Source organism: Mycobacterium sp. TKK-01-0059 (assembly GCF_000709305.1).
In the GTDB taxonomy this organism is placed as follows: Bacteria; Actinomycetota; Actinomycetes; order Mycobacteriales; family Mycobacteriaceae; genus Mycobacterium; species Mycobacterium intracellulare.
The window spans coordinates 781,047-838,100 of sequence record NZ_KL446993.1; the positions used below are offsets into that span (position 1 = coordinate 781,047).

The following is a 57,054-nucleotide window of genomic DNA, read 5'->3' on the forward strand; positions in this document are numbered from 1 at the left end:
CTCCGCCGCGCTCGCGATCACCACTGGGTCGATGGTGGCGACCCGCTTCACCCGGCTCCGCCGCGCTCGCGATCACCACTGCCCGGCGGCGCCTTGGCCGGTCGTCGCTATTCTGTGCCGCATGGCTGCTGACCTCGTGCCCATTCGCCTGAGCCTGTCCGCCGGCGACCGCTACACCGTGTGGGCGCCCCGCTGGCGTGACTCCGGCGACGAGTGGGAGGCCTTCCTGGGCAAGGACGAGGACCTGTTCGTCTTCTCCTCCATCGCCGACCTGGTGGCGTTCGTGCGGTCCGACACCGACAACGACCTGACCGACCACCCGGCGTGGAAGGCCCTGACGTCGGCGCACGCGCATGACTTCGAGCCCGCCGAGGACAAGCAGTTCGATCTGGTCGCGGTCGAGGAGCTGGTCTCCGAGAAGCCCACCGCGGAATCGGTGTCCGCGCTGGCGGGCACGCTGGCCATCGTGTCGTCCATCGGATCGGTGTGCGAGCTGGCGGCGGTGTCGAAGTTCTTCAACGGCAACCCCAGCCTGGGCACGGTGTCGGGCGGGGTCGAGCACTTCACCGGCAAGGCCGGCGCCAAACGCTGGCATGCGATCGCCGAGATCATCGGGCGCAGCTGGGACGACGTGCTGGGCGCGATCGATGACATCGCCACCACCCCCGACGTCGACGCCAAGTTGTCGGCCAAGGCCGAAGACGAACTGGCCGAGGAGCGCGAAGAGGCCGAGACCGAGGACGCCGTCGAGGAATCCGCGGCCGACGACATGGACGACGACGTTGACGACGACGTTGACGAAGACGACGAGGACGACGACACCGAAGCCCGGGCGGCCGGCGACACCGCGGTGCTCGGCGGCGACAAGGACTTCTGGCTGCAGGTCGGCATCGATCCGATCCGGATCATGACGAGCTCGGGCACCTTCTTCACCCTGCGCTGCTACCTCGACGACGACCCGATCTTCCTGGGCCGCAACGGACGGATCAGCGTGTTCCCGTCCGAGCGCGCGCTGGCCCGCTACCTGGCCGACGAGCACGACCACGACCTGTCCGATCTGAGCACCTACGACGACATCCGCACCGCCGCCACCGACGGGTCGCTCACGGTCGAGGTCACCGACGACAACATCTACGTGCTCACCGGCCTGGCCGACGACCTGGCCGACGGGCCCGAGGCCGTCGACCGGGAGCAACTGGAACTGGCCGTCGAGGTGCTCCGCGACATCGGCGACTACTCCGAGGATCCCGCGGTGGACAAGGCGCTCGAAACCAACCGGCCGCTGGGCAAATTGGTGGCCGCCGTGCTCGAACCCGGCTCGGTCACCAAGCCGTCGCCGCCGTACGCCGCGGCGGTGCGCGAGTGGGAAAAGCTGGAGCAATTCGTCGAGGGCCGGCTCCGCCGCGAGTAGGGCGTTTCACGGGCTAGGTTGGTGACGTGTCGCTTCCCGGAATCGGCCCGCTGCCGCTGTACGGGTTCCAGCGCCCGGCCATGTTGCTGTTCGGTTTGGTGCCCCTGGCCCTGCTGGCCGTCTACGTCGTGGTGCAGGCCCGTCGCAACCGACGGCTGCACCGCTACACCGACGCCCCCGTGGCGCAGTCGCCGTGGCGGCACCTGCCGATCGCCGCGTCGCTGCTCAGCCTGGCGTTGCTGACGATCGCGCTGGCCACCCCCACCCACGACATGCGCATCCCGCGCAACCGCGCGGTCATCATGCTCGTCATCGACATGTCGCAGTCCATGCGGGCGACCGACGTCGAACCCAATCGGCTCAAGGCCGCCGAACAAGCGGCGAGCCAGTTCGCCAGCCAGCTGACGCCCGGCATCAACCTCGGGCTGGTCGGCTTCGCCGGCACGCCCTACTTGCTGGTCCCGCCCACTCCGCAGCACCAGGCGACCATCGACGCGCTCAAGAAGCTGGACTTCGCCGACAGCACGGCCACCGGCCAGGCCATCTTCACCGCCCTGCACGCGATCGGCGCCACGGCGGTCACGGGGGGCGACAATCCGCCGCCGGCCCGCATCGTGCTGCTGTCCGACGGCCGCGAGAACAAGCCGTCGAACCCCAGCGATCCGCACGACGGTGTCTACACCGCGGCGCGCCTGGCCAAGGACGAGGGCGTGCCCATCTCGACGATCTCGTTCGGAACGAAGGGCGGCGAGATCGAGATGGACGGGCAGCGCGTCGCGGTCCCGGTGTCGACCGACCAGATGAAGACGATCGCCCGGCTCTCCGGCGGGCAGCCCTACACCGCCACCAACATCGGCGAGCTCAACAAGAGCTACAACGCGATCGAGAACGAGATCGGCTACCGCACCGTGCCGGGACCCGGCAGTTCCGGCTGGCTACGCCTGGGGGTGCTCGCGGCGCTGATCGCGACGGCGTTGGCGCTGTTGATCAACCGACGCCTGCCGACCTAGCGCCCGTCCACCGACCGAGCCCCGCCCGGCGGGTCAGGCGGGCAGCCTGCGGTTCAGCAGCAGGCCGGCCAGCACGGCGCCGGCCATCACGACGGCACCGAGCAGCATCCACGCCAGGCTCGCGTCGCCCTTGACGGTTTCGTAGCCGATCTGGCGCTGCAGCGTCGTGTACACGTTCTTCAGCGAGTCCAGGCTGTCGGCGTGGAACGCCTCGCCGTCGGTGATCTCGCAGATCTTCTGCAGGGTCTGATCGTCCACCGGGACCGGAATGGTGGCGCCCTCGTAGTCGACGGTCCCGTACGGGGTGCCGAACGAGATCGTCGAGATCTGCACGCCTTGGCCCTTGGCGGCCCGGGCGGCGGTGAACGCCCCCTGCGGAGCGTTGGGGTCCAGCGGCACGTTCTCGGCGCCGTCGGACTCCAGCACGATCCGCGCCGGCGGCGGGCCTTCGCCGCCGCCCATCACCGAGCCGACCGTCGCGATCGCCTGCAGCGCGGTGAAAATGCCTTCTCCCGTAGCGGTTTTCGGGGCGGGCTGCAGACTGTCGATGCCCGACTTCACCGCGCCGCGGTTCGTCGTCGGGGGCACCAGCAGCGTGGCGTTGGCCGCGAACTCCACCAGCCCCAGGTTGATGGCCGGCGTCAGCTGATCGGCGAACTGCTTGCCGGCCTCCTTCGCCGCGGCCAGGCGGTTGGGCGGAACATCGTTGGAGGCCATCGATTCCGAGACGTCGATGACGAGCATCACGACCGCCCGGTTGAGCGGGATCCGCACATCCGACGTCGGCCCGGCCATCGCCGTGGTCAGCAGCACCAGCGACGTGGCCAACAGGATGGTCGGCACGTGCCGCCACCGGCTCGGGTGCGGCGGGGCCACGCGCTCCAGCACCTCCATGTTGGCGAACCGCAGCACCCGGCGACGGCGGGCGAATTGCTGCACGACATAAAGGCCGATCACCAGCAGCACGGCCAGCAGCGCGAGGAAGAACCAGGGGTTCTGGAATCCAGTCAGCGACACCGGGCCCAGCAGCGGCACCTTCATGTCGAGCCACACTAGGCGTCGAATCCGGGCCCCGCATCGGGCCCCGGCTCAGCCCGCGGCGAGATCGCGGCGCTGGGTGAACTTGATGTCGAGGCTGCGCAGGTGGGTCTGCAGCCCGGCGTCCTGGACCGGGATCAGGTGGGCCGGCTCGTCGGTCTCGTTGTAGTGGGCGTGCCACATGCCCGGCGGGGTGGTGAAGGCGCCACCGGCCTGCCAGTCCACCCGGATCGGATCGACGATGTCGCCGCGCGCGTCGAGACGCGTGCCCAGCAGCGTGTAGCAGCCGGCCGCGGGCGCGTCCAGGATGAGGTCCAGCGCGACCGACTGGTGCCGGTGCGGGCGCTGGACCTGATGGGGCGGAAGCACGCCGAACATGGCCCACAACACGTGCGTGATGGTCAGGGTCTGCTCCTGCTCGGCGTTGGCCAGCAGGACACTGACGCGGCTCTTCTCGTTGGCGCCGGGCCGCGACGCGATCTCGGTCAGCTTGGCGACGGCGTCGGCGCGGCGGAACTTGGTCGCGCGGAAGCGGGGCCGGGTCGCGTCGGCGCCGAGGTAACGCATCAGGGGCTCGTCGTGCACCCAGTACATGGCCGTGTCCGCGCCGGCATAGAACACCGAGTGCGCGCCGGCGGGCAGCGTCACGAAGTCGCCCTTCTCCCACTCGATCAGGCGGCCGTTGACCGCCGCGAACCCCCGCCCGTAGAGCACGTAATACAGCTGCGAGGTGGCGTTGGGGTGGGTGTCGACGTGCTCGTTCGCGCGAATGGACACGAAGTTGGCCAGCAGCGCGGGGCTGGTCGCCGCGCCGGCCGGGCCACCCAGCTCGGCCGACAGGTCCAGCGGGATCACGCCGGTCGGCGCGTCAAGGTAGAGCTCGGGACCGAACCGCCGGATCGGCACCCGCGGGGTCAGCCCCGAGCCGATCGGGTTGGCGGCCCTGGAGTACTCGAAGTATTCGGCCTGCTCGGCCCACTCTTCGAACCGGCCCTCGAACGCGTACTCGGCGACGTTGACCATCGGCGCGGGGACCGTCGGGTCCAGGTTCGGGGTCGCTAGCTGCTGCATGTCGGTCTCCCTTGCCGCTCAGGTGTATCTGGTATCTAAATAGTATTTATCTTGTATCTAAGCGTCAAACGTCCCAGCTAGACGCGGTCGGTGTACGGTCAATTGGTCGGTTGAGATACGACTTAGCTACCAGAAGGGCCGGGTGTGGCGGCGAAGGACAGGCGGACGGGGACGGCCAAGGACCGCGCGCTGGACTACGTCAAGACGCGGGTGCTCACCGGCGAGTTCCCCGGCGGCGAGCTGATCAGCGAGGGCGACGTGGCCAGCGCGCTGGGGATGTCGCGCACGCCGGTGCGCGAGGCGTTTTTGCGGCTGGAGGCCGAGGGGCTGCTGCGCCTGTATCCCCAACGGGGGGCCCTGGTGGTTCCGGTGTCGCCCGACGAGGTGCGCGCGGTGATGGAGGCGCGGCTGGTGCTCGAGCAGTTCGCGGCGGGCAAGGTGATCGGGCGCGGCGGCGCCGCGTGCGCCGCCGTGTTCGGGCGCCTATCCGGCGAGCTTGCCCGGCAACGCGACGCGGCCGCCGCGGCGGACTGGCGAGAATTCGTGGAGGCCGACCGCGCCTTCCACGCCATCACGCTGCAGGAGTCGGGCAACGCCATCCTGTCCGGCTTCTACGCGTCCCTGCGCGACCGCCAGATGCGGATGATCGGCGAATCGACGCTGCGCGACCCCGACCGGGTGGCCACGATTCTCGAGGAGCATCGGGGTATCGCCGAAGCCCTGCGCGACGGCGATCGCGCGCGAGCGGCGACCGCGGTGCAGACCCACCTGGCCGGCACGGTGCGCGCCATCGGCCTGTCGGTCGACCCGGATCCGTTATGGGCTACCGGATCTGGCCGCGATGGAGCAGACTGATCGAATAACGCGGGGGCGCAGCGCTCCCGGTCCGCATATATCGGGGGGAACGATGACCTGGGTGACGGCCTCGCGGTTGCGCGGCACGATGACGAAAACGGTTGTGGCCCTGTCGATTCTGGGGGCGGCCACGACGATCCCGGCGAACGCGGCACCCGGCTTCGCGCGCACACCCGCCGCGCCGCTCGACGATCCCGATCCCGGCCTTCCCACCAACCCGTCGGATCCCCGATGCGCGGGGATGCCGGGGCTGGCGCAGTGCCAGGGCGGCCCGTACGCCATGGGCGGGGCACCCACCGGCCCCGCGGATTTGAGTTGCATCAGCATGCCCAGCGACCCGGTGTGCGCGGGTGGCCCGTACGCCCCGCCGCCACCGCCGCCCATCGCGCCGCCACCGGAACCGCCGGCGCCCATGGCCGCGGCACCGATGGCCCCGCCGCCGATGGTGGAGCCACCTCCCATGCCGGCGGCCGACCCGTCGATGGGGATGCCCGGGCACATCTGAGAACGCCGCACCGGCGGCTCAGCCGATCAGCACCGCGTACCGCGGCTTGATCACCTCGTCGATGATGGCCAGCCGCTCGTCGAACGGGATGAACGCGGACTTCATCGCGTTGATGGTGAACCGTTCGAGGTCGCTCCAGCCGTAGCCGAACGCCTCCACCAGGCGGAGCATCTCGCGGCTCATGAAGGTATCGCTCATCAACCGGTTGTCGGTGTTGACGGTCACCCGGAACCGGGCGCGGGCCAGCAGGTCGAACGGATGCTCGGCGATGCTCTTGACGGCGCCGGTCTGCACGTTCGAGCTCGGACACAGTTCCAGCGGAATTCGCTTGTCCCGCAGGATCGCCGCCTGCTGACCCAACCGGACCTGTCCGTCGGGCAGCACGTCGATGTCGTCGACGATCCGCACCCCGTGCCCCAGCCGGTCGGCACCGCAGAACGCGATCGCCTCGTGGATGGACGGCAGGCCGAACGCCTCGCCGGCGTGAATGGTGAAGCGCGCGTTGTGGTCTCGCATGTACTCGAAGGCATCCAGGTGGCGCGTCGGCGGGTTGCCGGCCTCGGCGCCGGCGATGTCGAAGCCGACAACGCCCTTGTCCCGGAACCGGATTGCCAGCTCGGCGATCTCGCGGGACACCGCCGCGTGCCGCATCGCGGTGACCAGTAGGCGCACCACGATCGGACGGCCCGCGCCGGCACAGGCCTTCTCACCGTCGGCGAATCCGGCCAGCACGGCATCGACGATCGCGTCGAAGGACATCCCGCGGTCGATGTGCAGCTCGGGTGCGAACCGCACCTCGGCGTAGACCACCGAGTCGGCGGCCAGGTCTTCGACGCACTCGTAGGCGACGCGGTGCAGCGCCTCGGGGGTCTGCATCACCGCGACGGTGTGGGAGAACGGCTCCAGGTAGCGCTCCAGCGAGCCGCTGTGCGAACGCGTGCGAAACCACGTCGCCAGCTCGTCGACGTCGGTGGCGGGCAGCTCGTCGTAGCCGGTCTGCCCGGCGATCTCCAGCACGGTCGACGGGCGCAGCCCGCCGTCGAGGTGGTCGTGCAGCAGGGCCTTGGGGGCCTTGCGGATCTGCTCGAGGCCCAGCGGCGCGGTCATTGCGAGATCCGATCGATGATCAGCGGACGCGAAGCCGGGGCGGCGTCGCCGACGCCGAAGGCGCCGTCCAGCTCGGCGAGCGCCGCGCCGAAGCGCTCCGGGGTGTCGGTGTACAGGGTGAACAGCGGCTCACCGGCCGTGACCGGCTCGCCGGGGCGGCGATGCAGCCGGATGCCGGCGCCGAACTGCACGCGATCGCCCGGACGGGATCTGCCCGCTCCGAGCCGCCAAGCCGCCAGCCCCACTGCCATCGCGTCGATATCGCCCATTGTGCCGCCCCGGGTGGCAGTCACGGTCTCGGCATGCCGAGCGATCGGCAGCGGCACCGACAAATCGCCGCCCTGGGCGGCGACGAGCTGGCGAAACCGGTCCATCGCGGTGCCATCCCGCAGTGTCTCGGCGGGATCGCGGCCGTCGACGCCGGCCAGCTCGAGCATCTCGGAGGCCAGCCGCAGCGTCAGCTCGACGACGTCGGGCGGCCCGCCCCCGGCCAGCACCTCGAGCGACTCGGCGACCTCGAGGGCGTTGCCGACGGTCGCGCCCAGCGGGGTGTTCATGTCCGTCAGCAGCGCGCGGGTGGGCACCCCGTGCGCGGCGCCCAGCGCGACCATGGCGCTCGCCAGGTCGCGGGACTGCGCTTCCGAGTCGGTGAACGCCCCGGAACCGACCTTCACGTCGAGCACCAGCGCGCCGGCCCCCTCGGCCAGCTTCTTGCTCATCACCGAGCTCGCGATCAGCGGCAGCGACTCGACGGTGGCGGTGATGTCGCGCAGCGCGTACAGCTTGGCGTCGGCCGGGGACAAGTCACCGGCGGCGAAGATGGCCGCGCCGAGGTCGCGCAGTTGGTCGCGCACCCGCCGGTTGGACAGCGCGGCGGTGAATCCGGCGATGGATTCCAGCTTGTCCAGCGTGCCGCCGGTGTGGCCGAGCCCGCGGCCCGACGCCTGCGGCACCGCGGCGCCGCACGCGGCGACGACGGGCACCAGGGGCAGGGTGATCTTGTCCCCCACCCCGCCGGTGGAGTGCTTGTCGACCGTGGGCACGCCGAGGTCGCTGAAGTCGAGCCGCTCGCCCGAGGCCAGCATCGCCGACGTCCACCGGGCCGTCTCGCCGCGATCCATGCCCCGCAACAGGATCGCCATCAGCAGGGCCGCCATCTGCTCCTCGGCCACCCGGCCGGCGGTGTAGGCGTCGACGACCCAGTCGATGGCGGCGTCGGACAACCGGCCGCCGTCGCGCTTGGTCCTGATCACCGTGGGCGCATCAAAGGCGGGCGGCATCAGCGACGCCCGGCGGCCACGTCGTCGGGACCGAAGGCATCCGGCAGCAGGTCGCCGAGCCGGCGCGGCCCGCGCGGATGGTCGATCAGCAACTCGGGACCGCCGTGTTCGAGCAGCACCTGCCGGCATCGCCCGCACGGCATCAGCACCGATCCGCGCTGGTCCACGCACGCCAGCGCGACCAGCCGGCCGCCGCCGGTGGAATGCAGGGCGCACACCACGGCGCACTCGGCACAGAGACCAAGGCCATATGAGATGTTCTCCACATTGCACCCGGTGACCACGCGGTGATCGTCGACCAGCGCGGCCGCACCCACTGCGAACCGCGAGTACGGCGCATAGGCCCCTTCGGATGCCTGGATTGCCTTGTCCCGCAACGTTTTCCAGTCGATCTCCGGCATCGCGCAACCCCGCTCGTCGGTGGCCGTTTCCGACAGTCACCCTAGCCGCAAAACGGCATTTCGCTTGACGGACATTGACGCAAGCCACACCGTGCGCGAGCTAAGCTCAAGTGCCCGGCGTGACTGTCGCGCAACGTCGCAAGAAGGTCGCAAGAAGGCTGGTGAGGACTGGGGTGACTACACAACCGACAACCGCGGATCCGGCGGCACCCGCACCGGCGACCTCGCGCAAACGCAGGCCGCCGCGGACCCTCTACCGGGGCGATCCCGGCATGTGGTCGTGGGTGCTGCATCGCATCAGCGGCGCGACCATCTTCTTTTTCCTGTTCGTGCACGTCCTGGACGCGGCGATGCTGCGGGTCAGCCCGCAGACCTACAACGCGGTGATCCACGACTATCAGATGCCCATCGTCGGCCTGATGGAATACGGCCTGATCGCCGCGGTGCTCTTCCACGGCCTGAACGGGATCCGGGTGATCCTGATCGACTTCTGGTCCGAGGGCCCGCGCTACCAGCGCCTGATGTTCTGGATCGTCGGCGTCGTGTTCCTGCTGCTGATGGTCCCGGCCGGCGTCGTGACCGTCATCCACATGATGGAGCACTTCCGATGAGCAGCCCCGACCTCCAGCTGACCCGCGGCCAGACGGCGCCGGTCAAACAACGCAGCTACGACCGGCCCGCCAGCCTGGACAATCCCCGCTCGCCGCGGCGCCGGTCCGGCATCCCCAACTTCGAGAAGTTCGCCTGGCTGTTCATGCGGTTCTCGGGCATCGCGCTGTTCGTGCTGGCGATCGGCCACCTGTTCATCATGCTGATGTGGGACAACGGCGTGTACCGCATCGACTTCAACTATGTGGCGCAGCGCTGGGCGTCGCCGTTCTGGCAATTCTGGGACCTGGCGCTGCTGTGGCTGGCGCAGCTGCACGGCGGCAACGGCCTGCGCACGATCATCGACGACTACAGCCGCAAGGACAGCACCCGGTTCTGGCTCAACAGCCTGCTGTTGCTGTCGATGGGGTTCACGTTGGTGCTGGGCACCTACGTGCTGCTGACGTTCGACCCCAACATTCACGCCTGACGGAGGGAGGCTGACCCGTGATCCAGCAACACCGGTACGACGTGGTGATCGTCGGCGCGGGCGGCGCAGGGATGCGCGCCGCGGTGGAAGCTGGTCCCCGGGTGCGCACCGCGGTGCTGACCAAGCTCTACCCCACCCGCAGCCACACCGGCGCCGCCCAGGGCGGCATGTGCGCGGCGCTGGCCAACGTCGAAGAGGACAACTGGGAATGGCACACCTTCGACACCGTCAAGGGCGGCGACTACCTCGCCGACCAGGACGCGGTGGAGATCATGTGCAAGGAAGCCATCGACGCGGTGCTCGACCTGGAAAAGATGGGGATGCCGTTCAACCGCACCCCCGAGGGCCGCATCGACCAGCGCCGGTTCGGCGGACACACCCGCGACCACGGCAAGGCCCCTGTGCGCCGGTCCTGTTACGCCGCCGATCGCACCGGCCACATGATTCTGCAGACGCTGTACCAGAACTGCGTAAAGCACGACGTGCAGTTCTTCAACGAGTTCTACGCGCTGGACCTGGTTTTGACGCAGACGCCGAGCGGGCCGGTGGCCACCGGCGTGGTCGCCTACGAGCTGGCCACCGGCGAGATCCACGTCTTCCACGGGAAGGCGATCGTGCTCGCCACCGGCGGTTCGGGCCGCATGTACAAGACCACCTCCAACGCACACACGCTGACCGGCGACGGCATCGGCATCGTCTTCCGCAAGGGACTTCCCTTGGAGGACATGGAGTTTCACCAATTTCACCCGACCGGCCTGGCCGGTTTGGGCATCCTGATCTCCGAGGCCGTGCGCGGCGAGGGTGGCCGGCTGCTCAACGGCGAGGGTGAGCGGTTCATGGAACGCTACGCACCGACGATCGTCGACCTGGCACCGCGCGACATCGTCGCTCGCTCAATGGTTTTGGAAGTCCTGGAGGGCCGCGGCGCCGGCCCGCACAAGGACTACGTCTACATCGACGTCCGCCACCTCGGCGAGGACGTGCTCGAGGCCAAGCTGCCCGACATCACCGAGTTCGCCCGCACCTATCTGGGCGTGGACCCGGTCAAGGAGCTGGTCCCGGTGTACCCGACGTGTCACTACGTGATGGGCGGCATCCCGACCACCGTCACCGGACAGGTGTTGCGGGACAACACCTCCACGGTCCCGGGCCTGTACGCGGCGGGCGAATGCGCGTGCGTGTCGGTGCATGGCGCCAACCGGCTGGGCACCAACTCGCTGCTGGACATCAACGTGTTCGGCCGCCGGGCCGGCATCGCCGCCGCCAATTACGCACGGGGACACGACTTCGTGGACATGCCGCCGGATCCGGCGGCGATGGTCGTCGGCTGGGTGGGCGACATCCTCTCCGAGCACGGCAACGAGCGCGTCGCCGACATCCGCAACGCGTTGCAGCAGTCGATGGACAACAACGCCGCGGTGTTCCGCACCGAGGAGACGCTCAAGCAGGCGCTGACCGACATCCACGCCCTGAAGGAGCGCTATTCGCGAATCACCGTGCACGACAAGGGGAAGCGATTCAACAGCGACTTGCTGGAAGCCATCGAGCTGGGCTTCTTGCTCGAGCTGGCCGAGGTCACCGTGGTCGGCGCGCTGAACCGCAAGGAGTCCCGCGGCGGGCACGCCCGCGAGGACTACCCCAACCGCGACGACGTCAACTACATGCGCCACACCATGGCCTACAAGCAGGGCACCGACCTTTTGAGCGACATCGCGCTGGACTTCAAGCCCGTGGTGCAGACGCGCTACGAACCCAAGGAACGGAAGTACTGATGACGGACGTTGCAGAGCCGCAGGCCGAAAGTCTGGAACCGCCCCTTCCGCCGGTTCCCGACGAGGCGGTGATGGTGACCGTCAAGATCGCCCGGTTCAACCCCGACCAGCCCGATGCCTACGCGGAAACCGGTGGCTGGCAAAGCTTTCGGGTGCCCTGCCTGCCCAGCGACCGGATGCTCAATCTGCTGATCTACATCAAGAGCTACCTGGACGGGACGCTGACCTTCCGGCGCTCCTGCGCGCACGGCGTGTGCGGGTCGGATGCCATGCGGATCAACGGTGTCAACCGGCTGGCCTGCAAGGTGCTGATGCGCGACCTGCTCCCCAAGAAGGCGGGCAAATCGCTGACCATCACGGTCGAGCCGATCCGCGGGCTGCCGGTCGAGAAGGACCTCGTGGTCGACATGGAGCCGTTCTTCGACGCCTACCGCGCCGTCAAGCCGTACCTGATCACCACCGGCAACCCGCCGACGCGCGAACGCATTCAGAGCCCGACCGACCGCGCCCGCTACGACGACACCACCAAGTGCATCCTGTGCGCGGCGTGCACCACCAGCTGCCCGATCTTCTGGCACGAGGGCAGCTACTACGGCCCGGCCGCGATCGTCAACGCCCACCGGTTCATCTTCGACAGCCGCGACGAGGCGGCCGCCGAGCGCCTGGACATCCTCAACGAGGTCGACGGCGTATGGCGGTGCCGCACCACGTTCAACTGCACCGAGGCCTGCCCGCGCGGCATCCAGATCACCAAGGCGATCCAGGAGGTCAAGCGCGCGATCATGTTCTCGCGCTGACCGGCCGCGTCTGCTCGTCACACATCGCCGGGCTGTCTCGTCTGAGGGGTATGACACAGAAAACCCGCATCGAGCCCCTGCCCCCCAAGCGCGCCGGATTGCTGATCCGGGCCATGTATCGGATAGCCAAGCGTCGCTACGGCCAAGTTCCCGAGCCGTTCGCCGTGGCCGCGCATCATCGCAAGCTGATGACCGCGAGCGCCATGCACGAGGCGATGGTCGAGCGGGCGTCGAAAACCCTGCCGGCCAGCGTGCGTGAGCTGGCGGTGTTGTGGACCGCGCGCCAGATCGGCTGCTCGTGGTGCGTCGACTTCGGATCGATGCTGCAGCGTCTGGACGGCCTGGACGTGGAGCGGCTCAAGGAGATCGACAACTACGCCACCTCGCCGGCCTATACCGACGACGAGCGCGCCGCCATCGCCTATGCCGACGCGATGACCACCGATCCGCACACCGTCACCGACGAGCAGGTCGACGACCTGCGGGCCCGCTTCGGCGATGCCGGGGTGTTCGAGCTGACCTATCAAATTGGGTTGGAGAACATGCGCGCGCGGGTGAACACCGCGCTAGGCATCACCGAGCAGGGCTTCAATTCGGGTGACGCGTGCCGGATTCCCTGGGCTAGCGACGATCGCAAGCGCGGCGTAGCCGGGCGCAGCGGGTCGTCGCCAATTGGCTAGCGAACCAGGGCGTGGGCTGATCAGCCCTCCTGGGCGGGCTCGATCTCGATATAGGTGGTCGGAATACTGAGCGCCGCGCTGCCCTTGTCCAGAGTGCGCTCGAACAACTTCATCGGCAGGCTCCAGTTCGCCGCAATCACCTTGTACGCGTGGGCGTGTTCGGACTCGGGCAAGATCCTGGCCTTTCCGGCGACCGCTTGCCCTTTTGGCTTGCCCCGAAGACTGCTGGGCACCACAACGACACGCGGATTGTTGTTGATCCGCTTCACCTTTCCGGTGGACGCATCCGTTCGCACGTAGATCTTTCCGTCTGCGACACCGTGGTTTATCGGGCTCGGCATCGCCTCGCCGGAACGCTTGAACGTCACCAACAAGATTTGCCGCGTTTTGTCGAAACCGGTGAAGTCCTTACCTTGCGGGGACACAGCGCCGACGTCGAAGGCGCTGCGGTGGCGCATCATGTCCATACCGCGGAACATCAATTTGCCCATCGTTTCGGTGACGCTGCCGCCCATGTGCTCTCTCTCCAATCTGCGCCTGACTCGACTGACTTACGGCTGCTCGCGCCGCAGCGGAGAGCCGGTGAACTTCTCGGGATTGGCGACATCCCATAAGGCGCAAACCTTTCCGTCACGCACCGTCATCGCCATGATCCGCGGGCACATCTCGCGGTAGCCGTCGGCAGCGGGGAAGCCGGCGGTGTAGATGCCCAGCTCGCCGTTGACCAGTCCTGCTTGATAGGACGTGTAGAAGGCGGGCCCGTAGCGGTTGGCAAGGCCGAGCATGAACCGGACCACCTTGTCCGGGCCGTGGATGACGTGAACGGCCGTGGGCGCCTTGCCATTTGAATCGCCGGTGAAGATGACGTCCGGGTGCAGCAAGGAGACCACCGCCTCCAGATCGCCGGCGGCCATGGCGGCCAACAACTTTCCCACCACCTCGTTGTGCGATGGGTCGGGTTCGGGCGGCGGCTCGGCCGCGACGGCCTTGCGGGCCCGCGAGGCCAGCTGCCGGGCGGCGGCCTCGCTGGTACCCAGCGCCTCGGCAACCTCCGCGAACGGCACGTCGAACCCGTCATGCAAGACGAACGCGACCCGCTGGTCGGGCGAGAGGCGCTCCAGCACCACCATCGCCGCGAACCGGGCGTCCTCGCCGGCCACCACCGCGGACAGCGGGTCGGCTTCGGAAGCGGGCGGGCCGAATCCGGTGACGACGGGCTCGGGCAGCCAGTTTCCGGTGTAGGTCTCGCGCCGGTGCGCCGCCGAGCGCAGCCTGTCCAGACCAAGCCGGCTCACCACCGTGGTCAACCACGCCCGCAGGTCGGTGATCTGCGTTCCCTTGTCGGGGTCCTGGCGGTGCCAGCGCAGCCAGGCGTCTTGGACGATGTCCTCGGCGTCGGCGACCGTGCCGGTCAGCCGGTAGGCGACCGACATGAGATGCGGTCGCAACGACTCGAATTCGCTGACCTGTTGCGCTGAGGTCATATCGCCGAGCCTAGCCCGGCGACGGCGAGCGCCGAAACGGCGCGAGCGAGGAGTCGGGCAAACCAACCAAGCCCGGCGACGGCGAGCGCCGAAACGGCGCGAGTGAGGAGTCGGGCAATCCAACCAAGCCCGAAGCGGGCGCTACGCTCACCACCAATGACCGACAACCTGTGGCTGCACTTCTCCCGGCACGGCCCGGGAATCACGCCGCCGATCATCACCCGCGGCGAGGGCGTCACCATCTTCGACAACCACGGCAAGAGTTACCTCGACGGCCTGTCCGGGCTGTTCACCGTGCAGGTCGGTCACGGGCGGGCCGAGCTCGCCGAGGCCGCCGCCCGGCAGGCGGGCACGCTGGCGTTCTTTCCCCTGTGGGGATACGCCACCCCGACGGCGATCGAGCTCGCCGAGCGCCTCGCCGGCTACACCCCGGGCGACCTCAACCGCGTCTTCTTCACCACCGGCGGCACCGAGGCCGTCGAGACCGCGTGGAAACTGGCCAAGCAGTACTTCAAGCTCACCGGCAAACCCAGTAAGCACAAGGTGATTTCGCGGTCGGTCGCCTACCACGGCACCACCCAGGGCGCCCTGGCGATCACCGGGCTGCCCCGCTACAAGGCGCCCTTCGAACCGGTGACGCCCGGGGGCTTCCGGGTGCCCAACACCAACTTCTACCGGGCGCCGGAACCGCTGCGCACCGACCCGAAAGCCTTCGGGCAGTGGGCCGCGGACCGCATCGCCGAGGCTATCGAGTTCGAGGGCCCCGACACCGTGGCGGCGGTGTTCCTGGAGCCGGTGCAGAACGCCGGTGGCAGCATCCCGCCTCCCCCAGGCTATTTCGAGCGCGTGCGGGAAATCTGCGACGAATACGACGTGCTGCTGGTCTCCGACGAGGTGATCTGCGCGTTCGGCCGCATCGGGTCGATGTTCGCCTGTGACGACTTCGGCTACGTGCCCGACATGATCACCTGCGCCAAGGGAATGACGTCGGGCTACTCACCGATCGGCGCCATGATCGCCAGCGAGCGCCTGTTCGAGCCGTTCAACGACGGCGCGACGATGTTCCCGCACGGCTATACCTTTGGCGGCCACCCGGTTTCGGCGGCCGTCGGGCTGGCCAACCTCGACATCTTCGAGCGCGAGGCGCTCAACGATCACGTCCGGGCCAGCGCGCCGGCCTTGCGCGCCACCCTGGAAAAGCTCTACGACCTGCCGATCGTCGGCGACGTGCGCGGCGAGGGGTTTTTCTTTGGCGTGGAACTGGTCAAGGACAAGGCGACCAAGCAGACGTTCAGCGACGACGAGCGCCGGCCGCTGCTGGCGCGGGTGGGCTCGGCACTGTTCGATGCCGGGTTGTATTGCCGCACCGACGACCGTGGCGATTCCGTCATTCAACTGGCGCCGCCGCTGATCAGCGGCCAGGCCGAGTTCGACACCATCGAGGCCATCCTGCGTGAGGTGCTGCACGAGGAGTCGGCGCGGCTCTAGCCGGATGGTGGCGACCCGCTGCGCCCGGCTTCGCCGCGCTTGCGATCGCCACTAGCCGCTAGCCCGCTTGACCGCGTCGGCGGCCAGCATCACCTCGCGGGCGTGCGGGGCGCTCGGGTTGCGCCCGAACCGCGAGACGGCGTTGCACAACCATGCCAGCGCCGACCGCAGCTCCGGCTCGGTGGCGGCGTCACGGTGCAGCGTGAGTTCCGCCAGCACCTGATCGAGCCCGGAACGCCGCACCTGGGTCGCCTTCTCGACCTGTTTGAGCAGATCCTTCAGCGCGCGCGGGGTGACACCGGCCGCGCCGTCGCGCCGGCGCCGCAGCCTGGCCCACAATCGGTCGTCGGGAATGGCGAATCCTCTGAAGTCGGTGCGGGCGGGCGCTTTCCCGCGGACCGCGCGCCCAGCGTATCCCGGGGCCGCCGCCCCGGCTGAGTAACTTCCGTCTCATCCGTCACAGCGCGGCTCCTCGGATTCGGGCCCCCGATCGCTTAAGGTGCACAGACGATGAGCTTCCTACGTTCGATGTCGTGCCTGGTCGCAGCGGGTTTCGTGGCCTGGGCTCCCGCCACGATTGCCTTGCCGCTCGCGCTGCCACCCGCCAAGGCCGAACCCGGCGCCGAACCCAACGCCGCGCCCGCGAGCTGCCCGTACAAGGTGAACACCCCGCCGGCGGTGGACTCGTCGGAGGTCCCCACGGCCGGCGATCCCCCGATCCCGCTGGCGGTGCCCGCCAAGCCGGTCGGGGGTGACGCCCTGGCCAGTTGCGGCATTGTCGCCGCACCCAATACGCCGCCGCTCCCGGGCGACGTGTCCGCCGAGGCCTGGCTGGTGGCCGACCTGGACAGCGGCGCGGTCATCGCCGCCAAAGACCCGCACGGCCGGCACCGCCCGGCCAGCATCATCAAGGTGCTGGTGGCGATGGCCGCCATCAACACGCTCAACCTGAACAAGTCGGTCGCCGGAACCACCGATGACGCGGCCGCCGAGGGCACCAAAGTCGGCGTCCAGGAAGGCGGCGTGTTCACCGTCAACCAGCTGCTGCACGGGCTGCTGATGCACTCCGGCAACGACGCCGCCCACGCGCTGGCCATGCAGCTCGGCGGCATGCAGCAAGCGCTGGAGAAGATCAACGTGCTGGCCGCCAAGCTCGGCGGCCAGGACACCCGGGTGGCGACGCCGTCGGGGCTGGACGCGCCCGGCATGAGCACCTCGGCCTACGACATCGGGCTGTTCTATCGCTACGCGTGGCAGAACCCCACGTTCGCCAACATCGTCGCGACCCGGACCTTCGACTTCCCCGGCCACGGCGACCACCCCGGCTACGAGCTGGAGAACGACAACCAGCTGCTCTACAAGTATCCCGGGGCCCTGGGCGGCAAGACCGGCTACACCGACGACGCGGGCCAGACGTTCGTGGGCGCGGCCAACCACGACGGGCGGCGGTTGGTGGCGGTGCTGCTGCACGGGACGCGGCAACCGATCGCGCCGTGGGAACAGGCCGCCCACCTGCTGGACTACGGGTTCGCCACCCCGCAGGGCACGCAGGTCGGCTCGCTGGTCGCTCCCGACCCGTCGCTGGCGCCCGCCAAGAGCGACACCGCCGCCGACCGGCTCGCCAATAACGCTGCGGCCGGCGCGATCATCGGCTCGGCGGACGCCCTGCCGGTCCGGGTGGGCGTCGCTGTCATCGGCGCCATCATCGTGTTTAGCTTGATCATGGCCGCACGCTCGATGAACCGCCGACCCCAACACCGCTGAGCGCGGGTGGGCACCGGATCGCGGCGCGGCCTGCTGGTCGGGCTGACCGCCGCCAGCGTGGGCGTCATCTATGGCTATGACCTGTCCATCATCGCCGGTGCGCAGTTGTTCGTCACCGAGGATTTCGGGCTGTCCACCCGGCAACAGGAACTGCTGACGACGATGGTGGTGATCGGCCAGATCATCGGGGCGCTCGGCGCCGGTGTGCTGGCCAACGTGATCGGCCGCAAACGCTCGGTCGTGCTGATCCTGTTCGCCTACGCGGCTTTCGCGCTGCTGGCCGCGTTCTCGGTGTCGCTGCCGATGCTGCTGGGGGCGCGCCTGCTCGTCGGGCTGACCATTGGCGTGACGGTGGTGGTCGTCCCGGTGTACGTGGCCGAATCGGCGCCGACGGCGGTGCGCGGCTCGCTGCTGACGGCTTACCAGCTGGCGATCGTCAGCGGGCTCATCGTCGGATACGTGACCGGCTACCTGCTGGCCGGCACGCACAGCTGGCGGTGGATGCTGGGGTTGGCGTGCGTGCCCGCATTGCTGTTGGCGCCGTTGGTGATTCGGATGCCCGATACGGCCCGGTGGTACGTGCTCAAAGGCCGGGTCGACGACGCCCGGCGGGCGCTGCTGCGGGTGGAGCCCGACGCGCGGGTGGACGACGAGCTCGCCGATATCGGCCGGGCGGTCAGCGAAGGTGGCGGCCGGCTCTCCGAGATACTGCCGGAAATGGTTCGCAGGCCCTATCTTCGGGCGACTGTCTTCGTCGTCGTTCTCGGCTTCCTGATCCAGATCACCGGCATCAACGCGATCATCTACTACAGCCCCCGAATCTTCGAGGCCATGGGCTTCACCGGCAATTTCGCGTTGCTGGGTCTGCCGGCGCTGGTCCAGGTGGCCGGATTGGCCGCCGTCGGCACGGCGCTGCTGCTGGTCGACCGGGTGGGCCGGCGGCCAATCCTGTTGTGCGGCACCGCGATGATGATCGGCGCCGACGTCGTGCTGACGGCCGTGTTCGGCCGTGGGATCGGCGGCGCGGTCGCCGGGTTCGCCGGCGTGTTGCTGTTCATCTTCGGCTACACCATGGGTTTCGGCTCCCTGGGCTGGGTGTACGCCAGCGAAAGCTTCCCGTCCCGGCTGCGCTCGATCGGGTCGAGCACCATGCTCACCTCCAACCTGGTGGCCAACGCCATCATCGCCGCCGTCTTCCTGACCATGCTGCATTCCTTGGGCGGCGCAGGGACTTTCGCGGCGTTCGCCGCGCTCGCGTTGATCGCGTTCGTCTTCGTCTATCGGTATGCGCCGGAGACCAAGGGGCGCCAGCTCGAGGACATCCGCCACTTCTGGGAGAATGGCGGCCGGTGGGACTGATCGCCGCGGGAACCATGGTCGTGGACGGGCGGCTCTGCCGACCGGGCTGGCTCGAGACCGCTGGCGGGCGGATCGCGGCCGCCGCGCCCGGGCCGCCGCCGCGCCCGCCCGACCGCGACTACCCCGATTGCACTGTGGTGCCGGGATTTATCGACATGCACGTGCACGGCGGCGGGGGCGCTTCCTACACCGACGCCGACGCCATCGGCGACGCCGCCGCCTTCCACCTGCGTCACGGCACCACCACGACGCTGGCCAGCCTGGTGACCGCCGCTCCCCAGGAACTACTCGGCGGGGTGCGCGCGCTCACCGACGCCACCCGGCGGGGCACGATCGCGGGCATTCATCTCGAAGGCCCCTGGCTGAACCGGGCACAGTGCGGGGCCCATGACCGCACCCAGATGCGCGACCCGGACCCCGACGAGATCGAAGGGCTGCTGACCGCCGGCGGCGACGCGATCAAGATGGTCACCCTGGCGCCGGAGCTGCCCGGCACCGACGCCGCCATCAGCCGCTTCGTCGACGCGGGAGTCGTTGTGGCGTTGGGACATACCGACGCGAGCTACGAGCAGACCCGCCGCGCCATCGAGTTGGGCGCCACGGTGGGTACGCATCTGTTCAACGCGATGCCGCCGCTGCACCACCGCGAGCCCGGCCCGGCGCTCGCGCTGCTGCGGGACCCACGGGTGACGGTCGAGCTCATCGTCGACGGCGTGCACCTGCACCCAGACGTGGCGCGCGCGGTGATCGAGGCGGCCGGCGCGGACCGCGTCGCCGTGATCACCGACGCGATCGCCGCGGCGGGCCGCGCCGACGGCGCGTATCGGCTCGGCGCGGTGCGCATCGACGTGGTCTCCGGCGTGGCGCGGGTGCAGGGGACGTCAACGATCGCGGGCAGCACGGCCACCATGGATCGGCTCTTTCGCGCCGTGGCCGGGTTCGGCGCGGACCGCGACGCCGGGCTGGCCGCGGCGGTTCAGGTGACATCGGCGACCCCGGCGCGCGCGCTGGGGCTCGAACGGGTCGGCAGCCTGCGGCCCGGGTACGACGCCAATCTTGTGGTGCTCGACCGTGATTTGCGGGTGAGCGACGTCATGGCGCGCGGCGACTGGCTCTGAGCGTTAACATCGGAGACGTCAGCACCTGACACCGGACGAGGGGCCCCGTACCCGGCCAGCGACAAGACGGGCGCCGTGGAGGTGCGCAATGGCATGGCTCGTCTTGATCGCGTCGGGCGTCCTGGAGGCGGTGTGGGCGACCGCCCTGAACAAGTCCGACGGCTTCTCCCGGCTCGGCCCTTCGCTGGTCTTCGTTGTCGCGCTGGCGCTTTCGATGGCCGGGCTGGCAACCGCGATGCGCACGTTGCCGGTCGGAACCAGTTACGCGGTCTGGGTCGGCGTCGGGGCCGTGCTGACGGTGGGCTACGCGGCGCTGATCGGCGAGGAACCGGCGTCGTTGACCAAGCTGTTGCTGATCGGCGGGATCGTGGCCTGCATCGCGGGCTTGAAGCTGGTCAGCTAGCGGCCACGGCGGGCCAACCCGGCGATCCGCGAAAGCGCCAGCGCCCCAACGGCTCCCAGCCCCATCGCGGTGAGCGTCTGGCGGGTGCTCAGACCTTCATCCATGTGCACCCGCGGCGCGATGATCGCCGGGGCCGGGGGCTCCACAGGGCGGTCGCGCGGGTCGGTGGATGCCGTCGCCCCCCACGCGGTGCAGAACAACACGAGATAGGCGGTGATGTAGGCGAACACCATCAATCCCAGCACCGGGCCGAACGCCGCGCCCGCGGGGCTGCGCAACACCGTCTTCAAATAGATCGACCCCACCTGCTTGAACACTTCGAAGCCGACGGCCGCGATCAGCCCGGCCCGCATCGAATCGACGAAGCTGACCTTCTCCCGGGGCAGGCGCGCGATCATCCACGTGAACAGCAGCCACGACACCAGGGTCGCGATCAGGATCGAGAAAAGCCAGAACAGCCAGTCGAACACCGCGAATTGCGGTACGCCAAGCCATTTCAGCAACGCGGCCATGGGCGCGGCGTGGCCGACGGTGGTCAGCGCGACGGTGGCCACGATCACCGCGAACGTCCCCACCATCGCCAGCAGATCGGAGAACTTGCTCCGCACGAAGCCCGGCGACTCGAGGTGGGAGTCCCACCACATCTCGGTCAGCGCCTGCCGCAGGTGCGATATCCAGCCCAGGCCCGCCCATACCGCGGTGACCAGACCGATGACACCCACCGAAGTCCGGGCGTCGATGGCCGAGTTCATCAACTCCTGCAGCTGATTACCCAGCGTGCCCGACACCTGCGAGCGAATGTGGTCGTCGATCGTGCTCAGCAGGTGCGGCCGCCGGGCCAGCACGAAGCCGAATACCGCGAAACCGACCATGAGCAACGGGAACAACGCGAAAATCGTGTAATAGGTGAGGCCGGCGGCAAAGAAGCCGCCGTTGCGCTCGTCGAAACGCTGGTAGGCCCGGATGACATGGTCGAGCCACCCGTGCCGGGACCGCAGCCGATCAAGAAATCCCTCCTCGGCCGGCTCGCTCATGGTGAAACGTCTTACCTCCGTTGCGGAAGGAACCCAAGCCGATCGTAAACCCGCTGGACCGTTTTCCCGGCGACATCCTGGGCCCGTTCGGCGCCGGCCGCCAAAATGGCCTCCAATTCGGCCAAGTCGGCCGTCAGTTCGTCGACGCGGGCCTTGATCGGGGCGACGAACTCGACCACCGCCTCGGCGGTGTCCTTCTTCAGATCGCCGTAACCCTTTCCGGCATAGCCCTCGACAAGCTTGTCGACGCCGACGCCGCTGACCGCCGACTGGATGGTCAGCAGGTTGGACACGCCGGGCTTGGCGTCGGTGTCGAAGCGGATCTCGCGCTCGCTGTCGGTCACCGCCGACCGAATCTTCTTGGCCGACAACGCCGGATCGTCGAGCAGGTTGATCAGCCCGGCGTCGGTGGCCGCGGATTTGCTCATCTTCGACGTGGGGTCCTGTAGGTCGTAGATCTTCGCGGTCGCCTTGGGGATGAGCACGTCGGGCACCACGAACGTGTCCGGGAATCGGGCGTTGAACCGCTGCGCCACGTCGCGGGCCAGCTCGAGGTGCTGGCGCTGGTCTTCGCCCACCGGCACCAGGTCGGTGTCGTAGGCCAGCACGTCGGCGGCCTGCAGCACCGGGTAGGTGAACAAACCCACGGTGGTGGAGTCGGCGCCCTGGCGCAGCGACTTGTCCTTGAACTGCGTCATCCGCGACGCCTGCCCGAAGCCGGTGAAGCAGCCCAGCACCCATGCCAACTGGGGGTGGGCGGGCACGTGGCTCTGCACGAAGACGGTGCTGCGCGCCGGATCGATGCCCAGGGCCAGGTATTGGGCGGCGGTGACCAGGGTCCGCCGCCGCAGCGCCTCGGGATCCTGGGCGACTGTGATGGCATGCAGGTCGACCACGCAGAAGAACGCGTCATGGTCGTCCTGCAGTTCGACCCAGTGGGTGACGGCGCCCAGCGCGTTACCCAGGTGAAGCGAATCGGACGTGGGCTGCACGCCGGAGAAGATGCGGCTGGATCCGGTAGCGGTGCTCATGATGCACCGATCTTTTCACGCGCGGCCGCCCCGCCCGGTGTGCGGCCAGCCTCACCCTCGATGCCGAATGTGCTGCGCGCCGGACACCCGCGATGGGCCCGCCTTGCGATACCGGCGGTACCGCCTTTAATGTCGGGTTATGCACAACCTCGTCTGCTCGGCTCCTCGCTCGTGAGCCCCGCTCACTCGGCATCGCCCTCGGCCCGTCCCCCGATCCATCTCGGTTCCGGCGAGCCGGTCGTGCTGCTCCACGGGTTTTTGATGTCGCAGACGGTGTGGGAGCCGGTGGCGCCGCGGCTGGCCGACAGCGACCGTTTCAAGGGCCGCTACGAGGTCTTCGCCCCAACCATGGCCGGGCACAACGGCGGCCCCTACGCGGGCACCTGGCTGCTGAGCTCGTCGGTGCTGGCCGACCACGTCGAACGTCAGCTCGACCAACTCGGCTGGGAGAGCGCGCACCTGGTGGGCAACTCGCTGGGCGGCTGGGTGGCCTTCGAGCTCGAGCGGCGCGGGCGGGCGCGCAGCGTCACCGGCGTCGGCGCCGCGGGCGGGTGGACGCGCTGGAGCCCGGTCAAATTCGAGGTGATCAGCAAGTTCATCGCCGGGATGCCGATCCTGGGACTGGCCCGGCTGCTGGGCCCGCGCGCGCTGCGGCTGCCGCTGAGCCGCCGGCTGGCGACCCTGCCACTGAGCGCCACCCCGGAAGGGGTCAGCGACGAGCAACTGCGCGGTGTGGTCGACGACGCCGCGCACTGCCCGGCCTACTTCCAGCTGCTGATCAAGTCGCTGCTGCAGCCGGGCTTGCTGGAGCTGGCGCAGACCGCCGTGCCCGTGCAGCTGGTGCTGTGCGAGAAGGACCGGGTGGTGCCGCCCAGCAGGTTCAGCCGGCATTTCACCGACTTTTTGCCCGAGGGAACGAAGATCACCAAGCTCGACGGCGTCGGGCACGTGCCGATGTTCGAGGCGCCCGAACGCGTCACCGCGGCCATCGCCGACTTCATCGACGAATGCACCGCGGGGCCGGACCGGCTTTCCGACCGGCACCGGCCGCCGGCTAGCTAGCCAGTTCCTTTTCCAGGTTCTCCGCGATCGAGTCGAGGAATTCCTCGCTCTGCTGCCACTCCTGCTCAGGCCCGATCAGGATGGCGAGGTCCTTGGTCATCTTCCCGCTCTCGACGGTGGAGACGACGACGTTTTCCAGCGTCTGCGCGAACTCGACCACCTCGGGGGTGTCGTCCAGCTTGCCGCGGTGCGCCAGTCCCCGCGTCCAGGCGAAGATCGAGGCGATCGGGTTGGTCGAGGTGGGCTTGCCGGCCTGGTACTGGCGGAAGTGCCGGGTGACGGTGCCGTGCGCGGCCTCGGCTTCGACCGTCTTGCCGTCGGCCGTCATCAGCACCGAGGTCATCAGCCCCAGCGAGCCGTAGCCCTGGGCGATGGCGTCCGATTGCACGTCGCCGTCGTAGTTCTTGCACGCCCACACGTAGCCGCCCTCCCACTTGAGGCAGGCGGCGACCATGTCGTCGATCAGCCGGTGCTCGTAGGTCAGGCCCTCGGACTCGAACTGCTCCTTGAATTCCTCGTCGTAGATGCGCTGGAACTCGTCTTTGAACATGCCGTCGTAGGCCTTGAGGATGGTGTTCTTGGTGGACAGGTACACCGGCCACTTGGCGTTCAGGCCGTACTTGAACGACGCGCGCGCGAAGTCGCGCACGGAGTCCTTGAAGTTGTACATCCCCATCACCACGCCGCCGTCGTCGGGCAGGGACACCATCTCGTGGACCATCGGCTCGCTGCCGTCGGCCGGGGTGAACGTGATGGCGACGGTGCCGGGCTTGTCGACCTTGAAGTTGGTCGCCCGGTACTGGTCGCCGAACGCGTGGCGGCCGATGACGATCGGTTTGGTCCAGCCCGGAACCAGGCGTGGCACGTTGGAGATGACGATCGGTTCGCGGAAGATGGTGCCGCCCAAGATGTTCCGGATCGTCCCGTTCGGCGACAGCCACATCTTCTTGAGGTTGAACTCGGAGACGCGGGCCTCGTCGGGGGTGATCGTCGCGCACTTGACCCCCACGCCGTGCTTCTTGATGGCGTAGGCCGCGTCGATCGTCACCTGGTCGTCGGTGCGATCGCGGTGCTCGATGCCCAGGTCGTAGTAGTCCAGATCGATGTCGAGGTGCGGAAGGATCAGCTGGTCCTTGATCAGCTTCCAGATGACGCGGGTCATCTCGTCGCCGTCGAGCTCGACCACGCGGCCCTTGACCTTGATCTTGGCTTCTTTGGAACCCGGGCTCGACATCGGTGCCTCCCTGCGGCGTCAGCCGTGCGCGGCGGCCAGCACTTCGTTGAACGTCTTGCTCGGCCGCATCACCGCCGTCGTCTTCTCGCTGTCCGGGTAGTAGTACCCGCCGATGTCGACCGACTCACCCTGCACCTCGGCGAGTTCGGCCACGATGGTCTCCTCGTTCTCGCCCAACGACTCGGCCAGCGCGGCGAAGCGCTCGCGCAACTCCTCGTCGTCGTGCTGCGCGGCGAGTTCCTGAGCCCAGTACAGCGCCAGATAGAACTGGCTGCCGCGGTTGTCGAGCTCACCCGTCTTGCGCGACGGACTCTTGTTGTTGTCCAACAACTTTCCGATCGCGGCATCCAGCGTCTTGCCCAGCAGCTTGGCGCGCTCGTTGTCGGTCTTGATGCCGATATCCTCGAAACAGGCTCCCAGAGCCAGGAATTCACCGAGGGAGTCCCAGCGCAGGTGGTTCTCCTCGACGAGCTGGTGGACGTGCTTGGGCGCCGAGCCGCCCGCGCCGGTTTCGTACATTCCGCCGCCGGCCATCAACGGCACGATGGACAGCATCTTGGCGCTGGTGCCCAGCTCCAGGATCGGGAACAGGTCGGTGAGGTAGTCGCGCAGGATGTTTCCGGTGGCGGCGATGGTGTCCTGGCCACGCATCGCGCGCTCCAGCGTGTACCTCATGGCCCACACCTGCGGCATGATGTTGATGTCCAGGCCCTCGGTGTCGTGTTCCTTGAGGTACTCCTTGACCTTCTTCCGCAGCTCGACCTCGTGCGGGCGTTCGGTGTCGAGCCAGAACACCACCGTCATGCCCGAGTTGCGCGCCCGGGTGACGGCCAACTTGACCCAGTCCCGTATCGCTTCGTCCCGCACGATGGGCATGCGCCAGATGTCGCCGGCCTCCACGTTCTGGGTCAGCAGCACCTCCCCGGTGTCGAGGTCGACGATGTTGGCGACGCCGCCCTCGGGGATCTCGAAGGTCTTGTCGTGTGAGCCGTACTCCTCGGCCTGCTGCGCCATCAGTCCGACGTTGGGGACCGTGCCCATCGTCGTCGGATCGAACTGCCCGTGGGTCTTGCAGAAGTTGATGATCTCTTGGTAGATGCGGGAAAAGGTGGACTCGGGGTTGACGGCCTTGGTGTCCTTCTGCCGACCGTCGGCGCCCCACATCTTGCCGCCCGCGCGGATCATCGCCGGCATCGACGCGTCGACGATCACGTCGCTGGGCGAATGAAAGTTGGTGATGCCCTTGGCCGAATCGACCATCGCGAGCTCGGGCCGATGCTCGTGGCACGCGTGCAGATCGCGGATGATCTCCTCGTGCAGCGACGCCGGCAGCGACTCGATCTTGCTGTACAGATCGACCAATCCGTTGTTGACGTCGACGCCGAGTTCGTCGAAGAGTTCCTGGTGCTTGGCGAAGGCCTCCTTGTAGAAGATCTTCACGGCGTGCCCGAAGACGATGGGGTGGGAGACCTTCATCATCGTCGCCTTGACGTGCAACGAGAACATCACGCCGGTCTCGTAGGCGTCCTGCATCTGCTCCTCGTAGAACTCGACGAGGGCGTTCTTGCTCATGAACATGGAATCGATGACGTCGGCGTTGCGCAGCGACACCATCGGCTTGAGCACGATCGTCTTGCCGCTTTCGGTTTCCAGCTCCATCTTCACGTTGCGCGCGCGGTCCAGCGTCATCGACTTCTCGCCGTGGTAGAAGTCGCCGCCCTTCATGGTCGCGACGTGGGTGCGCGACGCCGGCGACCATGCCGCCATGCTGTGCGGGTGCTTGCGGGCGTATTCCTTGACGGCCTTGGGCGCGCGTCGGTCCGAGTTACCTTGCCGCAGTACGGGGTTCACCGCGCTGCCCAGGCACTTGGCGTAGCGGTCGCGAATTTCCTTGTCCTCGTCAGTCTTCGGACTCTGCGGAAAGTCCGGAATCTTGAATCCCTTGCCCTGCAGCTCCTTGACGGCGGCGATCAGCTGGGGCACCGAGGCGCTGATGTTGGGCAACTTGATGATGTTCGTGTCGGCCAGCTTCGTCAGCCGGCCCAACTCCGCGAGGTTGTCCGGGACCCGCTGCTCTTCGGTCAGGTGTTCGGGGAACTCGGCGAGGATCCGGGCGGCCACGGAGATGTCGCTGGTCTTGACCTCGATGCCCGCGGGTTCGGCGAAGGCACGCACGATCGGCAGGAACGCGTAGGTCGCCAGCAGCGGCGCCTCGTCGGTCAGCGTGTAGATGACGGTCGGCTTTTCGGCGCTCACGGTCCCTCTCCCGGCGGCAATGATGGGTTCGTATTTTGGGGGCTCAGCAATCTAACTGCCACGTTATCAAGGGTGTTTGGACAGGTGTCGACCTGCGTCTGCACCGCGACAGTTGGCAGCGGGTCGGCACAGTAAGATAGTCTTCGTATTGGTCATGAGCGCCAGCGACAAGCCCCGGCTTGCTGGCCGGCAACCCTCCAACCGCGGTGGGGTGCCCCGGGTGATGACCAGGTCTAGTAGCCACAGGCTGCGCGGCAAGCGCGGGTCCGCCATAACGGACCCCTGACTAGAGGGGACACGTGATGTGCTTCTGTCCAGCTCCTTGCGATCGTCGGCTCGCCTTGGTGGAGCCGCTGATGTGCGCGACCGTCCGCCGCTGCTAGCCGGCCGGCTGTAAGGCCCCGCTGAAGACCCGAGCCCATATTTCAGGAGAAAGCCAACCCACGTGAGTTCCGACAGTTCTTCTTCCAACGGCACTACCAGCGAGAACACCGATCCGACCGCGCATTGGTCGTTCGAGACCAAGCAGGTGCACGCCGGGCAGCAGCCCGACCCGGCCACCAACGCCCGCGCCCTGCCGATCTACCAGACCACCTCGTACGTCTTCGACGACACCACGCACGCCGCCGCCCTGTTCGGGCTGGAGGTGCCGGGCAACATCTACACCCGGATCGGCAACCCGACCACCGACGTCGTCGAGCAGCGCGTCGCCGCGCTCGAGGGCGGCGTGGCGGCGCTGTTCCTGAGCTCGGGCCAGGCGGCGGCCACGTTCGCCATCTTGAACATCGCGTGTGCCGGAGATCACATCGTCTCGAGCCCCAGGCTCTACGGCGGGACCTACAACCTGTTCCACTACTCGCTGGCCAAGCTCGGCATCGAGGTCAGCTTCGTGGAGGACCCCGACGATCTGGATTCGTGGCGGGCCGCGGCGCGGCCGAATACCAAGGCCTTCTTCGCCGAAACCATCTCCAACCCGCAGATCGACATCCTGGACATCCCCGGTGTCGGCGGGGTCGCCCACGACACGGGCGTCCCGCTGATCGTCGACAACACGATCGCCACGCCCTACCTGATCCAGCCGCTGCAGCACGGCGCGGACATCGTCGTGCACTCGGCCACCAAGTACCTCGGCGGCCACGGCTCGGCGATCGCGGGGGTCGTCGTCGACGGCGGCACGTTCGACTGGACGCAGGGCCGTTTCCCGGGGTTCACCACCCCCGACCCGAGCTACCACGGCGTGGTATTCGCCGAGCTCGGTCCGCCGGCCTACGCGCTCAAGGCGCGCGTGCAGCTGCTGCGCGACCTCGGTTCGGCCGCCGCGCCGTTCAACGCGTTCCTGGTCGCCCAGGGCATCGAGACGCTGAGCCTGCGCGTCGAGCGTCACGTCGCCAACGCCCAGCACGTGGCCGAGTTCTTGTCCGGCCACGACGGCGTGCTCTCGGTGAACTATGCGGGACTGCCCAGCTCGCCCTGGCACGAGCGGGCAAAGAAGCTGGCGCCCAAGGGAACCGGGGCGGTGCTTTCGTTCGAGCTGGCCGGCGGCATCGAGGCCGGCAAGGCCTTCGTGAACGCGCTGAAGTTGCACAGCCACGTCGCCAACATCGGCGACGTGCGTTCCCTGGTGATCCACCCGGCCTCCACGACGCACGCCCAGCTGTCCCCGCAGGAGCAGCTGAGCACCGGGGTCAGCCCGGGCCTGGTGCGGCTGGCGGTCGGCATCGAGGGGATCGACGATATCCTGGCCGACCTGGAGCTCGGCTTCGCCGCGGCGGCCAAATTCGGCGCGACCGCGGGAGCCTCGGGCACCGATCCGCACGCCGTGGCGGCGTTCTGAAGGAGACCGCTCCGATGACGATCCCCGACGTGCCCACCCAAACGCTGCCCGACGAAGGCGAAATCGGCTTCGTCCACATCGGCTCGCTGACCACGGAAAGCGGCGCGGTGATCGACGACGTGCACATCGCCGTGCAGCGCTGGGGCGAGTTGTCGCCCACACGCGACAACGTCGTGGTGGTGCTGCACGCGCTGACCGGTGACTCGCACGTCACCGGCCCGGCCGGACCCGGACATCCCACCGGCGGCTGGTGGGACGGCATGGTCGGGCCGGGAGCCCCGATCGACACCGACCGCTGGTGCGCGGTGGCCACCAACGTGCTCGGCGGTTGCCGCGGCTCCACCGGACCTAGCTCGCGGACCCGGGACGGAAAGCCTTGGGGCTCAAGGTTCCCGCGCATTTCCATCCGCGACCAGGTGGAGGCCGACATCGCCGCACTGGCCGCGCTGGGAATCGACGAGGTCGCCGCGGTGGTCGGTGGATCCATGGGCGGCGCAAGGGCTTTGGAGTGGATGGTCGGTCACCCGGACCGGGTCCGCGCCGGGCTGCTGCTGGCGGTGGGCGCGCGCGCCACCGCCGATCAGATCGGTACCCAGTCCACACAGATCGCGGTGATCGAGGCCGACCCGAACTGGCAGGGCGGCGACTATCACGACACCGGGCTGGCGCCGGGAACCGGGCTGGCGATCGCGCGGCGCTTCGCCCACCTGACCTACCGCGGCGAGGTGGACCTGGACACCCGGTTCGCCAATGACGCGCAGGGCGACGAGGATCCCGCCGCCGGCGGCCGCTACGCCGTGCAAAGCTACCTGGAATACCAGGGCGACAAGCTGCTCGAGCGCTTCGACGCGGGCAGCTACGTCGTACTGACCGAGGCGCTGAACACTCACGACGTCGGCCGGGGCCGCGGCGGGGTGGCCAAGGCGCTGCGCGGCTGCCCGGTGCCGGCGGTGGTGGGCGGCATCACGTCCGACCGGCTCTACCCGCTGCGTCTGCAGGAGGAGTTGGCCGAGCACCTGCCGGGCTGCACCGCTTTGCAGGTGGTCGACTCCCTCTGCGGGCACGACGGCTTCCTGGTGGAATCCGACGCGGTGGGTGAATTGATCCGCGAGACACTGGTTTTGGCCGGCGCGGACAGCAGGGAAGGCACGTCGCAACGGTGACCCGCTCGCGGCACGACCGCTCCTTGTCATTCGGCTCGGCGGCCGCGGCCTACGAGCGTGGCCGCCCGTCCTATCCCCCGGAAGCGATCGACTGGCTGTTGCCTGTCGGCGCGCGCCAGGTGCTCGACCTGGGTGCGGGCACCGGCAAGCTGACCACCCGGCTGGTGGAGCGCGGCCTGGACGTGGTGGCCGTCGACCCGATCCCGGACATGCTGGAGGTGCTGCGGACCTCGCTGCCCGAGACCCGCGCCCTGCTGGGCACGGCCGAAGAGATTCCGTTGGAAGACAACAGCGTTGACGTGGTGCTGGTGGCCCAGGCCTGGCATTGGGTGGACCCCGAGCGCGCGATACCCGAGGTGGCCCGCGTGCTACGGCCGGGCGGGCGGCTGGGCCTGGTGTGGAACACCCGCGACGAACGGCTCGGCTGGGTGCGCGAACTGGGGCGGATCATCGGCAGCGACGGCGACGGCGGCCGCACCCAAGTGCGACTGCCCGAGCCGTTCACCGACCTCGCGCAGCATCGGGTCGAGTGGACGAGTTACCTTACGCCGCAAGCATTGATCGACCTCGTCGCGTCGCGCAGCTACTGCATCACCTCGCCGACCGAGGTTCGCTCCAGAACGCTGGACGAGGTGCGCCAGTTGCTGGCCACCCATCCGGCGCTGGCGAATGCGACCGGACTGGCGCTGCCCTATGTCACCATGTGCACCCGGGCGACGCTGGCCGACTGAGCGCCCGCGTAGTGTCTCGTCGCATGGAGCAGCGACTGAGTCTGATCACCCTGGGCGTTGCCGATCTGGACCGCGCCCGCCGCTTCTATGAGTGCCTGGGCTGGCGCGGTCAAGTGGTGCAGGAGACCGTCTTCTTTCAGGCCGGCGGTCTCGCGGTGAGTCTGTGGGCGCGAGAGAAGCTTTCGGCCGATCTCGGCATCGCCGACCAAGGCGATGACGGTTTCGGCGGCATCGCCTTGGCTCACAACGTGCGGTCGCGCGCCGAGGTGGACGAGATCCTGGCCGCGGCAACAGATGCCGGAGCCACCATCACACGCGCCGCTGCCGAGACGTTCTACGGCGGGTATGCGGGTGCGTTCCGCGATCCCGATGGTCACGCGTGGGAAATCGCCCACAACCCTGGGTTCGCGCTAGCCGACGACGGCGCGATCACAGTGCCCGACTTCTCAAAAGCCTGATCACCTCGTTCAATTACTCCAGCCCGGTTACCACCCGTCATCGTCGTCCTCACGCAGCAGTTTCTCCGGATGGTGGAAGGTGTTGGTGCGTGGCCGATTACGCTCGAGGTGGGGTGGTGGTTTCCATTCGGTCTCGCCCTTGGCGTTCTTGCGGGTGGTCCAGCCGCCGGGGTCGAGCATGCGGTGATGCGGGCCGCAGGCGAAGGTCAGCTGGTTGATGTCGGTGCTGTGGCAGGTGGCGTAGTCGGTGACGTGGTGCACTTCGCAGTAGTAACCCGACACGGTGCAGCCTGGTGCGGTGCAGCCGCGGTCCTTGGCGTACAACACGATTCGTTGTCCCGGGGAGGCCAGCCGCTTGGTGTGATAGAGCGCCAGGGTCTTTCCTTTATCGAAGATGGCCAGGTAGTGATGCGCGTGACGGCTCAGGCGGATCACATCGCTCATGGGCAGGATGGTGCCCCCGCCGGTCAGGGCTCGCCCGGCGGCGGCGTCCAACTCGGCCAGGGTGGTGGTGACGATGATGGAGGCCGGTAACCCGTTGTGCTGACCCAAGTCGCCGGAGGCCAGCATCGCGCGCAGGGCGGCCAGCAGGGCATCGTGGTTGCGCTGAGCCTTGGAGCGGGTATCACGGTCGATGGCCTCTTGGCTGGGCGTCCCCTCCACGCACGGGGTGTCGTCGAGGGGGTTGCACATGCCCGGGGCGCCGAGTTTGGCTTCCACGGCTTCGAAGGTGGCGCGTAGTTCGGGGGTGATCAGCCCCCGCAACTCCGACATGCCGTCGGGTTGCTGGTTGCCCAGCGTCACCCCGCGGCTGCGGGCGCGGTCCTCATCGGTGAAGATGCCATCGGGGTTAAGCGCATTGGACATTCCGCGGGCCAGCTCGGTCAGGTGTTCGGGGCCGAACTGGGTGCCGAACCCGGCCAGTTGGGCTTCGGCGAACTCACGGGCCGCAGCGCTCACCCAGCCGGGTAGTTGGTGGTAGAACTTGCGGATCACGGCCACCTGACCCGCGCCCAGGTCTCCGGCGCGCTGGGCGGCCGCGGTGGCCGCCAGCACCGGCGGCAACGGTTCACCGGTCAGGCCGTGGCGCGGTCCCAGGTCGCGGGCCTCTTTGATACGCCGAGACGCTTCGTGGCGGCTGATCAGGGTGCGTTCGGTCAGCGCGTGGGCCAGCCCGCCGCCGAGCTCCTGCAAGGGGGCTTGGCGGGCCAGGGAATTGAGCAGCGGATGCTCGATGACCGGAATGCGCCGGCGCAGCCTCTCACAGCGCTCCAACACCGCCAGCTGCTGCTGCACGGTCAACGCGTCGAGCACCAACGCACACGCGCGGTCCACCTCAGCATCGAGCGCGTCGAACACCGCGTCGACATCGGGCAGACCAGTGGAACTCACACCGCCAAACTATCGAGGCCCACCGACAAAAAACCCCGGATTGTGACCACTGAAACCACAGTGACACAAGGGATTTCGCTATACGTTTCCGATATCCGAAAACGCGTCCGCTCGAGGGCGAGAGGGCCAACGGTGTGCCTCACGATACTTGACCCAGTCGCCCATCGAGAAAGTTTGCACCGCTTGGCATGCGGTGCCCGATAGTGTTCTCGGCGTAGTTGCGCCACGACAGCGCGGCGTCGGCGGGGCGGCGGCGGCCCGATCCGCCCTGCCGAACCGCTTGCTCAATAAGCCACATCGCGAACACACCCACCTCACGAAACGCTTATTGTGCGAACCTTTACCCCACCGTTTCGTAAACGTGACAGTGATAGATCAGAGTTCGTAGGCGTGATTCGAGTGCCGTCGGTGCACTCCATGCGGACGGGGAGGCTGGCGTGAAGGCACTTGCACGAACTCATCAATGGATCTGGGTCTTGCGCCAACAGCCGCTCACCATCCGCCTGCTCGCCGCGGCCGCCGGCCTGCTCACCGTGGCCTCGGCCTTCGCGGCGCCGGCCGAAGCGGAGGGCAACGGCGACGACTTCATCGACGCGCTCAATCACGCCGGCATCGACTTCGGCGAACCCGGAAACGCGATGGCCGTAGGCGAGTCGATCTGCCCGATGCTCGCGCAGCCGGGCGGCAGCTTCGCCGGGGCAGCGTCCAGCATCTCCGGCCGTGGCATGTCCCCGCAGATGGCGAGCATGTTCACCACGATCGCGATCCAGACGTACTGCCCCCAGGAGATGGCGAACATCGCCAGCGGCAACCTGTCCGGTGCCATGCCGCAGGTTCCGGGAATGCCCGGCCAGATCCCGGGGATGGGGGGCCAGATCCCGGGGATGGGGGGCCAGATCCCGGGCATGGCGGGCCAGGTCCCCGGAATGACGGGCCAAATCCCGGGCATGGCCGGCCAGATGCCGGGACAGGTTCCGGCGCTGCCGAGTTACTAGACGGTGCCCAGCGGGTCGATCGTCCAGGCGATGTAGTCCATCGCCGCCCCGACCGCCGCGGTGGTGAGGAAGTCGATTCCCTTGCCGCGCACCACCAATAGGCCGGCCCGCTCCTCGGATAGCACCAATCGCAGCAGCGCGGCCACGCCCACACCGATGCCGATCAACAGCGAGCCCCGCCGCCAGAAGTTGGCTCCCACCAATACCAGTGCCGCGGCAAAGATCAAGCCCACCAACAGAATCGGCCACTGGGCTCGCAGCACGGTCCGCGCGGTCATTCCCGTTCGGCCAGCTCGACGACGTTGGTCAGCAGGAACGCCCGGGTCAAGGGGCCCACACCGCCCGGGTTGGGCGATACGTGCCCGGCCACGTCCCACACGTCGGGGTGCACGTCGCCGACGAGTCCGTCGTCGGTCCGGCTGACCCCGACGTCGAGCACCGCGGCGCCCGGACGCACCATGTCGGCGGTCAACAGGTGCGGGACCCCGACGGCGGCCACGATGATGTCGGCCTGTTTGGTCAACGCCGGAAGGTCGCGAGTTCCGGTGTGGCACAACGTCACCGTCGCGTTCTCCGAACGGCGGGTCAGCAGCAGCCCCAACGGGCGACCGACAGTCACACCGCGGCCGATGACGACCACGTGCGCCCCGGCGATCTCGACGTCGTAGCGGCGCAGCAGGTGCACGATGCCGCGCGGCGTGCACGGCAGCGGGGCAGGGTTGTTGAGCACCAGCCGGCCCAGGTTGGTCGGGTGCAGACCGTCGGCGTCCTTGTTCGGGTCGACGCGCTCCAGCGCCGCGTTCTCGTCCAGGTGCTTGGGCAGCGGCAACTGCACGATGTAACCGGTGCAGTCGGGGTTCGCGTTGAGCTCGTCGATGGTCTCGTTGAGCGTGGCGGTGCTGATGTCGGCGGGCAGGTCGCGGCGGATCGAGGTGATCCCGACCTTGGCGCAGTCGGCGTGTTTGCCCCGCACGTACGCCTGGGAGCCGGGGTCGTCGCCCACCAGGATGGTGCCCAAACCGGGGGTGCGTCCCGACGCGGTCAATACGGCCACGCGCTGTTTGAGGTCGACGAAGATCTCGTCGCGGGTGGCCTTGCCGTCCAGCGTGATTGCTCCCACGCTGACAGTCTGGCACGCTCCCGGTATGTCTACCCCTCCGGACGTCTTCAGCCCCGCGAAGCTCGGTCCGATAACGCTGCGTAACCGCACCATCAAGTCCGCCACGTTCGAGGCGCGCACGCCCGAGGCGCTGGTGACCGACGACCTCATCGAATACCACCGGCTGCCGGCCGCCGGCGGGGTCGCCATGACGACCGTCGCCTACTGCGCCGTCTCCCCCGGCGGTCGCACCGAGGGCAACGGCATCTGGATGCGGCCCGAGGCCGTGCCCGGGTTCCGGCGGCTCACCGACGCGATCCACGCCGAGGGCGCGGCGGTCAGCGCGCAGATCGGCCACGCCGGCCCGGTCGCCAACGCCAAGTCCAACAAGGCGAAGGCGCTGGCGCCGGTCCGATTCTTCAACCCGATCGGGATGCGCTTCGCCAAGAAGGCCACCCGTGAGGATATCGACGACGTCATCGAAGGCCACGCGAACGCCGCCCGGCTGGCCATCGAAGCGGGCTTCGACGCCGTCGAAATCCACCTGGGCCACAACTACTTGGCGAGTTCGTTCCTGTCCCCGCTGATCAATCGCCGCGACGACGAATTCGGCGGATCGCTGCAGAACCGGGCGAAGGTCGCCCGCGGGATCGTGATGGCCGTCCGCCGCGCGGTCGAAAAGGAAGGCACGCCGATCGCGGTGACCGCCAAGCTGAACATGGCCGACGGCGTTCGCGGCGGCATCAGCACCGACGAATCGCTGACCACCGCCAAGTGGCTGGAAGAGGACGGTGGGCTCGACGCGATCGAACTGACCGCGGGCAGCTCGCTGGTCAATCCGATGTACCTGTTCCGCGGCGACGCGCCGCTCAAGCAGTTCGCGGGCGCGTTCAAGCCGCCGCTGCGCTGGGGCATGCGCATGACGGGCAAGAAGTTCCTGCGCGAATACCCCTACCGCGAGGCCTATTTATTGCGCGACGCCAAGCTGTTTCGCGCCGAGTTGAAGATGCCGTTGATCCTGCTCGGCGGCATCACCAACCGCGAGACGATGGACCTGGCGATGGCCGAGGGTTTCGAGTTCGTCGCGATGGCCCGCGCGCTGCTCGCCGAGCCTGACCTGATCAACCGGATCGCCGCCGAGGACGCCCAGCACCGGGTGCACTCCGCCTGCACGCACTGCAATCAGTGCATGCCGACGATCTACAGCCGGACGCACTGCGTCGTGACCGGCGCGCCCGACGCCGCGGCCGCTCCACGCTGATCCACAGGGCCGCAAGCTACAGTTGTGGCGATGTCAGCACCAGCCCCGCCAGCGCTAACCGTCCATCACGAAGGGTCCGAACGTACCTTCGCAGCCGGCCACGATGTGGTCGTCGGGCGCGATCTGCGGGCCGACATGCGCATCACGCATCCGCTGATTTCGCGGGCCCACCTGTTGCTGCGTTTCGACCAGGGCAAGTGGCTGGCCATCGACAACGGTTCGCTCAACGGAACTTTCGTTAACGGCCGGCGCGTGCCCGTCGTCGAGATCCACGACGGGCAGACCCTCAACATCGGCAACCCCGACGGGCCGCTGCTGACGTTCGACGTCGGCCGCCACCAAGGCATGGCCGGGCGCCCGCCCAAGACCGAATCGATGAACATCCCGGTGGCGGCCCCGCCGCAGCCGGCGGCGTGGTCGGCGCAACCGGGCCCGCCCGTCGCCGCTCCACCCGGGCCGCCGCCGCCTCCAGCCGGGCGCACGCCCAACTGGGTGGCGCCTCCGCGGCGGCCGCAGCCCGCTCCCCGGCCCGGACCGGCGGGGCAAACCATGTACGGCGCCGGCGGTGGGCGACCGCCCGCCTACCCGCCCGCCGCGCCACCCCCGCCGCACAATTCCCCCCTGCAAGCCCCCGTCCACAGCCCCCCGCCGGCGCAGCACATCCCCGCGCCCACCCGGGCCGCACCCGCCAACGCCAAGCCGCCCGAGGTGGCGAACCTGGCGACCAAGATGTTCCAGGCCCTGCGGCCGTCGCGGTCCGGCGCGATCCAGAAACCGGCCGGGTCGCAAACCATCGGGCGGGCCACCGACAACGACATCGTCATCCAGGACGTGCTCGCCTCGCGCCATCACGCGTTCTTGATCCAGACGCCGCTGGGCACCGAGATCCGCGACGCGCACAGCGTGAACGGCACCTTCGTCAACGGCGTCCGGGTCGGGTCCGCGGTGTTGACCGAGGGCGACGTGGTCACCATCGGCAACGTCGACCTGGTGTTCACCGGCGACGGCCTGGTCCGGCGCACCGAGGCGGCGACGCGGACCGGCGGCCTGGAGGTCAACTCCGTCTGCTACACCGTCGACCACGGCAAGCAGTTGCTCGACCACATCTCACTGACCGCCCGGCCCGGGACGCTCACGGCCATCATCGGCGGTTCGGGCGCCGGGAAGACCACGCTGTCGCGGCTGATCGTCGGCTACACCAGCCCCACGTCGGGCACGGTGACCTTCGAGGGCCACAACATCCACACCGAGTACGCGTCCATGCGCAGCAGGATCGGGATGGTCCCCCAGGACGACGTCGTGCACCGCCAGCTCACGGTCAACCAGGCCCTCAACTACGCCGCCGAACTGCGCCTGCCGCCCGACACCAGCAAAGAGGAACGCGCCCGCGTCGTCGCCCAGGTGCTCGAGGAACTCGACATGACCCAGCACGCCGAGACGCGGGTCGACAAGCTCTCGGGCGGCCAGCGCAAGCGCGCCTCGGTCGCGCTCGAGCTGCTCACCCAGCCGTCGCTGCTGCTGCTCGACGAGCCGACGTCCGGGCTGGACCCGGCGCTGGACCGCCAGGTCATGCTGATGCTGCGCCAGCTCGCCGACGCGGGCCGCGTGGTGCTGGTGGTGACCCACTCGGTGTCCTACCTGGACGTGTGCGACCAGATCCTGCTGGTCGCGCCCGGCGGCAAGACCGCGTTCTGCGGGCCACCCGACCAGGTCGAGGCGGCCATGGGCACCCGCAACTGGGCCGACATCTTCGCCAAGGTGGGCGCCGACCCGGACGAGGCCAACCGACGCTTCAAGGAGCGCAATCAGCAGTCGTCGCAGCCGCCGACCCCGCAGAGCCCGGCGGACCTGGGCGAACCACCCCAAACCAACCTGTGGCGGCAGCTGTCCACGATCGCGCGCCGCCAGGTTCGCCTCGTCGTGTCCGACCGTGGCTACACGATCTTCCTGGCGATCCTGCCGTTCCTCATCGGCGCGTTGTCGCTGACGGTGAAGGGCCCGCACCCCGGCCTCGGGCCGGCCGACCCGATGGGCCCCGCACCCACCCAGCCGCAGTACATCATGGTGCTGCTCAACATCGGCGCCGTCTTCATGGGCACCGCGCTGACCATCCGGGATCTCATCGGCGAGCGCGCCATCTTCAAGCGGGAGCAGGCCGTCGGCCTGTCGACCACCGCCTATCTGTTGGCCAAGATCGCGGTGTTCTGCGTCTTCGCCACGGGCCAGGCGGCGATCGCGACCATCATCGTGCGGCTGGGGAAGGGCGCGCCGACCGCGCACCCGCAGTTCTTCGGCAACTCCACCTTCTCGCTGTTCGTCACCGTCGCGGGCACCTGTGTGGCCTCGGCCATGCTCGGCCTGCTGCTGTCGGCGCTGGCGCAGTCCAACGAGCAGATCATGCCGCTGCTGGTGGTGTCGATCATGTCGCAGCTGGTGTTCTCCAGCGGGATGATCCCGGTGTATCAGCGCATCGGGCTGGAACAGCTGGCGTGGTTGACGCCCGCCCGCTGGGGCTACGCGGCGGGCGCGTCCTCGATCGACTTCCCGTCGCTGGTGAAGGTCAAGCAGATCCCCACCAACGATCCGATCTGGCAGCACTCGAAGCACATCTTCGTCTTCGACATGGCCATGCTCACGCTGCTCTCGATCGCCTACACCGGCATCGTGCGCTGGCACATCCGGCTGAAACGCTGAGGCGGCTCTCAGGCGGCGACCCTAATCTGGGATGCGATGACCCGACCTGCCCAGCCCCTGCTGACGGCGCGATCCGAGCACTCGCAGGGCAGCTTCACCGCCGGCCGCGACGTCGTCGTCGGCAACGACCTGCGCGCCGACCTGCGGGTCGCGCACCCGTTGATCGCCCGCGCGCACCTGCTGTTGCGCTTCGATCGGGGCCGGTGGCTCGCGGTCGACAACAACACGCTCAACGGCGTCTACCTCGACGGCCGGCGGGTGCCGGTCGTCGACATTCGCGACGGCCAGAGCATCAACATCGGCAAGCCCGACGGCCCGCGGATCACCTTCGAAGTGGGACGGCCGCCCGCACGCTCGTTTCGCCGCAGGGACGCCGGGCGCACCGCGCCGCAGCCGCCGGCCGACGCCGGGGAGTTCCCCACCACCCGGGTCGCCGTCGCGGGACCCGAAGCCGATCGCCGGCCGGTGACCGGGCGGGCCGCCTGGATCGGCCGCGCGCTCGACAACGACATCGTCATCCACGACGTGCTGGCCTCGCGCCGCCACGCCTTCGTGACGCCGACACCGGCCGGCCCCGAGATCCGCGACGCGAACAGCAGCAACGGCACCTTCGTCAACGGGGTCAGGGTCACCTCGGCGGCGCTGTCCGAGGGCGACGTGGTGACGATCGGCAACGTCGACCTGGTGTTGCGCGGCGGCGCGCTGGTTCGAATGCAAGAGGCGGCGACCCGCGCCGGCGGCCTCGAGGTGCGTGAGGTCAACTTCGGCATCGGTGACAAGCGCCTGCTGGAACGGATCTCGCTGACCGCCCGCCCCGGCACGCTGACCGCACTCATCGGCGGCTCCGGCGCGGGCAAGACGACGCTGTCGCGGCTGATCGCCGGGTACGCCACCCCGACGTCGGGCTCGGTCACCTTCGAGGGCCACGACATCCACACCGAGTACGCGTCGCTGCGCACCCGGATCGGGATGGTCCCCCAAGACGACGTCGTGCACCGGCAGCTCACGGTCAGCCAGGCGCTCGGATACGCCGCCGAGCTGCGCCTGCCGCCGGACACCAGCAAAGCCGACCGGGCCCGGGTCGTCGCCGAGGTGCTCGACGAGCTCGGCCTGACCGAGCACGCGAACACCCGGGTCGACAGGCTGTCCGGCGGGCAGCGAAAGCGCGCGTCGGTGGCGCTCGAGCTGCTCACCGGGCCGTCGCTGCTGATCCTCGACGAACCCACATCGGGCCTGGACCCCGCGCTGGACCTGCAGGTCATGACGATGCTGCGGCAACTCGCCGACGCCGGCCGCGTCGTGCTGGTGGTGACCCACTCGCTGACCTACCTCGACGTCTGCGACCAGGTGTTGCTGATGGCGCCGGGCGGCAAGACGGCGTTCCTGGGTCCACCCGGCCAGATCGGTCCGGCCATGGGAACCACCAACTGGGCGCACATCTTCGCCAAGGTGGGCGCCGACCCGGACGAGGCCAATCGCCGCTTTCTGGCCCAGAACAGACCGCCGCCCCCGCGGCGCACCCAGGCGCCGGCCGAGCTCGGCGCGCCGCCGCGCACCAGCAAGCGCCACCAGTTCTCCACCATCGCGCGCCGCCAGGTCCGGCTGGTGGTGTCCGACCGCGCCTATTTCGTGTTCCTGGCCGTGCTGCCGTTCGTCATGGGCGCGCTGTCGCTGACCGTTCCCGGCAGCGCCGGCTTCGGTTACGCCGACCCGGCCGGCGAGTCGGCGGGCGAGGCCGGGATGATCCTGACCCTGCTCACCATGGCGGCCGCGTTCATGGGCACCGCGCTGACCATCCGCGACCTCATCGGCGAGCGGCCGATCTTCCGGCGCGAACAGGCCGTCGGCCTGTCGACCACCGCGTACCTGCTGGCCAAGGTCGCGGTGTTCTGCGGGTTCGCCGTCGTCCAGGCGGCCATCGCCACCGCCATCGTGGTGCTGGGCAAGGGGCCGCCGACGCGGCCCGCGGTGCTGCTCGGTCCCTCTAGTTCGGCGGCCACCGTCGAGCTGTTCGTCGCCGTGGCGGCGACGTGCGTGGCCGCGGCCATGCTGGGCCTGCTGCTCTCGGCGCTCGCGCGCACGGGCGAGCAGGTGATGCCGATGCTGGTGGTGTCGCTGATGATGCAGATGGTGCTCTGCGGTGGGATGGTGCCGGTCACCGACCGGATCCTTCTCGACCAGGCGTCCTGGCTGATGCCGTCGCGGTGGGGATACGCCGCGCAGGGGTCGACCGTCGACCTGTGGGCGGTGTCGCCCGGCCCGCAGAGCCCGCGGGACAGTCATTTCCAGCACGCGCCGGCGGCCTGGCTGCTCGACATGGGCATGCTCGCGGTGCTCTCGGTCGGCTACGGGGCGCTGGTGCGCTGGCGCATCCGGCTCGCGCGCTGAACCTCAGCCGCTGATGGCTCAGTCGTGCGGGCCCCCATCCAGTCGAAGCCCGTGCGCCAGCGCGAAGGCCACGGCCTGGTCGACGTCGACGCGGGCGCCGGCCAGCGACGCGGTCGTCCACAACCCGGGGTCGGCGGTGGTGCCGCGCAGATCGGCGCCGTCGAGCCGGGCGCCGGCGGTCCGCGCGCCACGCAGGTCCGCGCCGCGCAGCACGGCCTTGCGCAGGTCGGCCTCCACCAGGCTGGCCTCCCTCAGCCGGCAGCCGCTGAAGTCGACGCCCCGCAGGTCGATGCCGGCGAGCACGGCGAGCGTGAAATCCACCTCGTCGAACGTGATCGGCCGCAGCCGGCACTGCACGAACACCGACCCCAGCATCGAGCATTGGGCGAAAGAGCTGTGCCACAACGACGTCCGGTGAAACGTGCAGTTGCGGAAGGCCGAGCCGCGGTGTTGCGACTCGGCCAGGTTGGTGCCGCTGAAATCGCATTCGGTGAACACGGTCCGCTCGGTCCGCAAGCGGCTCAGGTCTTCGTCGGTGAAGTCGTGGCCGTCGAACTCGCGGTCGACCCACTCCTCGCTCAATTGGGCGTCAGGGTGGCCAGGGCGTATTCGCTGACCGCGATCAGGGCGTCGGTCGCCGACCGGCGATCGCGGGCGTCGACCGTGATCACCGGGATGTGCGGGGGCAGGGTCAGCGCTTCGCGCACCTCGGCGACCGGGTAGCGCGGCGCCCCGTCGAACTCGTTGACCGCGACCAGGAACGGCAGGTTGCGGTGCTCGAAAAAATCCACGGCGGCGAAGCTGTCCTGCAGGCGCCGGCAGTCGACCAGCACCACCGCCCCGATGGCGCCGCGGACCAGGTCGTCCCACATGAACCAGAAGCGGCGCTGCCCCGGCGTGCCGAACAGGTAGAGCACCAGGTCTTCGGCCAGCGTGATCCGGCCGAAGTCCATCGCGACGGTGGTGGTCCGCTTGTCCGGGGTGGCCTCGAGGGCGTCGACGCCGGTCGAGGCGTCGGTCAGCATCGCCTCGGTGCGCAGCGGCATGATCTCCGACACCGCCCCGACGAAGGTGGTCTTGCCGGCCCCGAATCCGCCGGCGATCACGATCTTCGTCGACGCGTGGGCGCCGGAATCTTGCTGCACCTCAGAGTGCGCGTAAGCCACGCAGGGTCCTTCCTATGAGTTCGTGACGCTCATCGCGGGTCGAACGCTCGGACAACGTCCTATACACCCGAAGGTAGCCGGACAGCACCAGATCCCCGACCAGGACGCGCGCGACGCCGAGCGGCAGGTCCAGCCGGGCCGAGATCTCGGCGACCGACGGGCTCGGCGGACCCTGGCCGCACAGCTGGATGATTCTGCCCCGCGCGTCGTTGGGCGGATACCGGTGGGGTGCGCCGGGCTGCAGCGTCTGCAGCGGCGCCTCCAGGGGGAGCTCGACGTTCGTGTCGGTCCGGCCGGACGTCAGGGTGTACGGGCGGACCAGGTTCCCCTTACGGTGTGCGGGCCAGCTCTCGGGGGTGTCCATCGCGGCTCACGAGTGGGCGGCGGACCGGCGGGTCGACTGCACGACGCCCCCGACCCGTTCGACGAGGACAGCCATCTCGTAGCCGATCTGACCGATGTCGCACGACGTCGCGGCGAGGGTCGCGAGATGCGAGCCATCCCCGACGCGCATCAACAGCAGGTACCCGTTGGCCATCTCGACGACCGACTGCAGCACCTGCCCGCCCTCGAACAGCTGCGCGGCACCGGTCGCCAGGCTGGCCAGCCCGGAGGCGACGGCGGCCAGCTGGTCGGCGCGTTCCCTGGGCAGGTGCTCGCTGGCGGCGATGGGCAGCCCGTCGACGGACACCAGCAGCGCGTGCGCGACGCCGGGGACCTCGCGGGCGAACCTGGTCACCAGCCAGTCCAGTGAGTTGTCGGGGGAAGTCATTGTTGGTCGGGTCCTTGTTCCGTGTCACGGGCATGCGAGCGTCCGCTGCGCACGCCGCCGAAATGGTTGCTGAACGAGGCGCGCACCGCCTCGGGGTCGCGGGTGACGGCCGCGTGCTGCGGCTCCCGGTGCGATCTGCCGTTCTGGCCGTGCTCGGGCTCGTCCCGTTCGCCCAGGCCCGTTCCGTTGGCGCCGCCGGGCACCAGCCGGGCGCCGGGCGTGCGGACCGGCAGGCCGTGGTCGGTGGTGTGCGCTTCGACGGGCGTGTCCTCGGCGGCCGCCGCCAGGGTCCAGCCGCGGTCCCAGACCGACTGCCAGTCCAGGTCGGGGCTGTTGACCAGGTCGTGCGGGTCGCCCAGCATCTCCGAGAGCATCCGCCGGTAGATGACGTCATCGTCGGTCGCCGGGTCGGCGGGCTTGTCTTGCCGGGGTTCGCGGGGCCGGGCGGCGAAGAAGGCCGAGGTGTCCGATGCCGCCCGCACCGGCGGAGGCGGCGCCGGTTCGGGCGCGGGCTCCGGCGCGGGCTTGGCCTGCGGTGGTGGCTCCGGTGCGGCCTCGGGCTCGGCGGGCCTGGCGGCCGGCGCGGCCTGGGGCGCGTTTTCCCACCAGGGGGTCGCGAGCTCGCGGCGCCGCCGCGGGGGCGGTGGTTCGGCGGGCGGGGCCGGGACATCGGTGATGCCGCTGGAACCCGGGTTGCGGCGCGGCAGCAGGGTGACCGACGGCCCGGGCGCGGGCGCGGCGTTGCGGGCCGCCGGCTCGCGCGTGCCGTCGTGCCGCCGCGCGTCGTCGGCGGGCGGGGGCGCGGCGATCGCGCTGGCGAGTTTGGCGCTCGGAGACGACACCGCCCGAATGTGCCGGGGCGCAGCCGATTCCGCGGCTGCCAGGCCGGTGAGCACGGTCGGCGGCAGGTAGATCTCGGCGGTGGTGCCCGTACCCTTTTCGTTGGCCGCGGGGCCGCGCAGCCCCACCCGGATGCCGTGCCGGCCCGCGATCCGACCCACCACGAACAGCCCCATGTGCCGCGCGTTGTCGGGGCTGACGTCGCCGCCGGACTGCAGGCGCATGTTGGCGATGCGGCGGTCGGCGTCGTTCATCCCCAGACCGGAGTCGGCGATCCGCACCACGACCCCGCCTTGAGAATCTGAGCCGCTCCGCGACGCCGAGACCCGCACCGACGTCGTCGGCGGCGAGTAGCGCAGGGCGTTGTCGATCAGCTCGGCGAACAGGTGGATGGCGCCGCCCGCGGCCGCGCCCACCAGCGCGCACTCGGGCAGCCCGGCGATCTCGACGCGGCGATAGTCCTCGACCTCGGACACCGCGGCGCTGATCACCGTCGCCAGCGGCACCGGGTCGCGCTGGTCGCGCGCAAGCTGCGCGCCGGCCAGCACCAGCAGGTTGGCGCTGTTGCGGCGCAGCCGCGCCGCCAGGTGGTCCAGCCGGAACAGGCTGTCGAGGCGTTCGGGGTTCTCCTCGTTGCGCTCCAGCCGGTCGATGAGCGCCAGCTGCTGGTCGACCAGCGACCGGCTGCGCCGCGACATGGTCTCGAACATGTCGTTGACCAGCAGCCGCAACCGCGCCTCGTCGCCGGCCAGCAGCAGGGCCTGGGTGTGCAGTTCGTCGACGGCGTGGGCGACCTGACCGATCTCCTCGGTCGTGTAGACCGGCAGCGGCGTCGGAATCGGTTCGGCCCCACCGGCTTTCACCCGGGCGACCTCCTCCTCGAGATCGGTGTGGGCGACCTTGAGCGCGCCGTCGCGCAGGATGCGCAGCGGCCGCACCAACGCGCGCGCCACCAGCAGCACCACGACCAGAGCGATGACGATCGCCGCCAGCACCAACACGGTGTCGACGATCGCGGCGCTGCGCCGGTCTGCGGCCTGGGCGTGCACCGCCTTGGTCACCGAGGCGGTGACGTTCTTGATGACCTGGTCGGCGATGTCGTCGGTGGCTTGGACGGACCGCAGCAGGTCCGCGTTGTCGACGAGCACGCTGGCCGGGTCGGACATGATCGCCATCCGGGCCACCATCTGCTGTTGCAGCGTCTTGGCCTCGGGCGACCCGGCCCCGAGCACTTCGCTCATGCCGAACAGCGTCGACGGTTCGGTGCCCGCCAGGGTGGCCATCGAGGTGCGCAGCTGCGGCTCGGGCAGTTCGGCCCCGCGGGTGATGAGGATCTTCTGCATCGTCATCTGCCCGCGCGCGCCGACCGCCCGGCTCAAGCCCTGGGCCTGGGCCCGGATGTGCTCGTCGTCGACCCGCACCGAGGCGTTGATGACGTCTTCGGCCGTCAACAGGATCGGCGCGTACAGGGTCACCCGCTCCCGCAGACCGAGGCCGCTGTCCGACGCCTTGCTCACCAGCATCTGGCCGGCGTCGAGCAGCGTGTTGACGCCCGATCGGACATCGTCGGTGACGTCGGTGTCGGCCAGCCGGCCCTGCAGTTCGCCTTTGCGGGCCTCGTAGTTCTTTTTGGCGCCCTCGACGTCGCGCCCGGCGGAGCCGGCCTGCAGCGCGACGTCCAGGGCCGACATGTATTTGGTGATCACCGGGACCACGTCGGCGCGGGTGGCGGCCAGTTTCAGGCGCGCCGCGCTGTCCATCGCGGTGTGGATGCGAAGCACACCGAAAACCGTCACCAAGATCAGCGGCACCAGCACGATCGCCAGCACCTTCCAGCCGACCGGCCAGTTGCTCAGCGACCAGGCGGGCGGGCGTTTGGCCGCCGCGTCGGCGCCGGGAACCGGTGCGGGCGGGGCGGCATCCGCCTCGGCCGGGTCGGCCGGGCGGGCGAACATGGTCACGTCATCGCGGCCGCATGACCGGCCGCCGCGCTGACCCTGAGCGCTGAACAAAACGAGAGGCTCATGAAACTTCCTGCTTTATTTCCACCCGCCCCGCGCCAGATAGGCGCGCGCGTGTAAGTGTGGCAATCCGACGAGTATGACAGCCCGCGGCCCAGCCCACCAGGATCGTTACTGAGCAGACAGGTCCCTCCAAGGTGGCGCCGCGCGCCCGCGGTCGGCCCTGGCAAACACCGATCCCGCGAAAACGCTAGGCGGGGCGAAGGATTGCGACCAAAAAGTCGGAGTCGTCGGTGAACGGCCGCAGATCCCAGGTGGACAGCAGCACGTCGATCGCGAATCCCGCGTCGACCGCGTCGTTCAGAAACACGTCGAAGTCGTAGTCGCGCCCGGCGCCGAAGCCGATCGCCGCGCGGCCGTCGCCGGCGACGTGGGCGCGCAGCCGGCTCAGCACTCGGACCCGGGTGCTGGGCGCCAGAAACGTCATGACGTTGCCGGCGGAGACGATGACGTCGAACGGGTCGGCGATGCCGCGCGCGGGCAGGTCGAGCTCGGCGAGGTCGCCGACCAGCCAGCGCGGGCCCGGATGGTCCTGTTCGGCCGCGGCGATGAGCGCGGGGTCGACGTCCACGCCGACCACCCGGTGGCCGGCGCCGGCCAGGTAGCCGCCCAACCGGCCGGGCCCGCAGCCGGCGTCGAGGATGCGGGCGCCGCGGGGGGCCATGGCGTCCACGAAGCGGGCCTCGCCGGCCAGGTCGTCACCCGCGCGGGCCATGGCGCGGAATCGCTCGATATACCAATGCGAATGCCCGGGATCGGCAGCGACCTTCTGCATCCAAATGCTCTGCTCGACCATGCGACCATTATCGCGTTGTGTTCAAGCTGATGTTCTACTCCCCGCGCATCGCCCCCAACACGGGCAACGCCATCCGCACGGCGGCGGCGACGGGTTGCGAATTGCATCTGGTCGAGCCGATGGGCTTCGACCTGTCCGAACCCAAGCTGCGACGGGCGGGGCTGGACTACCACGACCTGGCTTCGGTCACCGTGCACGCCTCGTTGGCGGCGGCCTGGGACGCGCTGTCGCCCGAGCGGGTGTTCGCGTTCACCTCGCACGCGCCCACCTCCTTCGCGCAGGTGCGCTACCGCGCGGGCGACGTGCTGATGTTCGGCCCCGAGCCCACCGGGCTGGACGCGGCGACGCTGGCCGACCCGCACATCACCGGGCAGGTCCGCATCCCGATGCTGGCGGGCCGGCGCTCGCTGAACCTGTCCAACGCCGCGGCGGTCGCCGTCTACGAGGCGTGGCGGCAGCACGAGTACGCCGGGGCGCGATGAGTGTTGGACCGCACGTGGGTCAGCATTGATATGGCTACCTTCATCACCATCGGTTACGGAGACGAAGCCGGGTACAACCGCGCGAGCGACGACTGCAAGCGGGCCGCGCACGCGCGCGACGGCGAATTGCGTGCGGCCGGTGCCCTCATCGGGACCGCCGGGCGCCCCGTTCAGGTGCGTAATCCGGACAGCGCCGGCGTGCGGATCGAGCCCGGGCCCTATCTGCATTCGGCGTTGCCGATCGCCGGGTTCGCGGTCTTGGAGGCCGAGAATCTCGACGCGGCGATCGAGCGGGTGAGCCAGACCCCGTGTGCCGTCGCGCACGGGGTTGTCGAGGTGTGGCCGCTGATGTCCTGGCCGACCTAGCTCTCTACCAGCTGTTCCAGTGCGTGACCTGCTCGGCGGGCAACCGCTTGGCCGGGCGGAAGTCGGTGCCCTTGGTGTAGGCGATCGGGAACAGGCCGCCCTGGCTGTAACGGTCGCGCGGGATGCCCACGATGTCGGCGACCTGTTGCTCGCCGTCGCGCAGCAGGTGCAGCGTCGTCCAGCACGACCCCAGTCCCCGCGAGCGCAGCGCCAGGCAGAAGCTCCAGACCGCCGGGAACAGCGACGCCCAGAACGACACCCCACCCAACGGCGACTTGTCCGGGCGGCCCTCGAGGCAGGGGATCAACAGCACCGGCGCGGAGTGCATGTGCTCGGCGAGGTAGGTGGCGGAATCGCGGACCGCGCCCATCCGCTCGCCACGGGTGTCCCCGTCGGGGTACGCGGCCCCCGGGGCGCTGAGGTAGCCGCGGGCGTTGGCCAGGTAGACGTCGGCGATCGCCTTCTTCTTCTCGGCGTCCTCGACGAACACCCATTGCCAGCCCTGCGCGTTGGAGCCGGTGGGCGCCTGCAGCGCGAGTTCGAGGCATTCCCTCAGCACGTCGCGGCTGACCGGCTTGTCGAAGTCGAGGCGCTTGCGGACCGAGCGGGTGGTGGTGAGGACTTCGTCGACGGACAGGTTGAGGGTCATGGGTGGAGCCTACCGACTGCCGCGAAAGTGCAACTAGCGACACATTTCTCGAGTAACACCGTCAGCAGTTGCACTCTCGCGGCACCTCACCGGAAGTCGCGCGATTTCGAGCCGACCGCCAGGGTGATGCGGCCCAACCGCTCCGCGACGACGGTGATCGCGCCGGTGGCGTTTTGGACCTGCCCGCGCACCAGCAGCGCCGGCGCCGAGTTCGCCAGCTTGCGATGCCGCGCCCACACCCCCGGCGCGCAGAGCACGTTGACCATCCCGGTCTCGTCCTCCAGGTTCAGGAACGTCACCCCCTGGGCCGTGCCGGGGCGCTGCCGGTGGGTCACCGCCCCGGCGATCAGCACGCGGTCGCCGTCGGGCACCGATCCCAGCTTCTCGGCGGGCACCACCCCCATCGCGTCCAGGTCTTCCCGCAGGAACTGCGTCGGGTAACTGTCCGGGGAGATGCCGGTGGCCCACACGTCGGCGGCGGCCAGTTCCAGCTCACTCATCCCCGGCAACGCCGGGACGTGCGAGGACGAGCCCACCCCGGGCAAGCGGCCCGGCCGCTGGGTGGCGGCCGCCCCGGCCGCCCACAGACCCTCGCGCCGGGACATGCCGAAGCAGGCAAAAGCCCCGGCGGTGGCCAGCGCCTCGGTCTGCGGCACGCTCAATTGCAGCCGCGACGTCACATCCAGCAGGGAGGCGAAGGGCCCGTTGGCTTTTCGCTCCTCGACCAGTTGCTCGGCCAGGTCGTCGCCGATATGGCGGACCGCACCCAGACCGAGCCGGACGGCGTTTCCTGAGTCTTCCAGGGTGGCGTGCGCCAGGCTGGCGTTGACGTCCGGGCCGTGCACGGTCACGCCGTGCCGGCGCGCATCGGCCACCAGCGACTGCGGCGAGTAGAAACCCATCGGCTGGGCGCGCAGCAGCGCGGCGCAGAACGCCGCCGGGTGGTGCAGCTTGAACCACGACGAGTAGAAGACCAGCGACGCGAAGCTCAGCGCGTGGCTTTCCGGGAAACCGAAATTGGCGAATGCCTCCAGCTTTTCGTAGGTCCGGTCGATCACCTCGTCGGGCGCGCCGTGCAGCGCGCGCATGCCCTCGTAGAACCGGCCGCGCAGCCGTCGCATGCGTTCGGTGGAGCGCTTGGATCCCATGGCGCGGCGCAGCTGATCGGCCTCGGCGGCGGAAAACCCGGCGCAGTCGACCGCGAGCTGCATCAGCTGCTCCTGAAAAAGCGGCACCCCCAGCGTCTTTCGCAGCGCCGGTTCCATGGACGGGTGGTCGTAGACCACCGGGTCCTCGCCGTTGCGCCGCCGGATGTAGGGGTGCACCGACCCGCCCTGGATCGGGCCGGGGCGGATCAGCGCGACCTCCACCACCAGGTCGTAGAACACCCGCGGCTTCAGCCGCGGCAGCGTGGCCATCTGCGCGCGCGACTCCACCTGGAACACGCCGACGGAATCGGCGCGGGCCAGCATCTCGTACACCGCCGGCTCGGAGAGGTCCAGGCGGGCCAGGTCCACCTCGATCCCCTTGTGCTCGGCCACCAGGTCGATGGCGTAGTGCAGCGCCGAGAGCATGCCCAGCCCGAGCAGGTCGAACTTCACCAAACCGATTGCCGCGCAGTCGTCTTTGTCCCATTGCAGGACGCTGCGGTTCTCCATCCGCGCCCACTCCACCGGGCACACGTCGGCGATCGGGCGGTCGCAGATCACCATGCCGCCGGAGTGAATGCCCATGTGCCGCGGCAGGTTCCGGATCTGGTTCGCCAGGTCGATCACCGGCTCGGGGATGTCCTCTGGAACATCCAAATCCGGCGAGCCTCCTGCCAATCCACCCCAGTGGCTGATCTGCTTGCTCCACGCGTCCTGCTGGCCCTGCGAGAAGCCCAGGGCGCGGGCCATGTCGCGCACCGCGATCTTTCCCCGGTAGGTGATGACGTTGGCGACCTGGGCGGCGTAGTCCCGGCCGTATTTGTCGTAGACGTACTGGATGACCTTTTCGCGCTGGTCGGACTCGATGTCCATGTCGATGTCGGGCGGCCCGTCGCGGGCCGGCGACAGAAAGCGCTCGAACAGCAGCTCGTTGGCCACCGGGTCGACGGCGGTGACGCCGAGGGCGTAGCAGACCGCGGAGTTGGCCGCCGATCCCCTGCCCTGGCACAGGATGTTGTTGTCCCGGCAGAACCGGGCGATGTCGTGCACCACCAGGAAGTAGCCCGGAAACCGCAGCTGGGCAATGACTTTGAGCTCGTGCTCGATCTGGGAGTACGCGCGCGGTGCGCTCGGACCGTAGCGGTCACGCGCGCCGGCCATGGTCAGCTGCCGCAGCCAGCTGTCCTCGGTGTGCCCGTCGGGCACGTCGAACGGCGGCAGCTGGGGCGCGATGAGCGCCAGCCCGAACGCGCACTGCTCGCCCAGTTCGGCGGCCGCGGTCACCACGTCGGGGGCCCCAGCGAACAGCCGGGCCATCTCCGCGCCGGAGCGCAGGTGCGAACCGCCCAGCGGGGCCAGCCATCCGGCGGCGCAGTCCAGGGACTCCCGGGCCCGGATGGCGCCCATCGCCATGGCCAGCCGGCGCCGCGACGGCCCCGCGAAATGCGCGCCGGTGGTGGCGACGACGCCGACCCCGAAGCGCGGGGCCAGCGCGGCCAGCGCCGCGTTGCGTTCGTCGTCGAGCGGTTGCCCGTGATGGGTCAACTCGACGCTGACCCTTTGCGCGCCGAACCGGTCCACCAGGTCGGCCAGCGCCCGCTCGGCGGCGTCCGGACCCCCGTCGGAAAGCGCTTGGCGCACATGGCCTTTGCGGCACCCGGTCAGGATGTGCCAGTGCCCGCCGGCGGCCTCGGTCAGCGCGTCGAAATCGTAACGGGGCTTGCCCTTCTCGCCGCCGGCCAGGTGCGCCGCGGCCAGCTGCCGCGACAGCCGCCGGTAGCCCTCGGGGCCGCGGGCCAGCACCAGCAGGTGCGGGCCGGCCGGGTCCGGCCGCTCGGTGCGGGCCTCGCCGCCCAGCGACAGTTCGGCGCCGAACACGGTACGCATGTCGAGCTCGGCGGCCGCCTCGGCGAACCGCACCGCCCCGTACAGGCCGTCGTGGTCGGTGAGCGCCAGGGCGCGCAGGCCCAGCCGGGCCGCCTCCTCCACCATTTCCTCGGGCGTGCTCGCCCCGTCCAGGAAGCTGAACGCCGAATGCGCATGCAGTTCGGCATACGGGAGGCAGGTGTGGGTCGGGCGCGTGTCCCCCGGCGGCCGGTACGTGGCGCGCTTGCGCGACAGGGGGGCATCCTCGGGAAGGCCCGCCGGCTCACCGGCACGGCGCGGCTTGCTGTCGAGCACCCGCTCCATTTCCGCCCAGCTCGGCGGCCCGTTGAACCAGCCCACACCCGCAGTCTATCGAAAATATGTTCGATGGAGGTCGTCGTGAGAGGGTTGGCACATGCCGGTCATCATCGACCCGCGCCGCCACGACGCGGTGCTGTTCGACCTGGAAACCGACCTCGGCTCAACGCTGGCCGCGCGGCTGCGTGACGTCGGGGTGGGCACCGCCGTCGTCCCCGCGGACGGCCCGGCGCGGGCGGCCGCGGACCTGAAGGTGCGCCCGGGCCGCGCCGTCGTGGTCTCCGGGGCGACGGCCGGCGTCGAGGCCGCCCGCGCCGCGGGATTCGCGTCGGTGATCGGCGTCGGGCCGGCCGGGAGCGCCGGCGCGCTGCGTGACGCCGGGGCCGACGCCGTGGTCAGCGACCTCGGCGAGGTCGACGTGCGCACCGGGGACCTTCGGATGTCGCAACTGCCGGATGCGATGGCGGCCCTGACCGACACCGCCGATGGCCTGGCCGACCGGCGGCCGGCCGTGTTCTTCGACTTCGACGGCACGCTCTCGGACATCGTCGACGACCCCGACGCCGCGCGGCCCGTCGCCGGGGCCACCGAGGCGCTGGCGAAGCTGGCCGCCGGCTGTCCGGTCGCGGTGCTGTCCGGCCGCGATCTCGCCGATGTGACGAATCGCGTTGGCGTGCCGGACATTTGGTATGCGGGCAGTCACGGTTTCGAGCTGACCGCGCCCGACGGGACACACCATCAGAACGACGCCGCGGCCGCGGCCATCCCGGTGCTCGAGCAGGCGGCGGCCCGGCTGCGCGACCAGCTCGGCGGAATCCCCGGAGTGGTGGTGGAGCACAAGCGATTCGGCGTCGCCGTGCACTACCGCAACGCCGAACGCGACCGCGTCGGTGAGGTGCTGGCCGCGGTGCGCGCGGCGGGGCGCCGCGACACGCTCCGGGTGACCACCGGGCGCGAGGTCATCGAGCTGCGCCCGGATCTGGACTGGGACAAGGGAAAAACGCTGCGCTGGGTGATCGATCACCTGCACCGGGCCGGGTCGGGATCACTCACGCCGGTCTACCTCGGCGACGACATCACCGACGAGGACGCGTTCGACGCGGTACACGACGATGGCGTTCCGATCCTGGTGCGGCACAGCGACGATGGCGACCGCGCCACCGCGGCGCTGTTCGCGCTGGACAACCCCGCGCGGGCCGCGGCGTTCACCGACCGGCTGGCCGATCAGCTCGAAGCCTAGTCAGGCGTATTCCACCGCGCCGTCGTCGAGCACCACGCGAACCCCGGAACCCTCGGCGCCGGACGCCTCGGTGCGAAACACCGCCTTGCCCTCCCCGGTGCGCCAGATCAGCGTGGTCAGCGTCTCACCGGGGAACACCGGCGAGGTGAACCGCGAGGCGATCGAGGTGATGTTGGCCGCGACGCCCCCGCCGAGCTCGGCCACCAGCGCGCGACCCGACACCCCGTAGGTGCACAGCCCGTGCAGGATCGGCTTGGGGAACCCGGCGAGCTCGCGGGCGAACCACGGGTCGCTGTGCAGCGGGTTGCGGTCGCCGGACAGCCGGTAGATCAGCGCCTGGTCCTCGCGGGTGGGCAGCGCGATCCGCGCGTCGGGCTCACGGTCCGGGAACTCCGGCGCGACCGGCCGCTGGCCCGGCATCCCCCCGAAGCCGCCCTCGCCGCGGATGACCAGGGTGGTGAGCGTCTCGGCGATCAGCTGCCCCGAGTCCGGGTCGGTGCCCCGGCCGCGCAACACGAGGATCGCGTTCTTGCCCTCACCCTTGTCCTGGATGTCGGCGACCTCGGACACCACCGAGAGCTTGCCCGCGGGCGGCAGCGGCGCGTGCAGCCGGATGCTCTGCGATCCGTGTAACAGCATGGCCCAGTTGAACTTTCCGACCAGGCCCGCCGCGCCGAAGGCCGGGCAGCAGATCACCGCGTAGGTGGGCAGCACCTGCTGGTCGATGTCGTGGCTGTTCTCGGTGGTGAACGCCAGGTCGTCGATCCCGGCGCCGACACCGAGCGCATAGAGCAGCGTGTCCCGGTCGGTCCATTCGAAGGGCATGGGTTCGGTCACCGCGCCGACGGCACTCGGGTCAATCGCCATCAGGGCCTCCTTTTCCAGAAATCGATAGCTTTTCCGCACGTAACCATCGCAAACCCTTCCCACCGAAGCCGTCGGCAGGGCAGGCTATCTCCCATGCCCAAGCGCAGCTGGTTCCGGAAGGCCTCGGTGGCGGTCGCCGCCCTCACCGCAACGGTAATCGTCGCCGGCTGCGGCGGCGGCTCGCCGCAGGCGCGGTCGATCACGGTGACGTTCGTCCGGCACGCCCAGTCGGAGGCCAACGCCGCCGGCACCATCGACACCGACGTGCCGGGCCCGGGTCTGACCCCGGAGGGCAAGGGGCAGGCCGAACAGATCGCGCACCAACTCGGCCGCAAGGACTACGACAGCGTCTACGCCTCCACGATGACCCGGACGCAGCAAACCGCCGCGCCGCTGGCCGCCGAACTCGGCAAGCAGGTCGAGATCCTGCCCGGCATCCAGGAGATCAACGCCGGCTGGTACAACGGCAAACCCGAGTCGATGGCGAAGTCGACCTACCTGGTGGCCCCGGCGAACTGGATCAAGGGCGACGTGTCCTACAGCATCCCCGGCTCGATCAACGGAAAAGAGTTCAACGACCAGTTCACCGCGGCCGTCAACAAGGTCTACAACAGCGGCCACCGCAACCCGGTGGTGTTCTCGCACGCCAACTCGATCATGGTGTGGACGCTGATGAACACCCGCAACGGCAAGGAAAGCCTGATGAACACCCACCCGTTGCCCAACACCGGCCGCGTGGTGATCACCGGCAACCCGATGACCGGCTGGACGCTGGTCGACTGGGACGGGATCCGCGACTTCCACAGCTAGTCGGCAGATCGGCAGTTGACGTGGGCGGCTGCCGACGCCACCATGTCCTCATGCGGTATGTCGTTACCGGCGGTACCGGGTTTATCGGTCGCCGCGTCGTGTCTCGTCTTCTTCAATCCCGGCCCGACGCGCAGGTGTGGGTGCTGGTGCGACGGCGGTCGCTGGGCCGCTTCGAACGGCTCGCGGCGGCGTGGGGTGATCAGTGGGGCGATCGGGTCAAACCGCTGGTCGCCGAGCTGCCGGAGCTGGACCTGAGCGACGAGGTCCTCGCCGAGCTGGGCGAGATCGACCACGTGGTGCACTGCGCGGCGATCTACGACATCACCGCCGGCGAGTCCGAGCAGCGCGCCGCCAATGTCGAGGGCACCCGCGCGGTGATCACCCTGGCGCAGCGCCTCGGCGCGACGATGCACCATGTCTCGTCGATCGCCGTGGCGGGTGACTTCCGCGGCGAATACACCGAGGACGACTTCGACGTCGGCCAGCGACTGCCGACGCCCTATCACCAGACCAAGTTCGAGGCCGAACTGCTGGTGCGTTCGACGCCCGGCCTGCGCCATCGCATCTACCGCCCGGCGGTGGTCGTGGGCGATTCGCGCACCGGCGAGATGGACAAGGTCGACGGGCCGTACTACTTCTTCGGCGTGCTGGCCAAGTTGGCCGTCCTGCCGTCGCTGACCCCCATCCTGCTGCCCGACACCGGCCGCACCAACATCGTCCCTGTCGACTACGTCGTCGACGCGCTGGTCGCGCTGGCGCACGCCGACGGTCGTGACGGGCAGACGTTCCACCTCACCGCCGAGAAGACGATCGGCCTGCGCGGCATCTACCGCGGCGTGGCCAAGGCGGCCGGGCTGCCGCCGCTGCGCGGGTCGCTGCCCCGCTCGGTGGCCGCCCCCGTCCTCAACGTGCGCGGCCGGGCCAGGGTGCTGCGCAACATGGCGGCCACCCAGCTGGGCATCCCCGCCGAGGTGTTCGACCTCGTCGACCTGCCGCCCACCTTCGTCAGCGAGAAGACCCGAAACGCCTTGCGGGACTACGGGATACGGGTTCCCGAGTTCTCCTCCTACGCGCCCAAGCTGTGGCGGTACTGGGCGGAACACCTCGATCCGGACCGCGCGCGCCGCGACGATCCGCGAGGACCGTTGCACGGCCGGCACGTCATCATCACCGGCGCCTCCAGCGGCATCGGCCGGGCCTCGGCGATCGCGATCGCCGAGCGCGGCGCCACCGTGTTCGCGCTGGCCCGCAACGGCGCCGCGCTGGATGAGCTGGTCGCCGAGATCCGCGCCAATGGCGGTGCCGCCCATGCCTTTACCTGTGACGTCACCGATTCCGCGTCGGTGGAGCACACCGTCAAAGACATCCTGGGGCGCTTCGACCACGTCGATTACCTGGTGAACAACGCCGGCCGCTCGATCCGCCGCTCGGTGGTCAACTCCACCGACCGGCTACACGACTACGAGCGGGTGATGGCGGTCAACTACTTCGGCGCGGTGCGAATGGTGCTGGCGCTGCTGCCGCATTGGCGCGAGCGGCGATTCGGCCATGTCGTCAACGTGTCGAGCGCCGGCGTGCAGGCACGCAACCCCAAATACAGCTCCTACCTGCCGACCAAGGCCGCGCTGGACGCGTTCTCCGACGTGGTCGGATCCGAGGTGCTGTCCGATCACATCACCTTCACCAACATCCACATGCCGCTGGTGCGCACCCCCATGATCGTGCCGTCGCACCGGCTCAACCCGGTCCGGGCGATCAGTCCCGAACGCGCGGCGGCGATGGTGGTGCGCGGGCTGGTGGACAAGCCCGCGCGCATCGACACCCCGCTGGGCACGCTCGCCGAGGCCGGAAATTACTTCGTCCCCAGGACTTCTCGGCGCATCCTGCACCAGCTCTATCTCGGCTATCCCGACTCGGCCGCGGCGCGCGGGCTGGCACCCGCCGCCCAAGCGCCGCCGCCGGCCGTGCGCCGCAAGCCCAACCGGCCCGTCCGCGCCGTCACCGGCGGCCTGCGCACGCCGCGGGGCGTCAAGCGGCTGGTGCGCCGGGTGCCCGGCGTGCACTGGTGATCACTTCTGCAACGTGAACTGGTTGACGTCGACGTAGCCCACCCGAAAGGCGTCGGCGCAGCCGGTCAGATATTTCATGTACCGCTCGTAGACTTCCTCGGACTGCACCGCGATGGCCTGCTCCTTGTGGGCTTGCAGCGCGGCGGCCCAGATGTCGAGGGTCTTCGCGTAGTGCGGCTGCAGCGACTGGATGCGGCTCACGGTGAAGCCGTTCGCGGTGGCGCGCTCCTGCACCATCGGTATCGACGGTAACCGCCCACCCGGAAAGATCTCGGTGACAATGAATTTGATGAACCGAGCGAATTCGAACGACAGCGGCATGCCGCGTTCGGCCATCTCGGTCGGGTGCAGACCGGTGATGGTGTGCAGCAGCATGACCCCGTCGTCGGGC

General features: G+C 69.3%; 52 protein-coding genes, 1 pseudogene and 2 riboswitches (1 of these 55 cut by a window edge). Of the genes and pseudogenes, 28 read left to right on the forward strand and 25 right to left on the reverse strand.

Annotation, left to right across the window (positions count from 1 at the left end; translation table 11 throughout):
• The first annotated feature begins 121 nt into the window (after positions 1-121).
• Positions 122-1,411: a protein export chaperone SatS gene (locus tag K883_RS03940; protein ID WP_008259989.1), complete on the forward strand. Its 1,290-nt coding sequence runs from the start codon at positions 122-124 to the stop codon at positions 1,409-1,411.
• A gap of 26 nt (positions 1,412-1,437) precedes the next feature.
• Positions 1,438-2,421, forward strand: a complete 984-nt coding sequence (locus K883_RS03945) for a VWA domain-containing protein (RefSeq protein ID WP_008259990.1) — start codon at positions 1,438-1,440, stop codon at positions 2,419-2,421.
• A gap of 33 nt (positions 2,422-2,454) precedes the next feature.
• On the opposite strand, the gene K883_RS03950 is transcribed toward K883_RS03945, so the two are convergent.
• Together K883_RS03950 and K883_RS03955 are read right to left on the reverse strand one after the other, a co-directional pair.
• A complete protein-coding gene (locus K883_RS03950; RefSeq protein ID WP_008259993.1) occupies positions 2,455-3,462 on the reverse strand; it encodes a VWA domain-containing protein in 1,008 nt (335 codons plus the stop codon).
• A 48-nt stretch (positions 3,463-3,510) separates the two neighbouring features.
• Positions 3,511-4,530: a cupin gene (locus K883_RS03955; RefSeq protein ID WP_008259998.1), complete on the reverse strand. Its 1,020-nt coding sequence runs from the start codon at positions 4,528-4,530 to the stop codon at positions 3,511-3,513.
• 144 nt (positions 4,531-4,674) lie between these two features.
• Here K883_RS03955 and K883_RS03960 point away from each other — a divergent pair, with 144 nt between their 5' ends.
• Positions 4,675-5,385: a GntR family transcriptional regulator gene (locus K883_RS03960; RefSeq protein ID WP_008260000.1), complete on the forward strand. Its 711-nt coding sequence runs from the start codon at positions 4,675-4,677 to the stop codon at positions 5,383-5,385.
• A gap of 52 nt (positions 5,386-5,437) precedes the next feature.
• Positions 5,438-5,890 (forward strand): hypothetical protein, encoded by a 453-nt coding sequence (locus K883_RS27845; RefSeq protein ID WP_036429473.1) that lies wholly within the window; start codon positions 5,438-5,440, stop codon positions 5,888-5,890.
• 18 nt (positions 5,891-5,908) lie between these two features.
• Here the strand turns inward: K883_RS27845 and K883_RS03970 are convergent, their stop codons facing one another.
• Genes K883_RS03970 through K883_RS03980 form a run of 3 tightly spaced genes read right to left on the reverse strand, consistent with a single transcriptional unit; the run spans position 5,909 to position 8,678 of the window.
• Positions 5,909-6,997 carry an adenosine deaminase gene (locus K883_RS03970; protein WP_008260006.1) on the reverse strand — a complete coding sequence of 363 codons (1,089 nt, stop codon included), beginning with the start codon at positions 6,995-6,997 and terminating at the stop codon, positions 5,909-5,911.
• Positions 6,994-8,277: a thymidine phosphorylase gene (locus tag K883_RS03975; protein WP_014712287.1), complete on the reverse strand. Its 1,284-nt coding sequence runs from the start codon at positions 8,275-8,277 to the stop codon at positions 6,994-6,996. The genes K883_RS03970 and K883_RS03975 overlap by 4 nt, the downstream gene beginning before the upstream one ends.
• Positions 8,277-8,678, reverse strand: coding sequence for a cytidine deaminase (locus K883_RS03980; protein WP_014712288.1), 402 nt, complete (start codon positions 8,676-8,678; stop codon positions 8,277-8,279). The genes K883_RS03975 and K883_RS03980 overlap by 1 nt, the downstream gene beginning before the upstream one ends.
• Positions 8,679-8,950: 272 nt before the next feature.
• On the opposite strand from K883_RS03980, the gene sdhC reads away from it, so the two are divergent.
• The 5 genes and pseudogenes from sdhC to K883_RS04005 all read left to right on the forward strand — a co-directional run.
• Positions 8,951-9,289: a succinate dehydrogenase, cytochrome b556 subunit gene (gene sdhC, locus K883_RS03985; protein WP_008260009.1), complete on the forward strand. Its 339-nt coding sequence runs from the start codon at positions 8,951-8,953 to the stop codon at positions 9,287-9,289.
• Complete coding sequence (locus K883_RS03990) at positions 9,286-9,756, forward strand: succinate dehydrogenase hydrophobic membrane anchor subunit (RefSeq protein ID WP_008260010.1); 471 nt, start codon at positions 9,286-9,288, stop codon at positions 9,754-9,756. The genes sdhC and K883_RS03990 overlap by 4 nt, the downstream gene beginning before the upstream one ends.
• Before the next feature lie 17 nt (positions 9,757-9,773).
• Positions 9,774-11,528: a succinate dehydrogenase flavoprotein subunit gene (sdhA, locus tag K883_RS03995; RefSeq protein ID WP_008260011.1), complete on the forward strand. Its 1,755-nt coding sequence runs from the start codon at positions 9,774-9,776 to the stop codon at positions 11,526-11,528.
• Positions 11,528-12,325, forward strand: a complete 798-nt coding sequence (locus K883_RS04000) for a succinate dehydrogenase iron-sulfur subunit (protein ID WP_008260012.1) — start codon at positions 11,528-11,530, stop codon at positions 12,323-12,325. The genes sdhA and K883_RS04000 overlap by 1 nt, the downstream gene beginning before the upstream one ends.
• Before the next feature lie 11 nt (positions 12,326-12,336).
• Positions 12,337-13,005: pseudogene (locus tag K883_RS04005) on the forward strand (carboxymuconolactone decarboxylase family protein); the annotation flags it as partial.
• A gap of 20 nt (positions 13,006-13,025) precedes the next feature.
• Here K883_RS04005 and K883_RS04010 read toward each other — a convergent pair.
• Together K883_RS04010 and K883_RS04015 are read right to left on the reverse strand one after the other, a co-directional pair.
• Positions 13,026-13,520, reverse strand: a complete 495-nt coding sequence (locus tag K883_RS04010) for a PPOX class F420-dependent oxidoreductase (RefSeq protein WP_008260014.1) — start codon at positions 13,518-13,520, stop codon at positions 13,026-13,028.
• 36 nt (positions 13,521-13,556) lie between these two features.
• Positions 13,557-14,489 (reverse strand): sigma-70 family RNA polymerase sigma factor, encoded by a 933-nt coding sequence (locus K883_RS04015; RefSeq protein WP_008260015.1) that lies wholly within the window; start codon positions 14,487-14,489, stop codon positions 13,557-13,559.
• A 156-nt stretch (positions 14,490-14,645) separates the two neighbouring features.
• Between K883_RS04015 and K883_RS04020 the strand changes: the two genes are divergently transcribed.
• The gene (locus K883_RS04020) at positions 14,646-15,977 is read left to right on the forward strand and encodes an aspartate aminotransferase family protein (protein ID WP_008260024.1); all 1,332 of its coding nucleotides are present in this window, start codon (positions 14,646-14,648) and stop codon (positions 15,975-15,977) included.
• Positions 15,978-16,028: 51 nt separating this feature from the next.
• On the opposite strand, the gene K883_RS04025 is transcribed toward K883_RS04020, so the two are convergent.
• Positions 16,029-16,316, reverse strand: coding sequence for a hypothetical protein (locus tag K883_RS04025; protein ID WP_008260026.1), 288 nt, complete (start codon positions 16,314-16,316; stop codon positions 16,029-16,031).
• Between the two features lie 171 nt (positions 16,317-16,487).
• Between K883_RS04025 and K883_RS04030 the strand changes: the two genes are divergently transcribed.
• The 4 genes from K883_RS04030 (at position 16,488) to K883_RS04045 (ending at position 20,621) form a co-directional block, all read left to right on the forward strand.
• Positions 16,488-17,741 (forward strand): D-alanyl-D-alanine carboxypeptidase DacB1, encoded by a 1,254-nt coding sequence (locus K883_RS04030; RefSeq protein WP_008260028.1) that lies wholly within the window; start codon positions 16,488-16,490, stop codon positions 17,739-17,741.
• A gap of 6 nt (positions 17,742-17,747) precedes the next feature.
• On the forward strand, positions 17,748-19,100 hold the full coding sequence (locus K883_RS04035; protein ID WP_008260034.1) for a sugar porter family MFS transporter: 1,353 nt from the start codon (positions 17,748-17,750) through the stop codon (positions 19,098-19,100).
• Positions 19,091-20,218 (forward strand): N-acetylglucosamine-6-phosphate deacetylase, encoded by a 1,128-nt coding sequence (gene nagA / locus K883_RS04040; protein ID WP_008260035.1) that lies wholly within the window; start codon positions 19,091-19,093, stop codon positions 20,216-20,218. The genes K883_RS04035 and nagA overlap by 10 nt, the downstream gene beginning before the upstream one ends.
• A 12-nt stretch (positions 20,219-20,230) precedes the next feature.
• Positions 20,231-20,293: riboswitch (guanidine-III (ykkC-III) riboswitch) on the forward strand.
• A 13-nt stretch (positions 20,294-20,306) separates the two neighbouring features.
• A complete protein-coding gene (locus K883_RS04045; RefSeq protein ID WP_008260036.1) occupies positions 20,307-20,621 on the forward strand; it encodes a DMT family transporter in 315 nt (104 codons plus the stop codon).
• Here the strand turns inward: K883_RS04045 and yhjD are convergent.
• Positions 20,618-21,655 (reverse strand): inner membrane protein YhjD, encoded by a 1,038-nt coding sequence (gene yhjD / locus K883_RS04050; RefSeq protein WP_008260037.1) that lies wholly within the window; start codon positions 21,653-21,655, stop codon positions 20,618-20,620. The genes K883_RS04045 and yhjD overlap by 4 nt on opposite strands.
• A gap of 11 nt (positions 21,656-21,666) precedes the next feature.
• Complete coding sequence (gene trpS, locus K883_RS04055; RefSeq protein ID WP_008260038.1) at positions 21,667-22,686, reverse strand: tryptophan--tRNA ligase; 1,020 nt, start codon at positions 22,684-22,686, stop codon at positions 21,667-21,669.
• Positions 22,687-22,926: 240 nt separating this feature from the next.
• Between trpS and K883_RS04060 the strand changes: the two genes are divergently transcribed.
• Entirely contained in the window at positions 22,927-23,748 is an 822-nt protein-coding gene (locus K883_RS04060; protein ID WP_008260039.1) for an alpha/beta fold hydrolase, read from the forward strand.
• Here the strand turns inward: K883_RS04060 and K883_RS04065 are convergent.
• Together K883_RS04065 and K883_RS04070 are read right to left on the reverse strand one after the other, a co-directional pair.
• Entirely contained in the window at positions 23,741-24,982 is a 1,242-nt protein-coding gene (locus K883_RS04065) for an NADP-dependent isocitrate dehydrogenase (protein ID WP_008260041.1), read from the reverse strand. The two genes, K883_RS04060 and K883_RS04065, sit on opposite strands and share 8 nt — an antisense overlap.
• Positions 24,983-25,000: 18 nt before the next feature.
• On the reverse strand, positions 25,001-27,238 hold the full coding sequence (locus K883_RS04070; protein ID WP_008260043.1) for an NADP-dependent isocitrate dehydrogenase: 2,238 nt from the start codon (positions 27,236-27,238) through the stop codon (positions 25,001-25,003).
• 150 nt (positions 27,239-27,388) lie between these two features.
• A riboswitch (SAM riboswitch) is annotated at positions 27,389-27,505 on the forward strand.
• A 178-nt stretch (positions 27,506-27,683) separates the two neighbouring features.
• On the opposite strand from K883_RS04070, the gene K883_RS04075 reads away from it, so the two are divergent.
• The 4 genes from K883_RS04075 to K883_RS04090 are packed head-to-tail and all read left to right on the forward strand — an operon-like array spanning position 27,684 to position 31,424.
• Positions 27,684-29,072: a bifunctional o-acetylhomoserine/o-acetylserine sulfhydrylase gene (locus K883_RS04075; RefSeq protein ID WP_008260044.1), complete on the forward strand. Its 1,389-nt coding sequence runs from the start codon at positions 27,684-27,686 to the stop codon at positions 29,070-29,072.
• 14 nt (positions 29,073-29,086) lie between these two features.
• Positions 29,087-30,235: a homoserine O-acetyltransferase MetX gene (locus K883_RS04080; RefSeq protein ID WP_008260045.1), complete on the forward strand. Its 1,149-nt coding sequence runs from the start codon at positions 29,087-29,089 to the stop codon at positions 30,233-30,235.
• On the forward strand, positions 30,232-30,966 hold the full coding sequence (locus K883_RS04085; RefSeq protein WP_008260046.1) for a class I SAM-dependent methyltransferase: 735 nt from the start codon (positions 30,232-30,234) through the stop codon (positions 30,964-30,966). Before K883_RS04080 ends, K883_RS04085 begins: the two co-directional genes overlap by 4 nt.
• Positions 30,967-30,989: 23 nt before the next feature.
• Positions 30,990-31,424 (forward strand): VOC family protein, encoded by a 435-nt coding sequence (locus K883_RS04090; protein ID WP_036453761.1) that lies wholly within the window; start codon positions 30,990-30,992, stop codon positions 31,422-31,424.
• Between the two features lie 27 nt (positions 31,425-31,451).
• Here the strand turns inward: K883_RS04090 and K883_RS04095 are convergent, their stop codons facing one another.
• Positions 31,452-32,816, reverse strand: coding sequence for an HNH endonuclease signature motif containing protein (locus tag K883_RS04095; protein WP_036453762.1), 1,365 nt, complete (start codon positions 32,814-32,816; stop codon positions 31,452-31,454).
• A gap of 437 nt (positions 32,817-33,253) precedes the next feature.
• Between K883_RS04095 and K883_RS04100 the strand changes: the two genes are divergently transcribed.
• A complete protein-coding gene (locus tag K883_RS04100; protein ID WP_176476853.1) occupies positions 33,254-33,811 on the forward strand; it encodes a DUF732 domain-containing protein in 558 nt (185 codons plus the stop codon).
• Here K883_RS04100 and K883_RS04105 read toward each other — a convergent pair.
• Complete coding sequence (locus tag K883_RS04105; protein ID WP_036453767.1) at positions 33,808-34,089, reverse strand: DUF3017 domain-containing protein; 282 nt, start codon at positions 34,087-34,089, stop codon at positions 33,808-33,810. The two genes, K883_RS04100 and K883_RS04105, sit on opposite strands and share 4 nt — an antisense overlap.
• Entirely contained in the window at positions 34,086-34,931 is an 846-nt protein-coding gene (locus K883_RS04110) for a bifunctional methylenetetrahydrofolate dehydrogenase/methenyltetrahydrofolate cyclohydrolase (RefSeq protein ID WP_036453769.1), read from the reverse strand. Before K883_RS04110 ends, K883_RS04105 begins: the two co-directional genes overlap by 4 nt.
• Positions 34,932-34,956: 25 nt before the next feature.
• Here K883_RS04110 and K883_RS04115 point away from each other — a divergent pair, with 25 nt between their 5' ends.
• Genes K883_RS04115 through K883_RS04125 form a run of 3 tightly spaced genes read left to right on the forward strand, consistent with a single transcriptional unit; the run spans position 34,957 to position 41,253 of the window.
• Positions 34,957-36,171, forward strand: coding sequence for an NADH:flavin oxidoreductase (locus K883_RS04115; protein ID WP_008260057.1), 1,215 nt, complete (start codon positions 34,957-34,959; stop codon positions 36,169-36,171).
• A 30-nt stretch (positions 36,172-36,201) separates the two neighbouring features.
• On the forward strand, positions 36,202-38,865 hold the full coding sequence (locus K883_RS04120; protein ID WP_036429601.1) for an FHA domain-containing protein: 2,664 nt from the start codon (positions 36,202-36,204) through the stop codon (positions 38,863-38,865).
• Between the two features lie 36 nt (positions 38,866-38,901).
• Positions 38,902-41,253: an ATP-binding cassette domain-containing protein gene (locus K883_RS04125; protein ID WP_008260060.1), complete on the forward strand. Its 2,352-nt coding sequence runs from the start codon at positions 38,902-38,904 to the stop codon at positions 41,251-41,253.
• Positions 41,254-41,271: 18 nt separating this feature from the next.
• On the opposite strand, the gene K883_RS04130 is transcribed toward K883_RS04125, so the two are convergent.
• The 6 genes from K883_RS04130 to K883_RS04155 form a co-directional block, all read right to left on the reverse strand.
• On the reverse strand, positions 41,272-41,835 hold the full coding sequence (locus K883_RS04130; RefSeq protein WP_036453771.1) for a pentapeptide repeat-containing protein: 564 nt from the start codon (positions 41,833-41,835) through the stop codon (positions 41,272-41,274).
• Positions 41,832-42,419: a GTP-binding protein gene (locus K883_RS04135; RefSeq protein WP_008260062.1), complete on the reverse strand. Its 588-nt coding sequence runs from the start codon at positions 42,417-42,419 to the stop codon at positions 41,832-41,834. Before K883_RS04135 ends, K883_RS04130 begins: the two co-directional genes overlap by 4 nt.
• Positions 42,400-42,783 carry a DUF742 domain-containing protein gene (locus K883_RS04140; protein ID WP_014712298.1) on the reverse strand — a complete coding sequence of 128 codons (384 nt, stop codon included), beginning with the start codon at positions 42,781-42,783 and terminating at the stop codon, positions 42,400-42,402. The genes K883_RS04135 and K883_RS04140 overlap by 20 nt, the downstream gene beginning before the upstream one ends.
• A gap of 6 nt (positions 42,784-42,789) precedes the next feature.
• Positions 42,790-43,191: a serine protease inhibitor gene (locus K883_RS04145; protein WP_014712299.1), complete on the reverse strand. Its 402-nt coding sequence runs from the start codon at positions 43,189-43,191 to the stop codon at positions 42,790-42,792.
• A complete protein-coding gene (locus tag K883_RS04150; protein ID WP_036455263.1) occupies positions 43,188-45,986 on the reverse strand; it encodes a sensor histidine kinase in 2,799 nt (932 codons plus the stop codon). The genes K883_RS04145 and K883_RS04150 overlap by 4 nt, the downstream gene beginning before the upstream one ends.
• Positions 45,987-46,242: 256 nt before the next feature.
• Positions 46,243-46,848 carry a class I SAM-dependent methyltransferase gene (locus K883_RS04155; RefSeq protein ID WP_008260070.1) on the reverse strand — a complete coding sequence of 202 codons (606 nt, stop codon included), beginning with the start codon at positions 46,846-46,848 and terminating at the stop codon, positions 46,243-46,245.
• Between the two features lie 17 nt (positions 46,849-46,865).
• Here K883_RS04155 and K883_RS04160 point away from each other — a divergent pair, with 17 nt between their 5' ends.
• On the forward strand, positions 46,866-47,330 hold the full coding sequence (locus K883_RS04160) for a tRNA (cytidine(34)-2'-O)-methyltransferase (protein WP_014712301.1): 465 nt from the start codon (positions 46,866-46,868) through the stop codon (positions 47,328-47,330).
• Positions 47,331-47,360: 30 nt separating this feature from the next.
• Complete coding sequence (locus K883_RS04165; RefSeq protein WP_050989394.1) at positions 47,361-47,696, forward strand: YciI family protein; 336 nt, start codon at positions 47,361-47,363, stop codon at positions 47,694-47,696.
• Between the two features lie 4 nt (positions 47,697-47,700).
• Here K883_RS04165 and K883_RS04170 read toward each other — a convergent pair whose 3' ends face one another.
• Positions 47,701-48,345, reverse strand: a complete 645-nt coding sequence (locus tag K883_RS04170) for a nitroreductase family protein (protein ID WP_008260076.1) — start codon at positions 48,343-48,345, stop codon at positions 47,701-47,703.
• An 86-nt stretch (positions 48,346-48,431) separates the two neighbouring features.
• Positions 48,432-51,719: an error-prone DNA polymerase gene (locus tag K883_RS04175; RefSeq protein ID WP_008260077.1), complete on the reverse strand. Its 3,288-nt coding sequence runs from the start codon at positions 51,717-51,719 to the stop codon at positions 48,432-48,434.
• Between the two features lie 55 nt (positions 51,720-51,774).
• Between K883_RS04175 and otsB the strand changes: the two genes are divergently transcribed.
• Positions 51,775-52,917 carry a trehalose-phosphatase gene (gene otsB, locus K883_RS04180; RefSeq protein WP_008260078.1) on the forward strand — a complete coding sequence of 381 codons (1,143 nt, stop codon included), beginning with the start codon at positions 51,775-51,777 and terminating at the stop codon, positions 52,915-52,917.
• Here the strand turns inward: otsB and K883_RS04185 are convergent, their stop codons facing one another.
• Entirely contained in the window at positions 52,918-53,784 is an 867-nt protein-coding gene (locus K883_RS04185) for a MaoC family dehydratase (protein WP_008260079.1), read from the reverse strand. It lies immediately after the preceding gene.
• 93 nt (positions 53,785-53,877) lie between these two features.
• Here K883_RS04185 and K883_RS04190 point away from each other — a divergent pair, with 93 nt between their 5' ends.
• Together K883_RS04190 and K883_RS04195 are read left to right on the forward strand one after the other, a co-directional pair.
• Entirely contained in the window at positions 53,878-54,594 is a 717-nt protein-coding gene (locus K883_RS04190) for a histidine phosphatase family protein (protein ID WP_008260081.1), read from the forward strand.
• 50 nt (positions 54,595-54,644) lie between these two features.
• Complete coding sequence (locus K883_RS04195) at positions 54,645-56,663, forward strand: SDR family oxidoreductase (RefSeq protein ID WP_008260087.1); 2,019 nt, start codon at positions 54,645-54,647, stop codon at positions 56,661-56,663.
• Here K883_RS04195 and cmaA1 read toward each other — a convergent pair whose 3' ends face one another.
• On the reverse strand, positions 56,664-57,054 hold the 3' end of the coding sequence (gene cmaA1, locus K883_RS04200) for a cyclopropane mycolic acid synthase CmaA1 (protein WP_014712303.1). The gene runs 497 nt beyond the window's last position; 391 of the gene's 888 nt are visible here — the last part of the coding sequence; the start codon falls outside the window, past its right edge; the stop codon is at positions 56,664-56,666.

What these genes read in the sequence shown, in the direction of transcription:
- K883_RS04000 (WP_008260012.1), top strand. Translation starts at nt 11,528, where the DNA reads ATGACGGACGTTGCAGAGCCGCAGGCCGAAAGTCTGGAACCGCCCCTT.
- K883_RS04190 (WP_008260081.1), top strand. Translation starts at nt 53,878, where the DNA reads ATGCCCAAGCGCAGCTGGTTCCGGAAGGCCTCGGTGGCGGTCGCCGCC.
- K883_RS03975 (WP_014712287.1), bottom strand. Translation starts at nt 8,277, where the DNA reads ATGCCGCCCGCCTTTGATGCGCCCACGGTGATCAGGACCAAGCGCGAC.
- yhjD (WP_008260037.1), bottom strand. Translation starts at nt 21,655, where the DNA reads ATGAGCGAGCCGGCCGAGGAGGGATTTCTTGATCGGCTGCGGTCCCGG.
- K883_RS04165 (WP_050989394.1), top strand. Translation starts at nt 47,361, where the DNA reads ATGGCTACCTTCATCACCATCGGTTACGGAGACGAAGCCGGGTACAAC.
- K883_RS04145 (WP_014712299.1), bottom strand. Translation starts at nt 43,191, where the DNA reads ATGACTTCCCCCGACAACTCACTGGACTGGCTGGTGACCAGGTTCGCC.
- K883_RS04125 (WP_008260060.1), top strand. Translation starts at nt 38,902, where the DNA reads ATGACCCGACCTGCCCAGCCCCTGCTGACGGCGCGATCCGAGCACTCG.
- K883_RS04170 (WP_008260076.1), bottom strand. Translation starts at nt 48,345, where the DNA reads ATGACCCTCAACCTGTCCGTCGACGAAGTCCTCACCACCACCCGCTCG.
- trpS (WP_008260038.1), bottom strand. Translation starts at nt 22,686, where the DNA reads ATGAGCACCGCTACCGGATCCAGCCGCATCTTCTCCGGCGTGCAGCCC.
- K883_RS04045 (WP_008260036.1), top strand. Translation starts at nt 20,307, where the DNA reads ATGGCATGGCTCGTCTTGATCGCGTCGGGCGTCCTGGAGGCGGTGTGG.
- K883_RS03990 (WP_008260010.1), top strand. Translation starts at nt 9,286, where the DNA reads ATGAGCAGCCCCGACCTCCAGCTGACCCGCGGCCAGACGGCGCCGGTC.
- K883_RS04155 (WP_008260070.1), bottom strand. Translation starts at nt 46,848, where the DNA reads ATGGTCGAGCAGAGCATTTGGATGCAGAAGGTCGCTGCCGATCCCGGG.
- sdhC (WP_008260009.1), top strand. Translation starts at nt 8,951, where the DNA reads ATGTGGTCGTGGGTGCTGCATCGCATCAGCGGCGCGACCATCTTCTTT.
- K883_RS03950 (WP_008259993.1), bottom strand. Translation starts at nt 3,462, where the DNA reads ATGAAGGTGCCGCTGCTGGGCCCGGTGTCGCTGACTGGATTCCAGAAC.
- K883_RS04140 (WP_014712298.1), bottom strand. Translation starts at nt 42,783, where the DNA reads ATGGACACCCCCGAGAGCTGGCCCGCACACCGTAAGGGGAACCTGGTC.
- K883_RS03980 (WP_014712288.1), bottom strand. Translation starts at nt 8,678, where the DNA reads ATGCCGGAGATCGACTGGAAAACGTTGCGGGACAAGGCAATCCAGGCA.
- K883_RS04120 (WP_036429601.1), top strand. Translation starts at nt 36,202, where the DNA reads ATGTCAGCACCAGCCCCGCCAGCGCTAACCGTCCATCACGAAGGGTCC.
- K883_RS04030 (WP_008260028.1), top strand. Translation starts at nt 16,488, where the DNA reads ATGAGCTTCCTACGTTCGATGTCGTGCCTGGTCGCAGCGGGTTTCGTG.
- K883_RS04015 (WP_008260015.1), bottom strand. Translation starts at nt 14,489, where the DNA reads ATGACCTCAGCGCAACAGGTCAGCGAATTCGAGTCGTTGCGACCGCAT.
- K883_RS04115 (WP_008260057.1), top strand. Translation starts at nt 34,957, where the DNA reads ATGTCTACCCCTCCGGACGTCTTCAGCCCCGCGAAGCTCGGTCCGATA.
- K883_RS03955 (WP_008259998.1), bottom strand. Translation starts at nt 4,530, where the DNA reads ATGCAGCAGCTAGCGACCCCGAACCTGGACCCGACGGTCCCCGCGCCG.
- K883_RS27845 (WP_036429473.1), top strand. Translation starts at nt 5,438, where the DNA reads ATGACCTGGGTGACGGCCTCGCGGTTGCGCGGCACGATGACGAAAACG.
- K883_RS04080 (WP_008260045.1), top strand. Translation starts at nt 29,087, where the DNA reads ATGACGATCCCCGACGTGCCCACCCAAACGCTGCCCGACGAAGGCGAA.
- K883_RS04105 (WP_036453767.1), bottom strand. Translation starts at nt 34,089, where the DNA reads ATGACCGCGCGGACCGTGCTGCGAGCCCAGTGGCCGATTCTGTTGGTG.
- otsB (WP_008260078.1), top strand. Translation starts at nt 51,775, where the DNA reads ATGCCGGTCATCATCGACCCGCGCCGCCACGACGCGGTGCTGTTCGAC.
- K883_RS04195 (WP_008260087.1), top strand. Translation starts at nt 54,645, where the DNA reads ATGCGGTATGTCGTTACCGGCGGTACCGGGTTTATCGGTCGCCGCGTC.
- K883_RS04065 (WP_008260041.1), bottom strand. Translation starts at nt 24,982, where the DNA reads ATGTCGAGCCCGGGTTCCAAAGAAGCCAAGATCAAGGTCAAGGGCCGC.
- K883_RS04090 (WP_036453761.1), top strand. Translation starts at nt 30,990, where the DNA reads ATGGAGCAGCGACTGAGTCTGATCACCCTGGGCGTTGCCGATCTGGAC.
- K883_RS04185 (WP_008260079.1), bottom strand. Translation starts at nt 53,784, where the DNA reads ATGGCGATTGACCCGAGTGCCGTCGGCGCGGTGACCGAACCCATGCCC.
- K883_RS03970 (WP_008260006.1), bottom strand. Translation starts at nt 6,997, where the DNA reads ATGACCGCGCCGCTGGGCCTCGAGCAGATCCGCAAGGCCCCCAAGGCC.
- K883_RS04150 (WP_036455263.1), bottom strand. Translation starts at nt 45,986, where the DNA reads ATGTTCGCCCGCCCGGCCGACCCGGCCGAGGCGGATGCCGCCCCGCCC.
- K883_RS04010 (WP_008260014.1), bottom strand. Translation starts at nt 13,520, where the DNA reads ATGGGCGGCAGCGTCACCGAAACGATGGGCAAATTGATGTTCCGCGGT.
- K883_RS03940 (WP_008259989.1), top strand. Translation starts at nt 122, where the DNA reads ATGGCTGCTGACCTCGTGCCCATTCGCCTGAGCCTGTCCGCCGGCGAC.
- K883_RS04020 (WP_008260024.1), top strand. Translation starts at nt 14,646, where the DNA reads ATGACCGACAACCTGTGGCTGCACTTCTCCCGGCACGGCCCGGGAATC.